At 65.6% G+C, this 55,088-nt stretch carries 56 protein-coding genes, 1 pseudogene and 1 other annotated feature (1 of these 58 only partly in view); of the genes and pseudogenes, 29 read left to right on the top strand and 28 right to left on the bottom strand.

Going from position 1 to position 55,088, the window contains the following annotated elements; translation table 11 throughout:
- The 7 genes from AC1DW9_RS09710 to AC1DW9_RS09740 all read left to right on the top strand — a co-directional run.
- Positions 1-919: the 3' portion of a LacI family DNA-binding transcriptional regulator gene (locus tag AC1DW9_RS09710; RefSeq protein ID WP_476775820.1), read on the top strand. The gene continues 152 nt to the left of window position 1, outside the view; the window shows 919 of its 1,071 coding nt (coding positions 153-1,071); its start codon lies off the left edge, out of view; its stop codon occupies positions 917-919.
- A 69-nt stretch (positions 920-988) separates the two neighbouring features.
- Positions 989-2,284 (top strand): ABC transporter substrate-binding protein, encoded by a 1,296-nt coding sequence (locus tag AC1DW9_RS09715; RefSeq protein WP_476775821.1) that lies wholly within the window; start codon positions 989-991, stop codon positions 2,282-2,284.
- 38 nt (positions 2,285-2,322) lie between these two features.
- Complete coding sequence (locus AC1DW9_RS09720) at positions 2,323-3,255, top strand: carbohydrate ABC transporter permease (protein ID WP_441488500.1); 933 nt, start codon at positions 2,323-2,325, stop codon at positions 3,253-3,255.
- A complete protein-coding gene (locus AC1DW9_RS09725; protein WP_441488499.1) occupies positions 3,252-4,109 on the top strand; it encodes a carbohydrate ABC transporter permease in 858 nt (285 codons plus the stop codon). The genes AC1DW9_RS09720 and AC1DW9_RS09725 overlap by 4 nt, the downstream gene beginning before the upstream one ends.
- Before the next feature lie 36 nt (positions 4,110-4,145).
- Positions 4,146-5,456, top strand: a complete 1,311-nt coding sequence (gene melA / locus AC1DW9_RS09730) for an alpha-galactosidase (protein WP_476775822.1) — start codon at positions 4,146-4,148, stop codon at positions 5,454-5,456.
- Between the two features lie 71 nt (positions 5,457-5,527).
- Positions 5,528-6,622 (top strand): ABC transporter ATP-binding protein, encoded by a 1,095-nt coding sequence (locus tag AC1DW9_RS09735; protein WP_476775823.1) that lies wholly within the window; start codon positions 5,528-5,530, stop codon positions 6,620-6,622.
- A 10-nt stretch (positions 6,623-6,632) separates the two neighbouring features.
- A complete protein-coding gene (locus tag AC1DW9_RS09740) occupies positions 6,633-7,559 on the top strand; it encodes a Gfo/Idh/MocA family protein (protein WP_476775824.1) in 927 nt (308 codons plus the stop codon).
- Between the two features lie 76 nt (positions 7,560-7,635).
- Here the strand turns inward: AC1DW9_RS09740 and AC1DW9_RS09745 are convergent, their stop codons facing one another.
- Both AC1DW9_RS09745 and AC1DW9_RS09750 read right to left on the bottom strand, forming a co-directional pair.
- Positions 7,636-8,487: a sugar phosphate isomerase/epimerase family protein gene (locus AC1DW9_RS09745; RefSeq protein WP_476775825.1), complete on the bottom strand. Its 852-nt coding sequence runs from the start codon at positions 8,485-8,487 to the stop codon at positions 7,636-7,638.
- Between the two features lie 16 nt (positions 8,488-8,503).
- Entirely contained in the window at positions 8,504-9,229 is a 726-nt protein-coding gene (locus AC1DW9_RS09750) for a GntR family transcriptional regulator (RefSeq protein ID WP_476775826.1), read from the bottom strand.
- A gap of 280 nt (positions 9,230-9,509) precedes the next feature.
- On the opposite strand from AC1DW9_RS09750, the gene AC1DW9_RS09755 reads away from it, so the two are divergent.
- The 4 genes from AC1DW9_RS09755 to AC1DW9_RS09770 are packed head-to-tail and all read left to right on the top strand — an operon-like array spanning position 9,510 to position 12,801.
- Complete coding sequence (locus AC1DW9_RS09755) at positions 9,510-10,403, top strand: dioxygenase family protein (RefSeq protein ID WP_476768300.1); 894 nt, start codon at positions 9,510-9,512, stop codon at positions 10,401-10,403.
- Positions 10,404-10,440: 37 nt separating this feature from the next.
- On the top strand, positions 10,441-11,223 hold the full coding sequence (hpaH, locus tag AC1DW9_RS09760; protein ID WP_476775827.1) for a 2-oxo-hept-4-ene-1,7-dioate hydratase: 783 nt from the start codon (positions 10,441-10,443) through the stop codon (positions 11,221-11,223).
- Positions 11,224-11,242: 19 nt separating this feature from the next.
- Positions 11,243-12,007, top strand: a complete 765-nt coding sequence (gene hpaI / locus AC1DW9_RS09765) for a 4-hydroxy-2-oxoheptanedioate aldolase (RefSeq protein ID WP_476775828.1) — start codon at positions 11,243-11,245, stop codon at positions 12,005-12,007.
- Between the two features lie 38 nt (positions 12,008-12,045).
- The gene (locus tag AC1DW9_RS09770) at positions 12,046-12,801 is read left to right on the top strand and encodes a transporter substrate-binding domain-containing protein (protein ID WP_476775829.1); all 756 of its coding nucleotides are present in this window, start codon (positions 12,046-12,048) and stop codon (positions 12,799-12,801) included.
- A gap of 174 nt (positions 12,802-12,975) precedes the next feature.
- Here the strand turns inward: AC1DW9_RS09770 and AC1DW9_RS09775 are convergent, their stop codons facing one another.
- On the bottom strand, positions 12,976-13,506 hold the full coding sequence (locus AC1DW9_RS09775; RefSeq protein ID WP_476775830.1) for a hypothetical protein: 531 nt from the start codon (positions 13,504-13,506) through the stop codon (positions 12,976-12,978).
- A 350-nt stretch (positions 13,507-13,856) separates the two neighbouring features.
- Here AC1DW9_RS09775 and metG point away from each other — a divergent pair, with 350 nt between their 5' ends.
- On the top strand, positions 13,857-15,539 hold the full coding sequence (metG, locus tag AC1DW9_RS09780) for a methionine--tRNA ligase (protein ID WP_476775831.1): 1,683 nt from the start codon (positions 13,857-13,859) through the stop codon (positions 15,537-15,539).
- 206 nt (positions 15,540-15,745) lie between these two features.
- Here metG and AC1DW9_RS09785 read toward each other — a convergent pair whose 3' ends face one another.
- Positions 15,746-17,086 carry a hemolysin family protein gene (locus AC1DW9_RS09785; RefSeq protein WP_441504576.1) on the bottom strand — a complete coding sequence of 447 codons (1,341 nt, stop codon included), beginning with the start codon at positions 17,084-17,086 and terminating at the stop codon, positions 15,746-15,748.
- 211 nt (positions 17,087-17,297) lie between these two features.
- Between AC1DW9_RS09785 and AC1DW9_RS09790 the strand changes: the two genes are divergently transcribed.
- From AC1DW9_RS09790 to AC1DW9_RS09800, 3 genes are all read left to right on the top strand, one after another.
- On the top strand, positions 17,298-18,419 hold the full coding sequence (locus AC1DW9_RS09790; RefSeq protein WP_441504575.1) for a 2OG-Fe(II) oxygenase: 1,122 nt from the start codon (positions 17,298-17,300) through the stop codon (positions 18,417-18,419).
- 278 nt (positions 18,420-18,697) lie between these two features.
- Complete coding sequence (locus tag AC1DW9_RS09795; RefSeq protein ID WP_441504574.1) at positions 18,698-20,023, top strand: O-antigen ligase family protein; 1,326 nt, start codon at positions 18,698-18,700, stop codon at positions 20,021-20,023.
- Between the two features lie 100 nt (positions 20,024-20,123).
- Positions 20,124-20,179: a sequence feature (sul1 is cis-regulatory element that is thought to sense ions involved in sulfur or methionine metabolism; They are found in Alphaproteobacteria), on the top strand.
- 105 nt (positions 20,180-20,284) lie between these two features.
- Positions 20,285-21,760, top strand: a complete 1,476-nt coding sequence (locus AC1DW9_RS09800) for a SulP family inorganic anion transporter (RefSeq protein WP_476775832.1) — start codon at positions 20,285-20,287, stop codon at positions 21,758-21,760.
- A gap of 101 nt (positions 21,761-21,861) precedes the next feature.
- Here AC1DW9_RS09800 and arsH read toward each other — a convergent pair whose 3' ends face one another.
- The 6 genes from arsH to AC1DW9_RS09830 form a co-directional block, all read right to left on the bottom strand.
- The gene (arsH, locus tag AC1DW9_RS09805) at positions 21,862-22,560 is read right to left on the bottom strand and encodes an arsenical resistance protein ArsH (RefSeq protein ID WP_476775833.1); all 699 of its coding nucleotides are present in this window, start codon (positions 22,558-22,560) and stop codon (positions 21,862-21,864) included.
- Positions 22,557-23,609, bottom strand: a complete 1,053-nt coding sequence (arsB, locus tag AC1DW9_RS09810; protein ID WP_476775834.1) for an ACR3 family arsenite efflux transporter — start codon at positions 23,607-23,609, stop codon at positions 22,557-22,559. The genes arsH and arsB overlap by 4 nt, the downstream gene beginning before the upstream one ends.
- Positions 23,610-23,721: 112 nt before the next feature.
- Positions 23,722-24,147, bottom strand: a complete 426-nt coding sequence (gene arsC, locus AC1DW9_RS09815) for an arsenate reductase (glutaredoxin) (RefSeq protein WP_476775835.1) — start codon at positions 24,145-24,147, stop codon at positions 23,722-23,724.
- Positions 24,125-24,496, bottom strand: a complete 372-nt coding sequence (locus tag AC1DW9_RS09820; protein ID WP_476775836.1) for an ArsR/SmtB family transcription factor — start codon at positions 24,494-24,496, stop codon at positions 24,125-24,127. Before AC1DW9_RS09820 ends, arsC begins: the two co-directional genes overlap by 23 nt.
- Before the next feature lie 185 nt (positions 24,497-24,681).
- Positions 24,682-25,131: a helix-turn-helix domain-containing protein gene (locus AC1DW9_RS09825; protein ID WP_476775837.1), complete on the bottom strand. Its 450-nt coding sequence runs from the start codon at positions 25,129-25,131 to the stop codon at positions 24,682-24,684.
- Positions 25,132-25,417: 286 nt separating this feature from the next.
- Positions 25,418-26,359: an N-carbamoyl-D-amino-acid hydrolase gene (locus tag AC1DW9_RS09830; RefSeq protein ID WP_441488478.1), complete on the bottom strand. Its 942-nt coding sequence runs from the start codon at positions 26,357-26,359 to the stop codon at positions 25,418-25,420.
- A 116-nt stretch (positions 26,360-26,475) separates the two neighbouring features.
- On the opposite strand from AC1DW9_RS09830, the gene AC1DW9_RS09835 reads away from it, so the two are divergent.
- The gene (locus AC1DW9_RS09835; protein WP_476775838.1) at positions 26,476-27,387 is read left to right on the top strand and encodes a LysR family transcriptional regulator; all 912 of its coding nucleotides are present in this window, start codon (positions 26,476-26,478) and stop codon (positions 27,385-27,387) included.
- A 312-nt stretch (positions 27,388-27,699) separates the two neighbouring features.
- On the opposite strand, the gene AC1DW9_RS09840 is transcribed toward AC1DW9_RS09835, so the two are convergent.
- Entirely contained in the window at positions 27,700-28,107 is a 408-nt protein-coding gene (locus AC1DW9_RS09840) for a hypothetical protein (RefSeq protein ID WP_441488472.1), read from the bottom strand.
- A gap of 370 nt (positions 28,108-28,477) precedes the next feature.
- On the opposite strand from AC1DW9_RS09840, the gene AC1DW9_RS09845 reads away from it, so the two are divergent.
- Positions 28,478-29,101: a class I SAM-dependent methyltransferase gene (locus AC1DW9_RS09845; protein ID WP_476775839.1), complete on the top strand. Its 624-nt coding sequence runs from the start codon at positions 28,478-28,480 to the stop codon at positions 29,099-29,101.
- 160 nt (positions 29,102-29,261) lie between these two features.
- On the opposite strand, the gene AC1DW9_RS09850 is transcribed toward AC1DW9_RS09845, so the two are convergent.
- From AC1DW9_RS09850 to AC1DW9_RS09895, 10 genes are all read right to left on the bottom strand, one after another.
- Positions 29,262-30,077, bottom strand: coding sequence for an aspartate dehydrogenase (locus AC1DW9_RS09850; protein WP_476775840.1), 816 nt, complete (start codon positions 30,075-30,077; stop codon positions 29,262-29,264).
- Between the two features lie 2 nt (positions 30,078-30,079).
- Positions 30,080-31,201: an alpha/beta hydrolase gene (locus tag AC1DW9_RS09855; RefSeq protein ID WP_476775841.1), complete on the bottom strand. Its 1,122-nt coding sequence runs from the start codon at positions 31,199-31,201 to the stop codon at positions 30,080-30,082.
- Positions 31,188-31,889 (bottom strand): ABC transporter ATP-binding protein, encoded by a 702-nt coding sequence (locus tag AC1DW9_RS09860; RefSeq protein WP_476775842.1) that lies wholly within the window; start codon positions 31,887-31,889, stop codon positions 31,188-31,190. The genes AC1DW9_RS09855 and AC1DW9_RS09860 overlap by 14 nt, the downstream gene beginning before the upstream one ends.
- The gene (locus AC1DW9_RS09865; protein ID WP_441488467.1) at positions 31,889-32,641 is read right to left on the bottom strand and encodes an ABC transporter ATP-binding protein; all 753 of its coding nucleotides are present in this window, start codon (positions 32,639-32,641) and stop codon (positions 31,889-31,891) included. The genes AC1DW9_RS09860 and AC1DW9_RS09865 overlap by 1 nt, the downstream gene beginning before the upstream one ends.
- On the bottom strand, positions 32,638-33,639 hold the full coding sequence (locus AC1DW9_RS09870; protein WP_476775843.1) for a branched-chain amino acid ABC transporter permease: 1,002 nt from the start codon (positions 33,637-33,639) through the stop codon (positions 32,638-32,640). The genes AC1DW9_RS09865 and AC1DW9_RS09870 overlap by 4 nt, the downstream gene beginning before the upstream one ends.
- A 4-nt stretch (positions 33,640-33,643) precedes the next feature.
- Entirely contained in the window at positions 33,644-34,558 is a 915-nt protein-coding gene (locus AC1DW9_RS09875; protein WP_476775844.1) for a branched-chain amino acid ABC transporter permease, read from the bottom strand.
- 15 nt (positions 34,559-34,573) lie between these two features.
- Positions 34,574-35,740, bottom strand: coding sequence for an ABC transporter substrate-binding protein (locus AC1DW9_RS09880; protein ID WP_441504558.1), 1,167 nt, complete (start codon positions 35,738-35,740; stop codon positions 34,574-34,576).
- Positions 35,741-35,858: 118 nt separating this feature from the next.
- Positions 35,859-36,410 (bottom strand): 3-hydroxyanthranilate 3,4-dioxygenase, encoded by a 552-nt coding sequence (locus AC1DW9_RS09885; RefSeq protein WP_441488463.1) that lies wholly within the window; start codon positions 36,408-36,410, stop codon positions 35,859-35,861.
- A 33-nt stretch (positions 36,411-36,443) separates the two neighbouring features.
- Positions 36,444-37,430, bottom strand: a complete 987-nt coding sequence (locus tag AC1DW9_RS09890; protein WP_441488462.1) for a dihydrodipicolinate synthase family protein — start codon at positions 37,428-37,430, stop codon at positions 36,444-36,446.
- 40 nt (positions 37,431-37,470) lie between these two features.
- On the bottom strand, positions 37,471-38,904 hold the full coding sequence (locus AC1DW9_RS09895; RefSeq protein WP_441488837.1) for an NAD-dependent succinate-semialdehyde dehydrogenase: 1,434 nt from the start codon (positions 38,902-38,904) through the stop codon (positions 37,471-37,473).
- Positions 38,905-39,195: 291 nt separating this feature from the next.
- Between AC1DW9_RS09895 and AC1DW9_RS09900 the strand changes: the two genes are divergently transcribed.
- Positions 39,196-40,128 carry a LysR family transcriptional regulator gene (locus tag AC1DW9_RS09900; protein ID WP_441488461.1) on the top strand — a complete coding sequence of 311 codons (933 nt, stop codon included), beginning with the start codon at positions 39,196-39,198 and terminating at the stop codon, positions 40,126-40,128.
- 256 nt (positions 40,129-40,384) lie between these two features.
- Here AC1DW9_RS09900 and AC1DW9_RS09905 read toward each other — a convergent pair whose 3' ends face one another.
- Positions 40,385-41,278, bottom strand: coding sequence for a LysR family transcriptional regulator (locus AC1DW9_RS09905; protein WP_441504555.1), 894 nt, complete (start codon positions 41,276-41,278; stop codon positions 40,385-40,387).
- Positions 41,279-41,404: 126 nt separating this feature from the next.
- On the opposite strand from AC1DW9_RS09905, the gene AC1DW9_RS09910 reads away from it, so the two are divergent.
- The 5 genes from AC1DW9_RS09910 (at position 41,405) to AC1DW9_RS09930 (ending at position 45,685) form a co-directional block, all read left to right on the top strand.
- Entirely contained in the window at positions 41,405-41,821 is a 417-nt protein-coding gene (locus AC1DW9_RS09910; RefSeq protein WP_476775845.1) for a (R)-mandelonitrile lyase, read from the top strand.
- Positions 41,818-42,174 (top strand): carboxymuconolactone decarboxylase family protein, encoded by a 357-nt coding sequence (locus AC1DW9_RS09915; RefSeq protein WP_476855078.1) that lies wholly within the window; start codon positions 41,818-41,820, stop codon positions 42,172-42,174. Before AC1DW9_RS09910 ends, AC1DW9_RS09915 begins: the two co-directional genes overlap by 4 nt.
- Positions 42,171-43,238 (top strand): NAD(P)-dependent alcohol dehydrogenase, encoded by a 1,068-nt coding sequence (locus AC1DW9_RS09920; RefSeq protein ID WP_441504552.1) that lies wholly within the window; start codon positions 42,171-42,173, stop codon positions 43,236-43,238. Before AC1DW9_RS09915 ends, AC1DW9_RS09920 begins: the two co-directional genes overlap by 4 nt.
- 101 nt (positions 43,239-43,339) lie before the next feature.
- Complete coding sequence (locus tag AC1DW9_RS09925) at positions 43,340-44,038, top strand: RibD family protein (RefSeq protein WP_441504551.1); 699 nt, start codon at positions 43,340-43,342, stop codon at positions 44,036-44,038.
- Positions 44,039-44,902: 864 nt separating this feature from the next.
- Entirely contained in the window at positions 44,903-45,685 is a 783-nt protein-coding gene (locus AC1DW9_RS09930) for a DUF4344 domain-containing metallopeptidase (RefSeq protein ID WP_441504550.1), read from the top strand.
- A 197-nt stretch (positions 45,686-45,882) separates the two neighbouring features.
- On the opposite strand, the gene AC1DW9_RS09935 is transcribed toward AC1DW9_RS09930, so the two are convergent.
- Positions 45,883-46,008, bottom strand: a complete 126-nt coding sequence (locus AC1DW9_RS09935; RefSeq protein WP_441504549.1) for a hypothetical protein — start codon at positions 46,006-46,008, stop codon at positions 45,883-45,885.
- A 322-nt stretch (positions 46,009-46,330) separates the two neighbouring features.
- On the opposite strand from AC1DW9_RS09935, the gene AC1DW9_RS09940 reads away from it, so the two are divergent.
- Complete coding sequence (locus tag AC1DW9_RS09940) at positions 46,331-47,005, top strand: LuxR C-terminal-related transcriptional regulator (RefSeq protein ID WP_441504548.1); 675 nt, start codon at positions 46,331-46,333, stop codon at positions 47,003-47,005.
- On the opposite strand, the gene AC1DW9_RS09945 is transcribed toward AC1DW9_RS09940, so the two are convergent.
- The 3 genes and pseudogenes from AC1DW9_RS09945 to AC1DW9_RS09955 form a co-directional block, all read right to left on the bottom strand.
- On the bottom strand, positions 47,002-47,241 hold the full coding sequence (locus tag AC1DW9_RS09945) for an MFS transporter (protein ID WP_476775867.1): 240 nt from the start codon (positions 47,239-47,241) through the stop codon (positions 47,002-47,004). The genes AC1DW9_RS09940 and AC1DW9_RS09945 overlap by 4 nt on opposite strands.
- The gene (locus tag AC1DW9_RS09950) at positions 47,238-47,429 is read right to left on the bottom strand and encodes a hypothetical protein (protein WP_441504547.1); all 192 of its coding nucleotides are present in this window, start codon (positions 47,427-47,429) and stop codon (positions 47,238-47,240) included. The genes AC1DW9_RS09945 and AC1DW9_RS09950 overlap by 4 nt, the downstream gene beginning before the upstream one ends.
- A 32-nt stretch (positions 47,430-47,461) precedes the next feature.
- Positions 47,462-48,452: pseudogene (locus AC1DW9_RS09955) on the bottom strand (aldo/keto reductase).
- A gap of 319 nt (positions 48,453-48,771) precedes the next feature.
- Between AC1DW9_RS09955 and AC1DW9_RS09960 the strand changes: the two are divergent.
- Positions 48,772-49,104, top strand: coding sequence for a hypothetical protein (locus AC1DW9_RS09960; RefSeq protein WP_476775847.1), 333 nt, complete (start codon positions 48,772-48,774; stop codon positions 49,102-49,104).
- Positions 49,105-49,251: 147 nt separating this feature from the next.
- Here the strand turns inward: AC1DW9_RS09960 and AC1DW9_RS09965 are convergent, their stop codons facing one another.
- Positions 49,252-49,728, bottom strand: a complete 477-nt coding sequence (locus AC1DW9_RS09965) for a CYTH domain-containing protein (RefSeq protein ID WP_441504849.1) — start codon at positions 49,726-49,728, stop codon at positions 49,252-49,254.
- A 405-nt stretch (positions 49,729-50,133) separates the two neighbouring features.
- Between AC1DW9_RS09965 and AC1DW9_RS09970 the strand changes: the two genes are divergently transcribed.
- From AC1DW9_RS09970 to AC1DW9_RS09985, 4 genes are read left to right on the top strand one after another with little or no spacing between them, the layout of a single operon-like run.
- The gene (locus tag AC1DW9_RS09970; protein ID WP_441504545.1) at positions 50,134-51,177 is read left to right on the top strand and encodes a PhnD/SsuA/transferrin family substrate-binding protein; all 1,044 of its coding nucleotides are present in this window, start codon (positions 50,134-50,136) and stop codon (positions 51,175-51,177) included.
- Between the two features lie 8 nt (positions 51,178-51,185).
- Positions 51,186-52,070 (top strand): ABC transporter permease, encoded by an 885-nt coding sequence (locus AC1DW9_RS09975; protein ID WP_476775848.1) that lies wholly within the window; start codon positions 51,186-51,188, stop codon positions 52,068-52,070.
- Entirely contained in the window at positions 52,067-52,810 is a 744-nt protein-coding gene (locus AC1DW9_RS09980) for an ABC transporter ATP-binding protein (RefSeq protein ID WP_441504543.1), read from the top strand. The genes AC1DW9_RS09975 and AC1DW9_RS09980 overlap by 4 nt, the downstream gene beginning before the upstream one ends.
- A gap of 23 nt (positions 52,811-52,833) precedes the next feature.
- On the top strand, positions 52,834-54,183 hold the full coding sequence (locus AC1DW9_RS09985) for an LLM class flavin-dependent oxidoreductase (protein ID WP_441504542.1): 1,350 nt from the start codon (positions 52,834-52,836) through the stop codon (positions 54,181-54,183).
- A gap of 137 nt (positions 54,184-54,320) precedes the next feature.
- On the opposite strand, the gene AC1DW9_RS09990 is transcribed toward AC1DW9_RS09985, so the two are convergent.
- Complete coding sequence (locus AC1DW9_RS09990; RefSeq protein ID WP_441504541.1) at positions 54,321-55,037, bottom strand: carbonic anhydrase; 717 nt, start codon at positions 55,035-55,037, stop codon at positions 54,321-54,323.
- Between the last annotated feature and the right edge of the window lie 51 nt (positions 55,038-55,088).

Raw genomic sequence — 55,088 nt, forward strand, 5'->3', positions numbered from 1 at the left:
GCGCAAAGCCGCCGCCGATCTCGGCTACACCCCGAATTCCGTTGCACGGAACCTGAGGCAGCGGCGCACCAACACGCTCACCTTCATCACCCCCGATATCGGCAATCCCTACTCGGCCGAGGTGATCGGCGCCGTGCAGCAGGTGGCGCAGGAGCGCGGCTATCTGCTCGACGTGCTCGTTGCGGAAGACGAGGCGGCCAAGCTCAAGGCGATCGCGCGGCTGCGCGGGGGCGTCTCGGACGGCGTCATCACCTCGGCTCCAACGCGGGCGATCTGGGACGCGTTGAAGGAACTGGCACGCCACGGCGTCCCCTGTGTCGCGCTGCAGGATCAAGGCGACGGTACCGAAATCACCTCCGTCGGCGTCGATCTCGAGGGCGGGGGCTACATGGCGACGCAGCACCTGCTCGCCTGCGGCTATCGGCGGATCGGCCATATCTCGGGCCAGCAGCGGCATCCCCTGCGCGAGCGGGAGCGTGTGCACGGCTATCGTCGGGCGCTCCTCGAAGCCGGTCTGCCGCCGCGTCCGGATTGGGAAATCGAGGTCGCGAACAGTCCGGAAGGAGGCGTGAAGGCGGTGGAGCTCTTGCTCGCCTTGCCGGAGCCGCGGCCCGAAGCGCTTTTCGTGTTCAACGACCAGATGGCGATCGGCGTGCTGCACGGCTTGCGTCGTCACGGCCTGCGCGTGCCCGAGGACATGGCCGTGGTCGGCTTCGACGGCATCGCGCTCGCGGCTTTCACGGTTCCGGCGCTAACGACGGTGGAACACCGCCGGCTCGAGCTCGGCCAGCAGGCGGCGACGAGCCTCATCGACCAGCTCGAGGGCGGGGAAAGCCCCGTTCGGTACACGCAGCTTCCGGTCCAGCTCGTGATCCGGGAATCCTGCGGCGGCCTGAAGGGTGGTGGCCTGCCAGCCTAGAGCCCGTGACCAACAACAACAAAAAACCAAGCCGCGAAAAGCGGTGATGATCCAGGGAAGGAAACAGGGATGACGAACCTCAACGGAACAGGCACGGTTTTCTCTCGGCGGCATATTCTGGGCGCCGGGCTCGCTCTCTCGGTCGGGTCGGGGAGGGCGGCGCGGGCCCAGGCGCCGGTGAGCCTCAATTTCGCGGTCTGGGGCAATCGGGCGGAGGAGGACGCTTTCCGCCGGCTGATCGCCGGCTACACCGCGCAGAACCCGCATGTCTCGATCCGGCTGGAGCTCAGCGGATCCTCCGGCCAGCTCTATCAGCAGGTCGATACGCGCCTCGCCGGCCGGCAGGCCCCCGATCTGGTCCGCATCCAGTACCAGCAGGTCGGCCGCTATGCGAAAGCAGGCGCAATCGTCGATCTGAGCGGGCATCTCGACGGCGGCCTGGCAGCGCAATTCGCCCCCGCATTGTGGAAGGCAGTCACCTATCGCGACAAGGCCTTCGCCATTCCCCACCACACCGACACGCTCGCGGTCTATTGCAACATGGAGATGTTCCGGCGGGCCGGAATCGAGCTGCCGCGGCGGCTCGAGGACAGCTGGCGCTGGGAGGAGTTCATCCGGATCGCCCGGATGCTGAAGGACAAGGCCGGAGCGCCATTCGGCTTCGCCTGCGCCTGGCAGAACACCGCCGCCTATCGCTTTCTGCCCTTCCTCTACCAGAATGGCGGCAAATTGCTCGACGAGCAGCTGCTCCAGCCGCAGCTCTCGTCGAAAGAGGGCCTCGAGGCGATCGCATGGGCCCAGTCCTGGTTCACCGACAAGCTCGTGCCGCCCACGACCTCGATCAAGACCAACGAGCAGACGCAGAACCTCTTCGCCAACGGGACGATCGGCATGCTGGTGCATGGCGACTGGCAGATCCCGTTCCTGCAGGACGCGATGAAACAGGCGGAGTGGCAGGTGACCTATATGCCGCGCAGCGTCAGCATGGCCTCCGATCTCGGCGGCAACTGCCTCGCCGTGACGCGCGACAGCAAGAATCGCGACGTCGCCATCGACTTCCTGCGCTATGCCACCAACGAGGCCAATATGCGCGACTTCTGCATCGCCGCCGGCTTCCTGCCGGTTCGGCGCAGCCTCATGGAGACGAAGCTGGAATACCCGCTTCGCCCCGACGCGATGCAGGTCTTCGTCGAGCAGTCGCGGACGATCCCGGACCATCTGGCCGCGACGGTGACGCTGCCTGATTTCAGCCGCATCAATACGAAGCTCGGCGAGCAGCTCGACCTCGCCTTCACCTCCGGCCAGTCGCCGAAGGACACGGCCGAGAACGTGGAAGGCACCATCCGCAGCGTCCTCAAGAGCTGACGGCGGTGCGGCCTGCCGTCCCGTCTGCGAGGTGATCCATGTCCGACAGCGTCGTCATGACCAGCACCGCGCCCCCCGTTACCGGGGCGCGGGCACGCCGCTCCTTCCGGCGGCCCTGGATGCTGCCCTATCTCCTGATCACGCCCAACCTGCTTCTGTTCAGCGCCTTCAGTTTCTTTCCGCTGCTCTATGCCTTCTATATCAGCTTCCATGACTGGAGCCTGATCGGCGACGTCACCTATGCCGGCCTGGCCAATTATCGCAGGCTGGTGGCCGACACGCAGTTCTGGCACGCGCTGTTGAATACGGCGGTCTATGCTGTGGCTTCGGTGCCCACCACCATGGCAGGCGGGCTGCTCCTGGCCGTGGCGCTGAACCGACGGATGCCGGGGCGGGTCTTCCTGCGCAGCGTCTATTTCCTTCCGGTCGTGGTTTCGGCCGTCGCCACCGGCATCATCGCCGCCTGGATGTTCAACGAGCATTACGGCGTCATCAACTCCCTGATCGTGCGCCTGGGCGGCGACCGCATCCCATGGCTCTCCTCGCCGGCCTGGGCGCTGCCGTCGCTGGTGATTGCGACATTCTGGGTCAGGGTCGGCTTCTGCATGGTGGTGTATCTCGCCGCGCTGCAGTCGATCCCGACGCTCTATTACGAAGCCGCGACCATGGATGGCGCGTCGCCCTCTCGCCAGTTCTGGAAGATCACACTGCCCTTGTTGCGGCCCGCCACCTTCCTGTTGCTGATCCTCAACGTGATCCACTCCTTCCAGGTCTTCGACCTGATCTACGTGATGACCGGCGGTGGCCCGGGATTTTCGACGACGATGCTGGTGCAATACATCTACCAGTCCGCCTTCATGACCTCGGAGATGGGCTATGCCAGCGCGATCGGCGTCGTGCTCTACGCCATCGTGCTCGGCTTCACGATCATTCAGTGGCGGGTCAGCCGCCAATCGGAGAACGTGCTATGAGCGGCGTCACCTTCGAGGCTGGCGCCAGGCGCCCCGGCACCCGCCGAACCGGCAACGTGCTGATCTGGATCGCTGTCGTGCTCGGCGCGCTGGCGATGATCTTTCCGCTCTACTGGATGCTCGCGACCGCGATCCGGCCTCGTTCCGAGGTCTTCCAGCCGGTGGTGAGCCTGATCCCGCAGGTGCTGACGCTGGAGAATTTCAGGAATATCGCGCAGCGCCATCCGTTCCTGACCTGGGTGATGAATTCGACCTTCATCGCCGTGATCGCCGTGCTGATCACCGTGTCCGCGAACCTGCTCTGCGGCTACGTCTTCGCCAAGTTCCGCTTCCCCGGGCGCGACATCCTGTTCTTCGCGATCCTGGGCGCGCTGATGATCCCGATCCAGGTAATCCTGGTGCCGGAATTCCTCGTGACCTCCTGGCTGGGGCTGCTGAATTCGCCCTGGGGCGTCATCCTGCCACGCGCGGCCGAAGCCTTCGGTGTCTTCATGGTGCGCCAGTTCATGGTCAGCATTCCCGATGAGCTGATCGAGGCCGCCCGGCTCGACGGCGCCAGCGAGATGCGGATCTTCCTGCGCATCGTGCTGCCGCTCTCGAAGCCGATCATCGCCGTGCTGGTGATCTTCACCTTCATGTGGCGCTGGAACGACTTCGCCTGGCCGCTGGTCGTCCTGACCGACCAGGAACTCTTCACCCTGCCGCTGGGCCTGAACCTGCTGCGCGGCGAGGCCAATCCGGACTGGGGCGGCGTCATGGCGCTGGCCCTGATCTCCCTCCTGCCGATGCTGCTCATCTTCCTGATCTTCCAGCGCTATCTGGTTCAGGGGATTGCCAGCACAGGCCTCAAGTGAGCCCTTTCCCGACCTCTACCCAAGAGAGACCATGACATGACCAAGATCGCCATGATCGGCGCCGGCAGCGTCGTCTTCGTCAAGAACCTGCTCACCGACATCCTCAGTCTTCCCGCGCTGAAGCAATGCGAGATCGCATTGTACGACATCGATGCCGAGCGCCTCGAAACGGCGGGAATGATGGCGCGCTGGACGTCCGGCCAGTTCGATGCCGGGGCGACCGTGACCGAGCATGCCGACCGCCGGCGCTGCCTGGAGGGCGCGGATTTCGTGATCAACATGGTGCAGATCGGCATGCACGAGGCGACGCTGCTCGATTTCGAGATCCCGAGCCGCTACGGCCTGAAGCAGACCATCGCGGATACCGTCGGTATCGGCGGCATCTTCCGCGGGTTGCGGACCATTCCCTTCATGGTCGACCTGGTCGGGGACATGCGGGCGGTCTGCCCCAATGCCCTGCTGATGAACTACACCAACCCGATGAGCATCCTGACCTGGGCGGTCTACAGGGCCTTCCCAGAGCAGCAGGTGGTCGGGTTGTGCCACAACGTCCAGCACACGGCGCGCGACCTTGCTTCCTATCTCGGGGTCGATCGCTCCCGCTTGAGCTATGACTGCGCCGGCATCAACCACATGACCTGGTTCCTGCGGCTCGAGATCGACGGCAAGGATGCCTATCCGCAGCTGCGGCGTGCCGCCCGCAATCCGGAGATCTTTGCGAAGGACAAGATCCGTTTCGCCCTGCTGGAGCATCTCGGCCGCTTTGTCAGCGAATCCAGCGAGCATACGGCCGAATACACGCCCTATTTCCTGCGCCGCGAGGACCAGATCGCGGAATTCGACGTGCCGGTCGACGAGTATATTCGCCGCAGCGAGCGCAACCTGCGACGCTATGCCGACACGCGGCAAAAGCTGCTGGCCGGCGAGAGCTTCCCGCTCGAGCGCAGCGACGAATACGGCGCATCGATCATCAACGGCATGGTCACGAACGAGCCCCAGCTCATCTACGGAAATGTCCGCAACACCGGGCTGATCGAGAACCTGCCGCAGGATTGCTGTGTCGAGGTGCCCGTGATCGTCGACCGCAATGGCCTGCGCGCCTGCCATGCAGGCACGCTGCCGCCGGAGCTCGCCGCCCATTGCGCGCCGCATGTCTTCGTCCAGGACCTCACCGTGCGCGCTGCCCTGGAAGGCGACCGGGACGCGGTCTACCGCGCCGCGGTGCTGGACCGCCATGCCGCGAGTGTCCTCTCGCTGCGCGAGATCTGCGCCATGGTGGACGACCTGATCGCGGCCCATGGTTCGGCCATGCCGGTCGGCATCCGTTCGACGGCACTCGCTGCCTGAGCGCGCCCAAGCAGGGCAGGCGGCCTGCCTGCCCGCAACGACAAGAACGATAAGGCCGCAAGGAGGGAACGATGAGTTGGCTGACCTTGGAGCATGTCCATAAGCGCTTCGGCGATCACCCGGTGATCCAGGATGTGAACCTGTCCGTGACCAACGGCGAGTTCGTGGTCTTCGTCGGTCCGTCCGGCTGCGGGAAATCCACCTTGCTGCGGATGATCGCCGGGCTCGAGGATATCAGCGACGGCACCTTGCGCATCGACGACGCGGTGATGAACCAGGTGCCGGCGGCGCAACGGGGCATCGCGATGGTGTTCCAGTCCTATGCGCTCTACCCGCATATGAATGTCTACAAGAACATGGCCTTCGCGCTCGAGACGGCGCGGATGACCAAGGCCGAGATCGATATGCGCGTCGCCCGTGCTGCGGCGATCCTGCAACTCGATCATCTGCTCGACCGCAAGCCCAAGGAGCTCTCGGGCGGGCAGCGCCAGCGCGTCGCCATCGGCCGCGCCATCGTGCGCGAACCCAAGATCTTCCTGTTCGACGAGCCGCTCTCCAATCTCGACGCTGAGCTGCGCGTGCAGATGCGCGTGGAAATCGCCAAGCTGCACCAGCAGCTCGGCAACACGATGATCTATGTCACGCATGATCAGGTCGAAGCCATGACGATGGCCGACAAGATCGTGGTTCTGCGGGCAGGGAAGGTCGAGCAGATCGGCTCGCCGCTGGAGCTCTACAACAACCCCGTCAACCGCTTCGTCGCCGGCTTCATCGGCAGCCCGAAGATGAACCTCCTGCAGGCCAGGATGCTGCCGGCGACAGGAGGAGAAGCGCGCGTGGCCCTGGCCGAGACCGTGTTGCCCCTGCCGCATCTGGCTGGCCAGGACGGCGCCGATTGCAGCCTGGGCCTGCGGCCCGAGCACCTGCGGCTCGGCGGCGCCGGCACGCGGATCGGCGAGGCGCAGGTCCAGCTCGTGGAGCAGCTCGGGGGCTCCTCGCTGATCTACGGCGTCCTCGCCGACGGCCAGCCGATCACCGTTCAGGTCGAGGGACAGCAGACGCCGAAGCCCGGCGAGCGGGTGCCGCTGCATGTCGATATCGCCCTGGCTCATCTGTTCCGGCCCGACGGTGCGCGCGTGATTGCGCAAACCGTCGCGCACAGTTGAGGCGGGCGGGATGTCGAGGATCCGCCTCGGACTCGTCGGGCTCGGCAAGATCGCGCACAGCCAGCATCTCGGCGCGATTGCGGCCACGCCCGGTTTCGAGCTGGTCGCGGCGGCGAGCCGGGAAGGCACGCTGCCTGGCTTGCCCGTCTTCACCTCGCTCAGCGCGATGCTGGCCTCGGATATCGATCTCGATGCCGTTGCCCTTTGCACCCCGCCTCAAGGCCGGCATGCGCTGGCGGCAGAGGCGCTCGAAGCCGGCTTGCATGTTCTGCTTGAAAAGCCACCGGGCGCGAGTGTCAGCGAGCTCGGCCCTCTCGTCGCAAAGGCGGAACGGAGCGGCCGAACGCTGTTCACCACCTGGCATTCGCGTTTCGCGCCCGCTGTCGCGCCGGCGCGCGCCTTCCTTGCGCGGAACAGGCCACGCTCGGTCAAGGTCGTCTGGAAGGAGGATGTGCGCGTCTGGCATCCCGGACAGGACTGGATCTTCGAGCCCGGCGGGCTCGGCGTCTTCGACCCCGGCATCAATGCCCTCTCGATTCTGACCGCCATTCTGTCCGAGCCGGTCTTCGTGACCGGCGCCGTGGTATCCGTCCCGGCAAACCGCCAGGCGCCGATCGCCGCCGCGCTCGATCTCGCGGATGGTTCGGGGCTGCCGATCCACGCAGAATTCGACTTCCGCCAGGAGGGCGAACAGAGCTGGGACATCCATGTCGAGACCGAGGCCGGCCTTATCACGCTCTCCTCGGGCGGCAGGACGCTGAGCCATGACGGCCGCATATTGGTCGACGAGCCGGAGCGGGAATATGCGGAGATCTATCGCCACTTCGAAGCGCTGATCGCGGAAGGCCGCAGCGAGGTCGATCTCGCGCCGCTGACGCTGGTCGCCGACGCATTCATGCTGGGGCAGCGTTTGACCGTCGAGCCCTTCGAGGGGTGACGTACCCCCTGGGCGCTATCTGATCGCGCTCAGGTCGCTCGCCGTCCGGCTTGGGATGTTGAAGAACGTCCCGTGCCTACCCCGAAAGCGGCGTCGTCGAAGTCGGCTTGGCGAGCGCATGCGCAGCGATCACCTGCCGTGCCGCCTCGAACACCGCCTTCGCGTGCTCTGCCGCCGGCAGCCCTTGGTTGGGCACCTCGACAGAGAGCGTCACGTCGGCGGGCAGTTCCGCCAGGAGGTCCTGCAGGGGCAGGGAGGCCTCGCCTGGAAGCCTGCGTCCCGCGCGCGCCTCCCTGATGATCTCGTCGAATGTCGTCGGGCGTTCGGCCCCCGCGTCGCAGAGCTGCGCGCTCCTGATGAAATGCGACGGGATCGTTCTCAGGTCGATCGGAAGAGCGCCGCCTCGCGAAAGATGAAGGGCATCGACCAGGACCCCGCCATTTGCCTTGTCGGCCTCCCCTACGATCGCTGCGGCGTCGTAAATGCTGGCGACACGGCGCCATGGCATGTTCTCGATGTCGACGCCCATGCTGAAGCTTGCCGCCACGTCGCACAGAGAGGCGAAGCTGGCGACGAGCCGCCTATGGTCGGGATCGTCGCCGCAGACGCTCAGGCGCCTGGCGCCGAGTTCCGCGGCGCTTTCCAGCATCGGGATCAGCGCGTCCACTGCGAAATTCGCGTCGATGACGACGAATTCGATATCGTAGACGCGCAGGCCGGTCTGGGTCAGCAGAGACCGTATCGACCGCATCTGGGCACTTCCGGGGCGGATCTCGTAGAAGGGCGCGCCAGGAAAGGCCGGATGCAGCCGAAGCCCGACCGCGGAGAAACCGACTTTCGCCGCGAGTGCGACGAAGTCGAGCGGCGGCACATCGATCGTCGTGAAATGCGCGATTCCAAGGGGTGGCTGACCTGATGGCGATGTCACGGGACGCTCCATCGCTTCAGGGCTGCAACTGGCCGGCAAGGCGGGCGTGGAGGTTGGACCCGGTGCGTTGGATATGCTCGCGCAGCTTGGCGCAGGCATAGTCGGCGTCGCGGGCGACAGCGCCCTGGGCGATCTCGCTATGCTCGGCGGCGACGTTGCGGTCCCCGCCTTGGGCCATCAGGAAGATCCGTCGATAACGGTCGTTCAGGTTGTGCAGCATGACGCAGGCGTTCAGCAGCAGCGGCATCCCGCAACCGGCGAGGAGCATCATGTGGAACTCGCGATGCGCGTGCTCCCAGGCTTCCAGTGTTGCCGGCTCGCTGGCGATCCGCTCTGTCCGGTTGAGACGGTGAAGGGCGCGCATCACGTCGCTTTCCCAGGCCAGGTCGCCTTTCGCGATGGCTGAGGAGAGCGCCAGGCTCTCGAACTCGACGCGCAGTTTCGTGATCTCGGCAAGGTTGGACAGCGAGACCGGCGCGACAGTGTATCCGCGGTTGTCGTGCAGCTCGACAAGCCCCACCGCAATCAGGCGGGCAAGCGCTTCGCGAAGGGGACTGAGCGAGACGTCGAGCTGCCGACGGACGGTATCGAGATTGATCTTGGTGCCGGGCGCCAGTTCCCCGGACAGGATCGCCTCGCGGAGGCGATTCACCAGAAGCGACGCCTTGGTGTTCTTTGCCGTCGCTGGAGTGCCTTTCGACGAAAACTCGGCGGGGGGCAGGTCGTCGACAGCGATGTTCATCGTCCCTCCCTTGAACCCGTCGGCGCGAGAGTCGAGGTGGTATGATAATCGATTATCTACGTCAACCGGGCGGCGATCGATACGCCGCGAGTAGATGGGCTGCTTCTCCAGATGTGGTGCGAACTATCTCACAGATGGGCTTATTTCAGAAGGTTCTCGGGAATTACTGCGCTGGAAGGCCTCGCTCAGCGTGTGCGGAGCTGGTGCACGGTGTTCTTCATGCGGCTCTTGATTGACAGATAATCGATTTTGAAGGAGTGGAGATCGCAGGGAGGACGCCATGATCATCGAGAGCCACCAGGATGTGACCCGCGATGCGCTGGCCGTGATGCAGCGCACGAAAGACCCGCGCCAGCGCGAGATCCTGACCTCGCTGGTCAGCCATCTCCACGCCTTTGTCCGTGATGTGCGGCTGAGCGAAGCGGAGTTCCGCGAGGCAACCGCGATCCTCAACGAGATCGGCAAGCTGGCCAGCGATAGCCATAACGAGATGGTGCTCATGGCGGGCTCGCTGGGTGTCTCGTCGCTCGTCTGCCTGCTCAACAACGGCGATGGCGGCAATACCGAAACGTCGCAGTCGCTGTTGGGACCATTCTGGCGCTTGAATGCTCCTCATGTCGAAAATGGCCGCACGATCATCCGCTCCGACACGCCGGGCGATCCGCTGCTCGTCACCGCACGTGTCCTGGACCAGCGCGGTGCACCGATCGTCGAAGCCGAGGTCGATGTCTGGCATGCGTCCCCCGTCGGGCTCTACGAGAACCAGGATCCCGAGCAGGCCGAGATGAACCTGCGCGGCAAATTCACCACCGACAGCGAAGGGCGCTTCTGGTTCTCGACGGTGAAGATGGTGGGCTACCCCATCCCCACCGACGGCGTGGTCGGCCGGCTGCTCGCCGTGCAGGACCGCCATCCCTATCGTCCGGCGCATCTGCATGCGCTGATCGTCAAACCCGGCTTCAAGGTGCTGATCTCGCAGGTCTACGACCCACGCGACCCGCATATCGATTCAGATGTGCAATTCGGCGTCACCAGGGCTCTTGTCGGCGACTTCATCCGCCATGACGAACCCCACCCATCCGACGCCATGGTGCCGGTCCCCTGGTATTCGCTCGACTACACCTACGTCATGGAGCCCGGCGAGACCGTGCTGCCGCGCCCGCCGATCAAGTGACCCGTTCGCGCGACCCGCGCCGCCAAGGAGTGTTCCGATGCTGACCGATACCGAACGCCAGCAGGCGGCCGATGCGTTGCTCCAGGCAGAGCGCACGCTGAAGCCGGTCCCGCAGCTCAGCAGGACCTATCCCGCGATCGAACTCGAGGACGCCTATCGCATCCAGGGCCTGTGGGCAGATGCGCGGATCGCGGGCGGAGCGAGAATGGTGGGCCACAAGATCGGCCTGACCTCGCGCGCCATGCAGATGGCCTCGAAGATCAGCGAGCCGGACTATGGCTGCATCCTTGACGATGCGCTCTTCAACGACGGTGCCCAGATCAAGGCGAGCCTCTTCATCAAGCCGAGGCTTGAAGTCGAACTCGCCTTCATCATGGGCGAGGATCTCGAAGGACCGGGAAAGCGCATCTATGACGTGATGCGCGCGACCGAAATGGTCGTGCCGGCGCTCGAAATCATCGATTACCGTACGGAGGTCCCGCGCGCGATCACCGACACGATTGCCGATAATGCCGCTTTCGGCGCGATCGTGGTCGGCGGCCGACCGGTCCGTCCGATGGATGTCGACATCCGCTGGGTCGGCGCGACGCTGTCGAAGAACGGCATTATCGAGGAATCCGGGGTTTCGGCTGCCATCATGGGCCACCCGGCTGCCGGCATCGCCTGGCTGGTCAACAAGCTCCATGTCGTCGGCGCGGGGCTGAAGAAGGGGCAGATCGTCCTCGCCGGCTCCTTCACGCGGCCAGTCGACATCGCAGCCGGAGACGTCATACAGGTCGATTACGGCCCGCTCGGCGCCATCGGCGTCTCTTTCAACTAAGGTTGCACCTGAGGTTGCCATGGAACTGCCGACGAACACGTTCAAACGCGCCCTGAGCGAGGGCCGGCATCAGCTCGGCCTCTGGTGCAGCCTGCCCGGCGCCTATGCGGCCGAGGCGGTCGCCGGCTCAGGCTTCGACTGGCTGCTGTTCGACACCGAGCATTCGCCGGGCGATCCGCTGACGGTCCTGGCCCAGTTGCAGGCCGTGGCTCCCTATCCGGTCTCGGCAGTGGTCCGCCCCGCGAGCAACGATGCGGTGCTGATCAAGCGGTTCCTCGATTTCGGCGCCCAGACCTTGCTGATCCCCTATGTCCAGAATGCGGAGGAGGCGAAGGCGGCGGTCGCGGCGATGCGTTATCCGCCAGCCGGCATTCGCGGCGTCTCCGGCGTGACGAGGGCAACGCGGTTCGGACGGGTCGCCGACTACGGCAAGCGGGCAGGGGAGGAGCTCTGCCTCCTGGTCCAGATCGAAACCCAGGACGCGCTCGACAATCTCGAGGCGATCGCGGCCGTCGATGGCGTCGATGGCGTGTTCATCGGCCCGGCCGATCTCGCAGCCAGCCTTGGCCATGTCGGCGAGCCCGGACATCCCAGGGTGACCGCACTCATCGAGAAGGCGGTCGGTCGCATTCGCGCTTGCGGCAAGCCCGCAGGCATCCTGACACCCGACACCGCATTCGCGGCGCGCTGCATCGAGCTCGGCACGCTCTTCACGGCGGTCGGCGTCGATGCGGCCATGCTGGTCAAGGCGACGGAAGCCCTGGCAAGGCAGTTCAGGTCGTGATGGCTGGTCAGCATTCGGTGCTGGGATCGGAGGCGAAGATGCGATTGCTGGACCATGTCGGCCCGCCCCCGGAGGACCTGACAGAGCTTCTCGCACCTGGCGGGGTTCTGCGGGCTGCGATCAATCTGTCTAACTTCCTGCTGGTCTCCGACAGGACTCCCGATGGCGGGCCGGTTGGAGTGGCGCCTGACATGGCGCGTGCATTTGCCGATCTCCTGGGAGTGGAGCTGCGCTACGTCACCTATGAATCGCCAGGCCTGATTGCCGATGCCGCCGAGCGGGACGAATGGGACATCGCCCTGATCGGGGCTGAGCCGCAGCGCGCCGCGTTCATCAGCTTCACCCCCGCCTATACCGAGATCGAGGCGAGCTACCTTGTTCCGGACGGTTCGTCGCTGGAACGGATCGATGACGTGGACGCGCCGGGCCGGCGCATCGCCGTCACCGATCGGACGGCCTACGGGCTCTGGCTCGACCGCAACATCGCGCATGCGACGCTGGTCCGGACCAAGACCATCGCTGATGCGGCGTCAGTCTTCCTCGAGCGGAAACTCGATGCCCTTGCGGGCCTGCGGCCCAGATTGGTGACGGACCAGAAGGCGATCCCCGGAACCCGGATCCTGCCAGGCCGCTACATGGCCGTGCAGCAAGCCGTGGGAACACCGACCAGGAACGCCGCAGCGATCGACTATATCAAGCGCTTCGTGGCGACCGCGATTTCGTCCGGCTTGGTTTCGGGGTTGATCGACAAGCATGGGGTCGAGGGTCTCACGGTCGCCCGGGACCAGGGCTGATCCGCGACGGGAGCGCTCCGGGACGGCTGAGCCGTTGTATCGGTGCGCATGACGCCCGATACGCTGCCGCCCCCTAGATCATCGGACCGGATATTGTATCCGGTTCGATGACCTGACCATCTGTGATTGCATCGGCCATTCCGAAAACCGCAATCCACTTTTCGGGCCGATGCTTTAGCGCAAGGCGAAGTGCTGCATGATCAGTTCGGCCGCGCGATCCGGCGCAGTGATCTCCGTATCGATCGCGAGGCAGTTCTCCCGTGGAACCGGGGCTATGGTGTAGCGCGACAGGAATTCGGAGCGGCCCTTGACGGAACTCGTCTTGCGTCGCTGGACCCTGTCGGCATTGCCGACACGCTGTGCGGCCTCTCGTTCCGAGCAATGCAGGAACACGGGAAAGACAGAGCCGCCATTCCGGACCACATCGTCTTCCAACTGATCGAAGAACGGACGGTCCTCCAGCTCGGAATAGCAGAGGGTGACGACCAGACAGGAAATGTCGTTCTCGATCGCGGCCCGCAAGATGGATCCGCGAACCGTGTCTACCAGCTCCCAGAACCCCGGAGCGCCAAAGTCGAAAATGGTTCGCGCGGCGTCGATGGCGGCATGATTGTCCAGCAGTCGCGCCGGCATCGCCGCAAGCAAGGCCTTGGCGACCGTCAGCTTGCCGCTTGCCGGTGCCCCGTGAAGAAAGATCAGGTTCATGGCGGCCATGCTATGGCGGTTCGGGGAAACCGCACATTGGCCATTCGGCTCCCTACCCAATCCCCTCATCGGCATGGCGCTATGCGGCCTCAGGCCTGACCGCGGCCTTGATTTCCCCGCCGATTGCTGGCACCCGTCAGGCAGATCAGACGCGGATTTACAGATGTTCCTTCCCGCCCACGCCACGCGAATGCGCAGGCCCGACCAGCAGGAGATTGGCCGGAGGGGGTGAGCGCGTGCGTATCGCCGCGCGAGTGAGCGTCGGACCCAAGCCCTCCGGTTCTGCGGAGGGCTTTTTTGTTTCATCAGGTCTCGGCGCGTCACCCGTGGAATGACCCCAGGAGGGCATCATGGCGAACGCACTCATCACCAGCGCACTTCCCTATATCAACGGCATCAAGCATCTCGGCAATCTGGCAGGCTCGCTGCTCCCGGCCGACATCCACGCCCGTTACCGACGACAGATCGGCGACCAGGTTCTCTTCATCTGCGCGACCGACGAACATGGAACCCCGGCGGAACTGGCGGCGGCCGAAGCCAGGACCGACGTCGCAGCCTATTGCCATGCGCAGCATGAGATCCAGGCCGGGATCTATCGTCAGCTCGGCCTGTCCTTCGATCATTTCGGCCGCTCGTCCTCGCCGCGCAACCACGCGCTGACCCAGCATTTCTTCCAGTGCCTGGAGCAGAACGGCTTCATCGAGGAGCGGGTGCTCGAACAGGTCTATTCGCCCGCGGACAGGCGCTTCCTCCCGGACCGCTACATCATCGGCACCTGCCCGCATTGCCGTTTCGAAGCCGCGCGGGGCGACCAATGCGAAAGCTGCACCCGTCCGCTCGATCCCGTCGACCTGGTCGCTCCGCGCTCGGCCCTCTCGGGCAGCACTGATCTCGAGGTCAGGCCGAGCCGGCACCTGTTCCTGCGCCAGTCGGCCCTGGTCGGCGAGCTGGAGGCGTGGATCGCAAGCCGGTCCGGATGGCCGCCGCTCGTCACCTCGATCGCGCGCAAATGGCTCAGCGAAGGCATTCAGGACAGGTGCATCACACGGGATCTGTCCTGGGGCGTCCCGGTGCCGAAACCCGGCTTCGAGGGCAAGGTCTTCTATGTCTGGTTCGATGCGCCCATCGCCTATATCGCCGCCACGCAGGAATGGGCCGATCTCGACCCGGAACGGCGCGACTGGCGGCGCTGGTGGTGGAAGGTCGGAGATGTCGACGCCATCCAGTTCCTCGGCAAGGACAATGTGCCCTTCCACGCCGTCAGCTTCCCCTGCACGCTGCTGGGTTCCGGCGAGCCCTGGAAGACCGTCGATGTGATCAAGGGCGTCAACTGGCTCACCTATGAAGGCGGTAAGTTCTCGACCAGCCAGCGCAGGGGCGTGTTCCTCGACCAGGCGCTGGCGTTGCTGCCGGCCGATTACTGGCGCTGGTGGCTGGCCGCGAACGCGCCTGAGAACCATGACACCGACTTCAGTTTCGCGCGCTTCGCGGCCGACGTGAATTCCGACCTGGCCGACACGTTCGGCAATCTCGTCAATCGCGTGCTGAAACTCGTCACGGCCCACCATCAGGGGATCGTCCCGGCGAACGGCGCTCCCGGCTCCGCCGAGCTGGCTCTGTCGGATGAACTTGCGGGACATCTGCATGCGCTTCGCACGCATCATGACCGGCGTGCGCTGCGCAAGGCGGCCGAACAGGTCCGCGCGATCTGGCGGCTCGCCAACGGCTATCTCGCGCGGGAGGCGCCCTGGTCGGCCCGCGCCGCCGATCCGGAGCGGAGCGCCGTGGTGATCAGAACGAGCGTGAACCTCCTTGCGACCGCCGCCGACATCGCCTGGCCGTTCATTCCCGAAAGCGCCAGCCGCGTCCTCGCTGCGCTGGGGCGTGCCGACCAACCCACGACTTGGCCCGATGCCGGCGATATCCTGGCCGACCACCATGGCGGACGGCCGCTCGCGTCGCTGCCGCCTCTCTTCGTCAAGCTCTCGCAGGACTGGGTCGCGCAGAACCGGGCACGGTTCGCTGGCCGCTGACCTCGTCGAGGAGGGCGCCCGATCGGCGGGGGCTGCGAGTACGGCATGGCCGCGAACTGGCTGCGAGCCTCTCCGCCGGTCCGTTGATGAGCCTGCGCCGCGTGTTGATCTTGCCCGCCCCATCGCGACGAGGCGGGCGAGATCATGCCAGAGGCTGACGGCCCCAGAGCCGACGGGCGAAGGGCGCTCTCTGCCGGCGCGGCGCTTCACCCGTGGGCGGAAACCTCCCCTGTGATGCGCTGCGCCAGGAGCTTGTCGATCCGCCTGCCGTCCATGTCGACGATTTCGAACCGCCAGCCTGCATAGTCGAAATGCTCGCCGATCTCGGGGAGGTGCTCGAGCCGGGCCAGGGCGAAACCGGCGATCGTGTGGAAATCCCCTTCCGCCGAGCGCAGTCGGAAGCCAAGCCGATTGAAGGCATCATGCGCCGGCATCATGCCGTCGATCAGCAGCGAACCATCGTCGCGTTCCACGATATCGGGTTCCTCGCCCTCGACATCGGGCAGGTCGCCGGCAATGGCTTCGAGGAGATCGGTCTGGGTGACGATGCCGTCGAGGCCGCCATATTCGTCGATGACGATTGCCAGGCGGACCGGAGCCTTCTTGAAGCGCTCGAGCACGCGGAAGATCGGCGTCGTCTCGTGCACGATGACGGGGTCGCAGATCACGGCCATGGGATCGAGCGCCTTGCCGTCCAGGACCTGGTCGAGAAGGTCCCGCTTCAGGATCATGCCCAGGGGCTCGTCGATGCCACCGCGCCCGACCAGCAACTGCTCATGGCGACATTCGCGTATGGTCCGCAGCATCTCGTCATGAGTGTCGTCGGCGTCGATCCAGGCGACGTCCCGGCGCGGTGTCATGATGTCGGCGATGCGCCGGTCGCCGATGCTGAGCACGCGCTCGACCAACTCCTGCTGCGCCGGCTGGAGGATTCCGGCCTCCTGGCTTGCCTGGACGAGGAGTTTCAATTCTTCCGGCGAATGCAGGGATTCCTCTCCCGTTCCCGGCCGCAGGCCGCACAGGCGCAGCACGAGATTGCCGAGGCCATTCAGCGAGATGATCGCCGGCCGCAGCAGGAACAGGAAGAGACCGAGTGGCCGCACGATCCAGAGCGCCGTTTCTTCGCTGCGCTGAAGGGCAAGGCTCTTGGGAGCGAGTTCGCCGAGAACGATGTGCAGGGCCGTGATGATGACGAAGGAGATCGCGACCGCGATCGCATGGGAGCTGGCCGTCGCCAGTGAGCCGGGCAGGCCGTTCAGGAGCGGCTCGATCAGGTGAGCCAGAGCGGGCTCTCCGATCCAGCCGAGCGCCAGCGAGGAGATGGTGATGCCAAGCTGCGTCGCGGCGAGGTTGGCGTCGAGATTGTCGACGGCGCGCTTGAGGGCGGCGGCATTCATGCGCCCCGCGGTGACAAGCTCGGAAACGCGGCTTCGGCGCACCGCGACCAGCGAAAACTCGGCCGCAACGAAGAAGCCGTTTGCGGCAACGAGAAGCAATACGGCAAGCACTCCGACCAGGTCGAACATGCTGCCATCGGTACTGGACATGGACTCCGTTCCGGCTGCAGAAGCAGCCATGCGTTGTTGATGGTGGAACCAGCCATAGCATAGCGGGGCGCGCGCTGTATGCGGGGTCTAGTCGCTTGCGCGGAGATCAAAGCTCGTCGATCGCTCATCGAAGCGAAGGTGAAGCGCCTGTCATCCTTGCCAATAGTGGGCGATATGCCATTCTCATCCGATAACATCTGGGGAATTGGCCGTGAAATACAGGTCGATGGGCGTCGGCGATCCTGCGCCGTGGTTCGAGCAGCGTTCCACAAGCAACCCGGCCTATAAATTCTCCAGCGCAGCCGGGCGCTATATTGTCCTGTGCTTCTTCGGTTCCGCCGCGCGCGCAAGCACGGTATCCGCGCTCAAGATCCTGTCCGAGCAGCGCGACCTCTTCGACGACGACAAGATCGCCTTCTTCGGCGTCAGCAACGACCCCGATGACGAGCTCAAGCAGCGCGTCAGGCAGCGCATGCCCGGCATCCGCTATTTCTGGGATTTCGATCTGCTGATCAGCAAGGAGTTTGGCGTCGCGCCCATCGAGGCCGAGCCAGGCACGGATACGCCCCTGCGTCGCGCCTGGTATGTGCTCGATCCGACGCTGCGCGTCATGGCGGTCTTTCCCCTCACCCGCGAGGGCGGCGAGCGCCATGAGGTTGCGGCGTTCCTCGCCGCGCTTCCACCGGTCGACGCGTTCCCGGGCTTCCAGGTGCATGCGCCCGTCCTGGTATTGCCCAATGTCTTCGAGCCGGATTTCTGCCGGCAGCTGATCGCCCTGCACGAGGCCGAAGGCGGCAATGAATCCGGCTTCATGCGCGAGAAGGACGGGAAGACCGTCCTGATCTCCGACCATGCCCACAAGCGCCGCTCCGACGTCCTCATCGGCGACACGGAGCTGATCGGGGTCATTCAGGGCAAGATCGGCAAGCGCATCGTTCCCGAGATCAGGAAGGTCCACCAGTTCACGGTGACCCGCATGGAGCGCTATCTCGTGGGCTGTTACGATGCGCAGACCGGCGGGCATTTCGGCGCGCATCGGGACAACACGACCAAGGGCACGGCGCATCGCCGCTTTGCCGTCTCCATCAACCTGAACGCCGATTTCGAGGGCGGCGAGGTCAGCTTTCCCGAATATGGCGCGCGCAGCTTCAAGCCGCCGCCCGGCGGCGCCGTCGTCTTCTCCTGCTCGCTGCTTCATGCCGTCTCGCAGGTGACGCGGGGCAAGCGCTTCGCCTTCCTGCCATTCCTCTATGACGATGCTGCAGCCAGGCTGCGGGAGGACAATCAGGTGTTCATGGAGGCCGGAGGCAGTTATCTCGCCGGGACGAGCTAAGGCATCGGCCCGAAAGCGTAGATTGCGGTTGGGAAAGCCGATGCAATCACGGAAGTCGCAGACCATAGACCCGATACGATATCGGGTCCTATGATCCCAGGCGCAGCGCCCCGCCACGACCGGTGAATTCGGCCGGCCATCAGGCCAGGCCGCAGCCCTGGCCGGCGGCCTATCTGTCTGCGGCTACAGGCTCTTAAGGTTGCATGGCATATGATGCGTGATCGCGCGGCTGCATTAACGCGCGGCCTGCAGAACGGGGCGAGTGTGTCAGGGACAGCATGACGGTCGGCATCGCAGAGACAGGAACCAGCGCGGCCGCCTCCGCGTCAGGCGTCCCGGCCGACGATGCACGGCTCGTTGCCGCGCTGCTCAGCGGCTTTGGCCTGTTCATCATGATCCTGACCTTGCAGCCCTTTGCCGGTGTGCCCGACAGCACGGAGACCGGGGCCTCGACCGGCAATGTCGTCAACCAGATCGGCTATGTCAGCCTCGCCATCGTCTATCTCGGGGCGATGCTGCGGCTGAGCGAGCGGGCAGCTCTCGCACAGCTGCGCAACAGCACGTGGATCATCGTCCTGCTGGTTGCCGCCTTGTCCACCACGCGCGCACCGGACCCGGAAGCCGCGTTGCGCGGATTGCTGCTGACCGCGTTCGCCATGGTCGTCGTGGTCGGTGTCCTGCTCCTGCCCAGGACGGAGCGGGACTTCGCCAGCGCTGCGGCCAATGCCACGCTCGCCGTGCTCCTGCTGGTCTATGCCGTCATCCTGCTTGCCCCGCATCTGGCGATCCATGGCTCTGAGGGCGTCGAGGGCGGCCATGCCGGCGACTGGCGCGGCCATCTCTCGCACAAGAACTTCGCTGCGCCGGTGTTCTCGATCCTCATCATGTTCGGCATCTATTGCTGGCGCATGGGGTTCAAACTGCGCGGCCTGCTGATCATCGGTCTCGGTGCGATCTTCGTGCTGAACAGCGGTTCGAAGACGACGATGGGCTTCCTGCCGGTGGCGGTCGGCCTCGTTCTGCTCGGCCGCGCCATGGCCGGGCCTCGCCTGATGCTGTTGACCCATGCCGTGCTGGTGCTGCTGGTCGCCGCGCTCACGGTCGGCACCGTGTTGTCGCCGACATTGCTCAGGATCTCGTCTGCCCTGATCTCAGACCCCACCTTCACCGGCCGCGACGAGATCTGGCGCTTTGCCAGCGTCCATATCGGCGAGAAGCCCTGGTTCGGCTATGGCTATTTCGGCTTCTGGCAGACGCCCGTGGTCTCGACGCTGGAGGAGAATTTCGAGGCGAGCTGGGACGTTCGCGGCATCGGGTCCGCCCATAACAGCTATCTCGATGCGATGGTGATGTTCGGAATTCCGGGCGCGATCGTGATGGCCTGGTGCCTGATGATCCTGCCTCTCAGGAACTATCTCCGCGCCGACCGGGTCGCGGCGAGTCGGAACCTGGCCGACCTCTTCCTGATGATCGTCATCTTCATGACCTATGTCGGCATGCTGGAATCGTTCTTCCTCAATCGCGCCGACCCGCTCTGGATGCTGTTTGCCCTGGCCGTGTCCGGCCTCGAATTTGCCGCCCGCATGGCGACCAGGCGGGTCTGAGGGCGGCCTTCCGCATTTCAGTGCCCGCGCCGTCACGCGCATGGTCGGCGCCAACTGGGTTGCGCCGCAGCGAAAACTGCGACAGAGCTGGGTTCACTAGTCAGGACCCGGTGAAATCCCGGGTGGCTCTTCCGGCCGCCGATCCGCCGGACAACGCAACGACGGAACGATGAACGCCCCGGCCCGGTCCGGAGCTGTCCGTATGTGCGCGCCTCGCCTGCCTGTTGCTCGCGGCGGGGCCATGAAGGCTTCACTCTCCCCATGGCAATCTCTCATCTGCGCAGCGAATGGGCGCCCAACGTCACGCGCGAAATCCTGGCCGGCACGGTCGTCGCGCTGGCCCTGATCCCTGAGGCGATCGCATTCTCGATCATCGCCGGGGTCGATCCCAAGGTCGGGCTCTACGCCTCCTTCTGCATCGCCGTCGTCACCGCCATCGCGGGCGGGCGGCCGGCGATGATTTCGGCCGCCACCGGCGCCATGGCGCTCGTCATGATCACGCTCGTCAGGGAACACGGGCTTGGCTACCTGTTCGCCGCGACGGTCCTGACGGGCATCTTTCAGATCGTGGCCGGCATCCTCAGGCTCGGCAACCTGATGCGGTTCGTCTCGCGCTCCGTCGTCACCGGTTTCGTCAACGCGCTCGCGATCCTGATCTTCATGGCGCAGATGCCGGAACTGCTCGGACGCGGACCCGTCGTCTACGCCATGACCGCCGCCGGGCTCGCCATCATCTATCTGCTGCCACGGCTTACCAAGGCGGTGCCGTCGCCGCTGGTCGCCATCGTCCTGCTCACCGCGGTGTCGCTGTCTTTCGGCCTCGATATCCGCACGGTCGGCGACATGGGCGCGCTGCCCGGCGAATTGCCCGCCTTCGCTATCCCGCAGGTGCCGTTCTCCCTCGAGACGCTCAGGATCATCACGCCCTATGCGTTGACGCTGGCCATGGTTGGACTCCTGGAAAGCCTGATGACCGCGGCGATTCTCGACGAGATGACCGACACCACGTCGGACAAGAACCGGGAATGCGCCGGCCAGGGCGCAGCCAACATCGTCGCCGGGTTCTTCGGTGGCATGGCCGGCTGCGCGATGATCGGCCAATCCGTGATCAATGTCTCGTCGGGCGGCCGCGGCCGCCTCTCGAGCCTGTGGGCGGGCAGCTTCCTGCTGTTCCTGATCGTCGTGCTCGGCCCCTCTGTCGCCCGGATCCCGATGGCGGCGCTGGTCGCCGTCATGATCATGGTCTCGATCAACACCTTCCAGTGGCGCTCGTTGCAGACCTTGCTGATCCACCCGAAGAGCTCCAGCGTCGTGATGCTGGGCACGGTCGCGGTGGTGGTCGCAACGCATGATCTGGCGAAGGGCGTGCTGTTCGGCGTCATCCTCAGCGGGCTGTTCTTCGCCCACAAGGTCACGCGCTTCTTCGCGGTTAGATCCGAGCGCGAGGGTGACACGCGCGTCTACCGCGTCACCGGGCAGATCTTCTTCGCGACCGCCGAAGCCTTCCATGCGGCCTTCGATTTCCGCGAGGAGGAGGTGAAGCAGGTCGTGATCGATCTTGGCGCAGCCCATTTCTGGGACATCACCGCGATCAACGCGTTGGACCGCGTGGTGCTCAAGTTCCGGAACCGGGGCATCGCCGTCGAGACCGTCGGCGTCAACCAGGCGACCGCGGCGATGATCGAGCGCCTCGCCGTCCACGACAAAGCAGACGGAAGGCTCGCTTCGGGGCATTGAAACGGGGGTGCCGGCCGCGGCGATGTCAGTCGCAGCCTGGTTCTGCGCCCGTCGCGTGGGCCTGACAGGTTTCGCTTTGCTCCCGCGCGCGCCGTGTTGACTTAGATCGCGCCGACCGGAATCGCCTCGGCGGCGATCTTCCTCTCGCTATAGCGCGTGGTGAGATAGGCGGAGCGGTCGCGCGTCAGCAGCGTGAAGCGGACGAGTTCCTCCATCACGTCGACGACGCGATCGTAATAGGCGGAGGGCTTCATGCGGCCCGCCTCGTCGAACTCCTGAAAGGCCTTTGCGACGGAGGACTGGTTCGGGATGGTCACCATTCGCATCCAGCGCCCCAGCACGCGCAATGTGTTGACGGCGTTGAACGACTGCGAGCCACCCGAGACCTGCATCACCGCCAGCGTTCGGCCTTGGGTCGGGCGCATCGAGCCAAGCTCCAGCGGTATCCAGTCGATCTGGTTCTTGAAGACGCCGGTGATCGTGCCGTGACGCTCCGGGCTGCGCCAGACTTGCCCCTCCGACCATAGCGCCAGATCCCGCAACTCCTGAACCTTCGGGTGGTCCGGTGGGACGCTGTCCGGCATCGGCAGGCCGGCAGGGTCGAAGACCTGCGTTTCGGCCCCGAGATGCTTGAGGATACGCTCTGCTTCGAGCGTCAGCAGCCGGCTGTAGGAGCGCGTCCGAAGCGAGCCGTAGAGCAGAAGGATGCGCGGTGGATGCGTGGCGCGCCGGGCGGGCTCGAGCTGGGTGAGATCGGGAGCGACCAGACGGTCGAGGTCGATATTCGGAAGATCGGTCATGACGTTGCCTTTGCAGGATTGCGCGGGCTTCCCCGCTCGTACCAGCCCCTGGAACGGTTCACGATCCAGACGACCGACAGCATGACCGGGACTTCGATCAGCACGCCAACCACCGTGGCGAGGGCGGCGCCGGAGTTGAAACCGAACAGGCTGATGGCGGCTGCAACCGCGAGCTCGAAGAAGTTCGAGGCTCCGATCAGGGCGGAGGGACCAGCGACGCAGTGTTCTTCGCCGGCCGCACGGTTGAGGAGATAGGCCAGTCCCGCATTGAAATAGACCTGGATCAGGATCGGGATGGCCAGGATCGCGATGATCGACGGCTGGGCCAGGATCTGCGCGCCCTGGAACCCGAACAGCATCACGAGCGTCGCAAGCAGGGCCACCAGCGACACAGGCGACAGGGCGGCGAGAAGGCGATGCAGCGCTTCGTCACCGCCGGAGGCGAGCAGGCTCCTGCGGATGACCTGGGCGACGATGACGGGAACCAGGATGTAGAGCGCGACCGACAATGTCAGCGTGCCCCAGGGAACGGTGATGGCCGACAGGCCAAGCAACAGGCCGACGATCGGGGCGAAGGCGACGATCATGATCGCGTCGTTCAACGCGACCTGGCTCAGGGTGAAATGCGGTTCTCCCTTGATCAGGTTGGACCAGACGAAGACCATTGCCGTGCAAGGCGCCCCCGCCAGGATGATCAGACCGGCGATATAGGAATCGACCTGGTCGGCGGGCAGGTGAGGGCGAAACAGCCAGCCGATGAAGAACCAGCCCAACAGGGCCATCGAGAACGGCTTCACGGCCCAGTTCACGAAGAGCGTGACGCCGATCCCGCGCCAGTGCTGGCCGACCTGGCGCAAGGCGGCGAAGTCGATCTTCAGCAGCATCGGGATGACCATCAGCCAGATCAGGACTGCCATCGGCAGGTTGACCCTCGCGATCTCGGCGCTTCCGATCGTTTGAAAGGCGCTCGGGAACAGCTGGCCGAGTGCAACGCCGGCAAGAATGCACAGAGCCACCCACAGCGTCAGGTAGCGTTCGAACGTGGACATGCGATTTTCCCAAGGCATCGGCCCGAAAAGTGGATTGCGGTTTTCGGGGCAAAGCCGATGCGAACCCAGAGAGTTAGATCATCGGGCCGGACACGATTTCGGGTCCGATGATCTAGCCGCTCGCGACGCGGCGGCCGGCTTCATCGACGATGCGCTCGCCGTCCTCCTTGACGAACGGACCGCGCTGCGGCGGCAGCAGGTCAATCACCTCTTCCGAGGGGCGGCACAGCCTCACGCCGTTCGGTGTCACCACGATCGGCCGGTTGAGCAGGATCGGGTGCTTCTCGATTGCGTCGAGCAAGGCGTCGTCGCCCAGGGACTGGTCTGCAAGGCCGAGTTCGGCGAATGGCGTCCCCTTCTCGCGCAGGACCTGCCGGATCGTGAGACCCATCCGCGCAACCAGGTCCACGATCATCGCCCGGGACGGTGGCATCTTCAGGTAGTCGATGACGTGAGGTTCGACGCCGGCGTTCCTGATCAGGGCAAGTGTATTCCGCGAGGTTCCGCAATCGGGATTATGGTAGATGATGACGTCCATCGGCGGGGACCTTCGGTGGGCAGCAGGGAACGAGTTCGTCGATGAGCGGCTGGCACAGGTCTGCCCGCCCGCCGCAGCAATCCTTCAGCAGGAAGGCGATCACCGCGCGAAAGCCGTCGAGATCGGCGCGATAGATGATCGAGCGGCTCTGCCGCTCGCCCGCGATCAGTCCTGAGCGCGACAGGATGGCGAGATGAGCCGACATCGTGTTCTGCGGAACATCCAGCAGCCGCGCGAGCTCGCCGGCGGGAACGCCTTCGGGCTCGCGGTTCACCAGAAGCTTGAAGGTGTCGAGGCGCGTGGGCTGTGCCAGTGCAGCCATGGCAAGAATGGCTTGTGAATTATCCATATATCCGAGTTAATGGATATTATGGATCTTGGCAAGAGCCTCTGCTTTCTTGAATGCCACCCTCTGTGTTTCCGGCCGTGCCGAACGCGTCACTTGGGCAAGAGGTGGGGGGCGACGTCGTAACCGTCGCCGAACGCCAGGGGCTCGCCTCTTCCGCCGCCGCAGCTGCGCCGCGACAAAACGATTCAGTCGCAGCCCGGCCCAGCGCCCATGGCGCGACCCGGCTCGGCTTCACACGCTTCCTCGGCGTCGCCCATCGCTTCGGTGAGGGCGACGATCCGGCGGCGTGTCTTGAAGTTCCTGATCGAAGCGAAGGCTTTGGCCAGACGGATGCCGTCGCGGGTGGCGAGCAGGTCAGCGACCTCAGGGGGCGGGGCTTCCGGCGCTGAATCTGCGGCTGGAGTCGAGATCGCCGGCGCCCCATCGAAAAAATGGGAAACGGGGACCTGAAAGATATTGGCGATATGCTGGAGCCGGCTCGCACTGATCCGGTTCACGCCCTTTTCGTATTTCTGGATCTGCTGAAACGTGATCCCCAGCAACTCGGCAAGCTTCGTCTGGCTGTAGCCGGTCAGGCGGCGCATTCTTCGCAGGCGAATGCCGACATACTCATCGACCCGGTTTGGTTCCTTCACCTGTGCCGCCCCTGACTTTCGGACTGTCGAAAAGGGACTATAGGCCCCTCAATCCGTTCTTGTCCGCCTCGGTCGAAAAGTCAGCCGACCAACGTCGCACCAATTGACGCGGGGAAGGCGAGGCGCTCTTGCGCGGCCGGCGCGCGCCGGTTTCCCCGATGCGGATCGCCCGGGCGGAGCACACCTGGATGATCGGACCGGATATCGTACCGGGTCCGATCATCTGAGCGTTCCGTGTTCGCATCGGCTTTCCCGAAAGCCGCGATCCACTTGTCCTGCCGATGCCTTAGTCGGTGGTGCCGAGTGGCGCGCCGACGCCGATCCGCGAGGTGATCAGGTCATAATGTTCGACGCGGCGATGAGCGGCGAAGTTGAACATCGTCTCCTTGCCGAAGCGCGTGGCATCGAGATCGCAGGCATGGATCAAGAGCCCGTCCTCGTCATGGTCGAGTTCACCGACGATCTTGCCGCTGGGATCGGCGATCAGCGTGCCGCCGAAGAGCGGGAAGCCGTCCTCGACGCCGGCCTTGGCGACCGCCACGACCCAGGTCGAGTTGTGATAGGCGCCGGCCTGCACCGACAGGCGGTGATGGAACAGGCGGTCGGCCAGCGTCTCGGTCTTGGAATGGCCGTTGGTGGTCGGCGTGTTATAACCGAGCACGACCATCTCGACGCCCTGCAACCCCATGACGCGATAGGTCTCGGGCCAGCGCCGGTCGTTGCAGATCGCCATGCCGACCAGCCCGTTCTCGAAGCGCCAGACCGGGAAGCCGCGGTCGCCAGGCTCGAAATAGCGCTTTTCGAGATGCTGGTGCGCGCGGGTCGGGTCGCGTTCGGCATGGCCGGGCAAATGCACCTTGCGGTACTTGCCGATGATCTGGCCGGTCCTGTCGACCAGGATCGAGCTGTTGAAATGCCGTCCCTCCGGCGTCAGCTCGGCATAACCGAAGCTCATGGCGATGCCGAGCGCGCGCGCCGTGTCGAAGAGCGGCTGCGTGTCGGGGCCGGGCATCGCGGTTTCGAACCACTGGTCGGCCTCGACACGGTCCTCGCAATACCAGCGCGGGAAGAAGGTCGTCAGGGCGAGTTCCGGATAGATGACGAAATCGGCGCCGCGGGCCTTTGCCTGCTGCATCAGCGCGATCATCCGGCGCACGACCGATGCGCGATCATCGGCGCGGTGGATGGGACCGAGCTGAGCCGCTGCAACGGTAAGAAGGCGGGACATCGAAAGAGACTCCTTGGGCTGTGAAGGCCAGTTCAAACTGGCCGCAATCTAGCCGGGCGCCACCAAAACAAGTATATACCATTTCTCTACTGACCTATAAGGGGAGGTTATGTGCCATGGCGATGAATCTTCGGCAGATCGAGATGTTCCGCGCGGTCATGGTGACAGGCTCGATCAGCGGCGCGGCGCGCCTGCTCTCGGTCTCCCAGCCGGCGATCAGCCGGCTCCTGTCCTATACGGAGGATCGACTCGGCCTGACGCTGTTCGAGCGCGTCAAGGGCCGTGTCCAGCCGACGCCCGAGGCGCGGCAGCTCTTCGCCGAGGCTGAGCTCGTCCATCAGGGCGTGACCCGGGTCAACGACATGGCGGAGGAGCTGCGCCGCGGCAGCGCGGGGTCGATCCGGCTGCTGGCAAGCCCTAGCGTCGGCCACATGCTGGTGCCGAAGGCGATCGGCCGCTTCCGCCAGTCGCATCCCGATGTGCGTGTCGATTTCGAGATCCTCACGTTGGCCGAACTGATCGCGCGCATCGCCAGCCATCGCGCCGATCTCGCCGTCACCTCCATGGCCGTCGAGGATCCGAGCGTGAAAGCCACGCAGATCGCCGAGGGACGCCTGCGCGTGATCTTCCCCGAAGGCCATCCGCTCGGCAGCAAGCGCGTGCTGAAGCCGGCCGATCTCGTGCCCTATCCGATGATCGGGTATGGCTCGCAGACGCCCTATGGCATGGTCGTCAATCGCGCTCTTGGCGCCACGCCAAAGCCCATCCGCTTCAACGCGCAGGTACGCTTCACGCCGAATGCCTGCTCGCTGGTTCAGGCCGGCGGCGGCATCGCGATCGTCGACGACTTCGTGCTGGTCGACAATGCCTGGCCGAATATCCGCTCCCGCCCGCTGGTGCCGAAGACGACGACGCGGCCGCATCTGCTCTCCTCGCGGGTCGAGCCGCTGTCGCGTATCGCACGCAGCTTCGTGCAAGGTCTGATGGAGTTGGTACCCCCGGCGACCGAGCCAGCCTTGCCGGATTGAGTGAGGGGCGGGCGCCGCGCGCGGCCTCCATAACCATATATTATGAACTGAAACAAAATTGGTATGTGTTTTGAGCTGGCGCGCGAGGCGGAAGCGGCGAACGCGCCCATGAAACTGCTGGCCGAGAAGCTGCAGGATGCGGTCGCGAGTTTCTGCGTCGGCCTCGCCCGGCAGCCCTACCAGGTCGAGCGCTACGGCGCGCCGCTGCGCTGAGGCACGGCTCCGTTCGGCATTCGGCCGTCGAACGGAGATCCCCTTCGCCGACGCGACCGACCGGCCGGCTTCGCTGATGGCCGGTCGTCGGCGACGGCCTCACCAATAGGCCCGGTAGACCGTACGGGGATAATAGTGCGGGCCGTAATAAGCCCGGTTCCAGCCGTAATAGCGCGGGGCGTAATAGACGGGCCGCGCATAGTAATAGCCCGGGCGATAATAGACCCGCGGGCCATAATAGGAATAGGCGGGATAGCCATATCCGTAGCCATAGGCCGGATAACCGTATCCATAGGCATAGGCGGGCGTCGTTGCTGCGGCGACCAGGCCTCCGAGAAGCGCCCCGCCGACCAGCCCGGCCGCGACAGCGCCGCCGCCCCAGCCATAGTTGCGATAATACCCGCCGTGATAGCCCCAGCCGCCCCCGCGCCAATATTGCGCGTCGGCGGTTCCGACACTGCCGGTCATGATCAAAGCGGCAGTGGCGAGCGTTGCGAGTTTCCTCATGACACCCTCCCACCTCTTGCTGTGACGCAAGCGAGGCCAACCGACGCCATGTCGCTTCCGCTATCCCCGGGCAGAAGTGCCGTCGTGGGCCGGTGCTTTCGCGCCAACCGTCTCCGATAATGCCGAATTTACACGCGTTTCCGGCGGGATGCAGCAGCCTTGATGCCGCGCGTTTGCGACAATGCTCCGGTGCGCGTCGGAGGAGGCGGACCTGATGACCGGCATAGGCTGTTGCCAGAGTTCTGGGCGCCAGCGCCCGGGCCCGCTTGGGCAGGGAAGAGTCTGAGGATTTGCTGAAGCTCTGAGGGGATGCTTGGGGTTGCAGACATCGCGGCTCGACGCATGTGCGGTCGTCTGCAACTGTTCCGGCATGGCTAGCGATCCCAAATACCTTGTCGCTGCAAGTTATGACGACGTTGCAGACGCATATCTCGAACGGTTCGGGGTATCTGCTGTTCGTCAGAAATGGCTCGGCCGTCTTGTCGACAGCCCGCCAGCCGATGGCGGCCGGGTCCTCGATCTCGGCTGCGGTGCGGGCATCCCCGTGGCGCGGGATCTTGCGGCATTGGGACATGCCGTCATCGGTGTCGACGCATCGGCACAACAGATCCTCAGGGCTCGAAAGCAGGTCCCGCTGGCGACGTTCATCCAGGCGGATATGTGCGACGTGGCGCTTGAAGCCGGTTCCTTCGACGCGGTCGGCGCCTTCTATTCCATCACGCATGTCCCCTCTGTCCAGCAAGGACCATTGATCCTGAAGATTGCGAGATTGCTGAAGCCGGGCGGTGTCTTTGTCGGAAGCTTTGGAACAGGTGTTTCCGGCGAGTGGACCGGTGAATGGCTGGGAACCACGATGTTCTTCGGTCACAACGGCGAAGCGGAAACACTGAAATATCTATCCGATGGCGGATTGCTCGTCCGCAAATCGTCGATCGAACAGCAGGACAACGAGGAGGCCTCCTTTCTGTGGATCGAGGCCGCAAAGGAGACCTGACCGCTTTTGCTCAATCGGGTATTTGCGCCCGCGGCCCGGGAGGATCGCGGGAACCAATGAACGTCCGCCAGCATCTATTGCAGAACTCGCGGGAGCATCGCGATTGCTGCCGATCGCCGCATGGACCCGGCTCGGAGCGCTGCTTTGCGTCTCCCGCCGGTCAGATGGCCAACGGGTTCACCGCGGCTCCGATCAATCGGACCAGCGAGAGAGCCGTCATCTCCGATGATTTCGGATTGGCGGCAAGGGCGCGGTTCTCGATTGCGATCTCGAGCCGGCCGAACGCCCCGCTCGCGGCAAGGCGATGGCTGTTTGCCTCCGCTCCGGGATCGGCGACGAGCTGGATGCGGGTCCGGTCGAGCCCGATGCCGGCCAGCGCGCTGATCACCGCGACATTGGCGTTCTGCGGGAACAGCGACGCCGCCTCGCGCGCGGTTCCGCAGAAGAAGGTCAAGGGCGCCGAAAGCGCGTCGAGCGACGCCATCGCCTCGGCCGCCGTGCCGCGCCAGGCCGCGGGCGGCTTGACGATGGTATGGGTGACCTCGTCCAGCGGAAGCGCGGCGGCGGCCGCCAAGGCATCGATCCCCCCGAGCGCGCCCGCCGGAATCAGGAGCCGGCTGCCATTGGTCTCGGCCACCTCCAGGAGCCTGCCGAGCAGTGCGTCGTCGCAAAGGGCGCTGGTCGAGGCCACGGCGAAGGCCGGGGCGTGGCGCAGCGCTGCCGCGCCCCATCCGGCCACAGCCTCGCGCCCGGCGGCTTCGACGACGAGGTCGAGCCCGAGATCGGCGAGCTGCCCCGGATCCGTGATCGGCGCCGCGCCCGTCGGCAGGTCGGGCGCGCTCGACAGATCGCGAAGGCCGATGGCCGCGACAGTGACGCGGGAGCCCAGGCGCTGCGCCAGCAACCCGGCGACGCGGCGGCTGATCGCCCCCCAGCCGATCAGGGCGATCCGAAGAGGCTTGCGCGGGTGCGACATGGTCAAGCGGCCGCCGTGTTGCGAGCGAGTTCGAGCAGCTTGCCACCGTTCAGGCCGTCGAGGAGGCTGAAATGATGTCCCGCGCAAAGGACCGGCGGTCCGGCCCGCCAGGCGGTGGCAAGTGCGGCTGACTGGGCCTTGAAGGCATCGCTTTCCGCTTCGCCAACGGCGAAGGCGAGGCGTGCGGAGGGGCAGGGCCGGCCGTGCAGGCTCAGGCGTTCGGCCCGGGCCGGGTCGTCGAGGCCAAGCAGGCGCCCGAGCGGGAGATGGCCGAGCGGTGTCAGGTCGAAGAGACCCGAGAGCAAGAGCCCGGAGGCGATGGGCGGGGCATCCGACGCAACCAGCGCCATGGCGGCGAGGTGGCCGCCGGCGGAATGCCCCGCGAGATGCAGCCGCGCGGCGTCGATGCCGAGCGCCTCGGCTTCCCCGACCAGGAAGTTCAGGGCAGCGACGATCTGCTCCGCGCTCCGCTCCAGCGGGGTCTCGGGCGCAAGCCCGTAATTCGGCATGGCGACGGCGAAGCCGGCCGCCAGCATGCCCTGTGCGAACTGCGCGTGCTGGACCTTGTCGGAGGCCTGCCAGTAGCCGCCATGGACGAAGACCCAGAGCGGCGGGCGCGGGACGCCCCGTGGCAGGTAGAGGTCGAGCGTCTCGAAACGCCCCGGCCCATAGGCCAGGTCGCGGCCGCGGTGATGAGCGCGGAAGGCTTCGCCGTCGCGGCTCCATTGCCGGAACAGCGCCTTCATGTCGGCCTGCAGGCGCGGACTGTACTGGCGGGCGAGCTGCGGCAGCGTGTGGCCTTGAACGAGCCTCTCCGGTGGTGGTGTCGGCTCGGAGTGCCGCGCGCGGATCGCCAGGCCGGGCTCCGCTCTCGGCTGCAGCCGGATCGGCGGGCGGAAGCCGGCGAAGACCTCGCGATAGGCGAGCTCGACCTCATGGCGCGAGAGATGGAAGGCCGCCGGCTCGCTTGTCTCCCATGTCATCGAGAGCAGATGCTGCGGCCCGCAGCCGGCTGCGACCAGCCCGTCGAGGATCGTCGCGAGCGCATCGCGCAGCGCCTCGACCGGATCGGTCAGGGATGTCGTCGCGACGAGCTCTGCCGCGACTATGTCAGACGCCGACATAGCGATGGACCATTTCTGCCTGCGCTGCGAGATCGACACTGCTGCCGGACCAGACGGTGCGGCCCTTTTCGAGGATGTAGTGGCGATCGGCGATGCGCTTGAGGACGTTGATGTTCTTGTCGATCAGCAGGATGGACTGGCCCTGCGCCTTGAGCACCTCGATGCAGGACCAGATCTCGGCGCGGATCACCGGCGCGAGCCCCTCGGTCGCCTCGTCGAGGATCAGGAGCTTCGGATTGGTCATCAGCGCCCGGCCGACTGCGAGCATCTGCTGTTCGCCGCCTGACAGGGTCCGCGCCGATTGCCCGGCGCGCTCCTCAAGGCGCGGGAACAGGCGATAGACCCGTTCGAGCGTCCAGGGCTGTGCACGCTTCAGCCGGTTCGATGCGGTGGCGACGAGGTTTTCACGCACGCTCAGCGTAGGAAAGACCTGCCGGCCTTCCGGCACCAGGCCGATGCCGCAGCGGGCGATCTTCTCCGGCGGACTGCCCGATACGGCGCGGCCCCCGAACCGGACTTCGCCGGCCTTCGGCGGGAGCAGGCCCATGATCGAGCGCACGGTGGTGGTCTTGCCCATGCCGTTGCGGCCGAGCAATGTCACGACCTCGCCCTCCGCGATGTCGAGCGCCACGTCGAAGAGGACCTGGCTGGCGCCATAGGCCGATTGCAGGTTGCGTACGCTCAGCATCAGGCGTCTCCCTCGCCGAGATAGGCGATGCGGACATCCGGGTTGTCGCGAATTTCGGCGGCCGTCCCGGTCGCGATCACGCGGCCATAGACAAGCACGGAGATCCGGTCCGCCAGCGCGAAGACCGCGTCCATGTCGTGTTCGACGAGCAGCAGGGTGACGCGCCCCTTCAGGGCCCGGAGCATCGCGACCATCTGTTCGCTCTCGGCATGGCCGAGGCCGGCCATTGGTTCGTCGAGCAGGAGAAGGCGCGGTTCGCAGGCGAGCGCCACCGCGAATTCGAGCTGTTTCTGCTCGCCATGGGAGAGATCGGCGACTCTCACCTCGGCGCGCGCCGCCAAGCCGGCCGCCGCCAGATGCTGCCGTGCCCTGGCGCGCAGCGCCTCGTCGCGACGGGCATTGGCGAAGAAGCGAAAGCTGTGCCCTTCATGGGCCTGCACGGCCAGCGCGACATTGTCGAGCATGGTGTAGTCCGGCAGCAGATGGGTGATCTGGAAGGTGCGGGCGAGGCCGCGACGGACGCGCTGCGGCGTCGGCAGCCGGCCGATATCCTCGCCGTCCAGGCGGATCTCGCCCTCGTCATGGGAGAGCTCGCCGAAGAGCTGGGTGATCAGCGTGGTCTTGCCCGCGCCGTTCGGGCCGATCAGGGCGTGGACCTCGCCTTCGACCACGTCGAGATCGACCTTGTCGGTGGCTACGAGTCCGCCAAAACGCTTCTGCAGGTTGCGGACGGAAAGCAGGGGCTGCGTCATCTCCCGACCCTTCCGACGCGGTTGAAGAGCGCGCTGAGCCCGCCCTGCGTGAACAGGACGACGAACAGCAGGACAGGCCCGAGGATGAGCTGCCAGTGCTCGGTCCAGGCGGTGAGCACGGTTTCCAGGATGACGAGCGCAGCCGCGCCGAACAGCGGGCCAAGGACCGTGCCGACACCGCCGAGGATGACCATGATCATCAGCTCGCCCGACTTGGTCCAGTGCAGCATGTCGGGGCTGACGAAGCGCAGGTAATTGGCCATCAGCGCCCCGGCGAGCCCGGCCCCCATGCCGGAGACGACGAAGGCGGTGAGCTTGTAGGAATAGGGCGCGACGCCGATCGCCGCCATGCGGCGCTCGCTCTGCCGGATGCCGATCAGGACCATGCCGAAGCGTGATCCGACGATCCGCGAAAGCGCGCCGAAGACCAGTGCGGCCGCCGCCAGGCAGATGAAGTAGAACACCGTGTCGTTGCGGGTATCGAGGTCGAACAGGACATTGCGGCGGCGGATGATCAGCCCGTCATCGCCGCCATAGGCCTTGATCGAGACGAACAGGAAGAACAGCATCTGCGCGAAGGCGAGCGTGATCATGATGAATTGCACGCCGCTCGTGCGCAGGCAGAGTGCGCCGATGCAGAGGGCGAGGATGCCCGCGACAAGCATCGCGGCGGGAAGGGTGATCAGGAGCTGGTTCGTTCCCGGCAGCAGGCCGAAGAGCAATGTGTCGCCGACGAAGCCCTGGTAGAGGATGCCGACGACATAGCCGCCGATGCCGAAGAAGGCGGCATGGCCGAAGCTCACCATCCCGCCGAAGCCCAGGGCGAGATTGAGGCTGGCGGCGGCAATCGCGTAGATCAGCACGCGGGTCGCCAGGGGCACGAGCGAGGGCTGGCCGATGGCCTGCAGGACGAAGGGCAGGGCGCCGAGCGCCAGGCCAATCGCGGCAGCGGTCAGGAGCCGGCCACGGGCCGGCGCCCGGGCGATAGGACTGGTCATGATGTCATGCATGGGCGGGAAAGAGCCCCTTCGGGCGCACGAGCAGCACGATTGCCATCAGCAGGTAGATCCCCATCGAGGACAGGCCGCCCGCGAGCGCATCGGCCTCGGATGGATTCATGACCGAGCGCAGCACGCCGGGGAGGAAGGCGCGCAGGCTGGTGTCGACGAGGCCGACGATCAGCGCGCCGAAGAAGGCGCCCCGGATCGAGCCCACGCCGCCGATCACCACGACCACGAAGGTCATGATCAGGATCTGCTCGCCCATGCCGACCTGGACGGCGAGGATCGGCCCCGCCATCAGCCCGGCAAGTCCGGCGAGCAATGCGCCGAGCCCGAACACCGCGGTGTACAGCAGGCGAATGTCCACGCCGAGCGCCCTGACCATCTCGCGATGGGTCGCGCCGGCGCGCACCAGCATGCCGACGCGTGTGCGGTTTATCAGGAGATAGAGCCCGAGGGCCACCGCAAGGCCAACCGCGATGACCGCGATCCGGTAGACCGGATAGACCAGCCCCGGGAGCAATTCGACGGAGCCGTTCAGCTCAGGAGGCACCGAGACGAAGAGCGGCTGCCTGCCGAACAGGATCGTCACCGACTGGTTGAAGATGAGGATGAGCGCGAAGGTCGCGAGCACCTGGTCGAGATGGTCGCGCGCATAGAGCCGGCGCAGGACCAGGAGTTCGACCGCCATGCCGGCCGCAGCCGCCGCGGCGAGCCCGGCTGGCACTGCGAGCAGCAGTGAGCGCGTGCTGGTCGCGACAAAGGCTCCGGCATAGGCACCGATCATGTAGAGCGAGCCATGCGCCAGGTTGATCACGCCCATGATGCCGAAGATCAGTGTCAGCCCGGCGGCGAGCAGGAACAGCATCACGCCGAACTGCAGGCCGTTGAGCAGTTGTTCGAGGATCAGCGCCATGGGCGGTCCACCTGATCAGAGCTTGCACTGCGCCGCGTAGGCGTCGCCGTAATTCGTCAGGATTTTGCCGACGGTCTTGAGGACGAGCTTGCCGTCGCTGTCCTTTTCGGCCCGCAGCCCATACCAATCCTGGATCGGATGCTGGTTCGGGCCGAACTTGAAAGCGCCGCGCACGGACTGGAAATCGGCCTTGGCGAGCGCCTTGCGCAGGGCCGGCACATCGGGTTTTCCAGCGGTGGCCTTGAGCGCGGAGGCGATGGCCAGCGCCGTGTCATAGCCCTGGCTCGCGTAATAGGTCGCCGGGCGGTTATAGGCCTTGGTCCAGGCCGCCATGAAGGCCTTGTTGGCTGGGTTGTCGAAGTCGGAATTCCAGTGGCTCGAGGCGTTCACGCCAAGCGCGGCATCGCCGACCGCGGCAAGCGTCACCGCATCGAGCGAGGGGGCCGCGACGACCATCGGAATCTTGCCGGTCAATCCCGCCTGCTGGTACTGGCGCAAGAATGCGATACCGAGGCCGCCGGGGTTGAACTGGTAGACGAAGTCGGGATTGGCGGCGCGGATCTGCGCCATCTCCGCGGCGAAATCGGTCTGGTCGAGACGGGTATAGACCTCGCCCACGACCTCGCCCTTGAACATCCGCTTGAAGCCGGCGATGGCATCCTTGCCCGCCTGGTAGTTGGCGGCCAGGACGAAGGCCTTCTTATAGCCGAGATTGTTGGCGTTCTGGCCGGCGCTCTCGTGCAGGCTGTCGTTCTGCCAGGCGATGGCGAAGTAGTTCTCGTGGCATTCCTTGCCCGCGAGATTGGACGGCGCGGCGTTGGCGCTGACATAGAGCGCGCCGGAATCGACGATGTCGGGCACGGTGGCGCCGGCGACGTTCGAGAAGACGATGCCGGTCAGGATCTTGATGCCATCGGTCTTGAGCATGCGCTCCGCGATCTGCTTGCCCTGACCGGGCTTGAGGGCGTCATCCTCGACGACAAGCTCGACGGGAGCGCCGCCGAGCTTGCCGCCCTGCATCTCGATGGCGAGCTTGAAGCCATCGCGAATATCCTGGCCGAGATATCCGCCCGGTCCGGACAGGGTGGTGATCATGCCGATCTTGACGGGCTGCTGGGCGATGGCAGCTCCCGTCATCGAGGCGGAGGCCAGCAGGCCCAATAGCAATCTGCGAAATGTCATCGTGAGCTCCAGTTGCTTGCGTTCATGCCTCTGAGATTTTTGCCGCGCCTTATTCGTGCTGGCGCTTGCGTGGGAGGAATCGACGGCGCGGCCGGGATTCGGCCGCGCCGCTGAATTCCTACAGGCAGACCCATCCGGCCGGCGGTTCCTTGCCGGGATGGAGCGTGCCGCAATGCGGGCAGGTGCGGGCCTGCTCGTTGTTGTAGAAGGCCTTGTAGAGCGGCGGCAGGTCGTCGACGATGCTGACCAGATCGACCTCGACGCGATGCACGAGCTTCGTGCAGTTGAAGCAGTACCATTCGAAGGCGTCGAGCCAGCCCTCGGGCCGCTTCGGCTCGATGACGAGGCCGATCGAGCCTTCCTGCGGGCGCTGCGGCGAATGGCGCACATGCGGCGGCAGCAGGAAGATCTCGCCCTCCCGGATCGTCACGTCGTAATGCTTCCCGTCATCCACGACCTTGAGCATCATGTCGCCCTTGAGCTGGTAGAAGAACTCCTCCACCGGATCGTCATGATAGTCGGTGCGCTGGTTGGGGCCGCCGACGACGGTGACCATCAGGTCGGAATCCGTCCAGATCTGCTGGTTGCCAACCGGAGGCTTCAGCAGATGCTGGTGCTCCTCGATCCATTTCGCGAAGTTGAAGGCCTTCAGCCGTCCTTCCGTCGCCATCGTTCCACCTCTCCCGTTTCGTCTGCCGGCGGTTCAGCCGGTCTTGGCCAATGATGCATCTGCGGCGTGCAGCTTCAGGCCGCAGGACTCGAAGGCGGCGCGCGTCGCAGCCTTCTCGGTCTCCGTCAGCTCCAGCAGCGGCGGCCTGACCCGGCCCCCGGCCTGACCGAGCAGCTCCTGCCAGTATTTCTGATGGGCGTGCGGCTTCTCGGCGGGCCGTGTGCCACGCAGCGCCTCGCGGACCGGGTTCAGGCTGTCGCGCACGGCGCGCGCCTGCGCGGCGTCGCCACGGAAGGCGAGATCGGTATATTCGCGCATCCGCAGATCATGCGGCGTCTGGATCAGGCAGGGCGGCGAGGAGCAGAGATAGAGCTGCCAGCCGAGCTCGAGAATGTTGTCGAGCCATTCCTCCTCGGAGGCGCTGCTGACCAGGATGCGATCGCCGGCGAGCCTGGTAAGCTCGGCATACATCGGGCGCGGCACACTGTACTTGATCGCGACGACGTTCTCGATGTCGGCCAGCCGGTTGCAGAGCTGTGGCGAGAGCAGGTAGCCGCTGTCGGGATGGCTCCACAGCGCAATCCCGATATCGACCTTCTCGGCAATCGTCCGGTAGTATTCGTAGACCGTCTCCTCCTGCGCCTTGAAGAAATGCAGGACCGGGGCGTGGATGACGATGTAGTCGGCGCCGACCTTCTGCGCATGCCGGGCGAGATCGATCACCACATCCATGTTCTGGTCCGAACAGGACATGATCGTCGCGGCCCGGCCGGCCGCGGCCGCGACGGCGATCTCGAAGCTGAGCTTGCGCTCTTCGAGCGACATCGAGAAGAACTCGCCCTGCTTGCCGGCGATGAACAGGCCGTCGATGCCGAGCTGATCGGTCCAGTGCCGGATATTCGCGCTGAAGCCGTCCCGGTCGATCGCGAGATCGCGGGTGAACGGCGTCAGCGCGGCAGCCCAGATGCCTTTCATATTGGCGCGGGCATAGGCCTTTGCGTCCTTCTTTGAATATTTCATGCCGATGCTCCTGTTGCGGCCCCGCCGTCAGAGACCGCGTTCAGATGCTCATGCGGTGCGAGACGTTCTTGATGACGGTGTAATGCGATAGCCCCTCGGCCCCGCCCTCGCGGCCGTAGCCGCTGTCCTTCACGCCCCCGAACGGCGTCTCCGCGACGGAGGCCTCGAGGGTATTGATCGAGAGGTTGCCGGCCTCGATCCTTTCCGCCAGCCGGTCCGCATTGCTTGCGGCATGCGTGAACGCATAGGCGGCGAGCCCGAAGGGCAGGGCATTGGCCTTCTCGATCGCCTCGTCGAGGGACGAGACCGGATTGATCAGCGCCAGCGGGCCGAACGGCTCCTCTCGCATGGCGCGCGCGTCATCGGGAACATCTGCTATGACGGTGACCGGGAAGAAGTAGCCGCGGTTGCCGAGCCGTTCGCCGCCGGCCAGCACGCGCCCTCCCTTGGCCCGTGCATCGGCGACAAGCGTCTCGAGCGCCTCGATGCGGCGGGAATTGGCGACGGGGCCCATCTCTGTCGACGGGTCCAGGCCATTGCCGATGGTCACGGCGCGGGCCTTCTCGGCGAAGGTCTGGGCGAAGGTGGCGTAGATGCTCTTGTGAACGAAGAAGCGTGTCGGAGAGGTGCAGACCTGTCCGGTATTGCGCGATTTGCGCTGCGCGGAGGCGATGGCGGCGGCCACCGGGTCGACGTCGTCGCAAACGATGACCGGGGCGTGGCCGCCAAGCTCCATGAGCACGGGCTTCATATGGCGCGCCGCCAGAGTCGTCAGGTGCTTGCCGACCGCGGTCGAGCCGGTGAAGGCGATCAGGCGGGTCTGCTCCTGGGGAATGAGATAGTCGGACACCTCCGACGGAATGCCGAAGACGAGGTTGAGCACGCCGGCCGGCAGCCCGGCATCGTGAAAGGCCCGGGCAATATGGATGGCGCCGGCAGGCGTCTCCTCGGCAGCCTTGAGAATGATCGAGCAGCCGGCCGCCAACGCGCCGGCGATCTTTCGGGAGGGCTGGCTCATCGGGAAGTTCCACGGCGAGAAAGCCGCCACCATCCCGATCGGCTGATGCATGACGATATATTTGATGCCGGGCTCGCTGGGGATGACGCGGCCATAGAGGCGCTGGCCTTCGGCGGCATCCCATTCGAAGAACTCGCAGCCCCGGATCACCTCCAGGCGGGCCTGTCCAATCGGCTTTCCGTGTTCCAGCGTGATCGAGAAGGCGATCTCCTCGATGCGCTCACGCATGAGGGCGGCGGCCTTGAGGATGATCTCGCCGCGCCGGCGCGGCGATGTCCGGCTCCAGATCCTGAACCCGTCGGCCGACGCGGACAGCGCGGCGTCCAGATCCGACCGCGTCGCGAGCGGGACCATGCCGATGACGCTCTCGTCGACGGGGTTCAGGACCGGCTGCCCATTCGAGGCGCTCTTCCATGCGCCGCCGATATACATCTGAAGGTCAGGGTAGCAGTTCATCATGAGCCTCGAATGGACGGTGCCGGCGGGAGCACAGCGCTTGCGATCGACGAGCATCCGGCTTCGCTCCGCGAGGGGCACGATGGCCCGTGCGGCGCGCTGCGAGGCCCGTTGTCATCCTGCTGCGCGGGACGCTCCTTGACCTGAAGCCCTGCCATCCCCGGCCATCTCCAGGGCCGGGCCCGCCCGATGCGTGACCCCCGCCTTGACCAGGATCATCGATTGGGATGGGCTATACGGCAATTCTACATATTTGTATGAATTCAGATGATTTGCTTATGAGTGTCTGCCATGACCGTCTCGCTTCGACAGATCCAGGCCTTTCTCGCCGTGGCGGAATGCGGCACCTTCACCAAGGCTGCGGAACGGCTGCACATGGCCCAGCCCGCACTCTCGCAGCTCGTGCGTGAGCTGGAGCGGGAACTCGGCCTGCGCCTGTTCGACCGGACGACGCGGCGCGTCGAACTGACCGAGGGCGGGCGCGAGTTCCAGGGCGCCTCGGCCAAGATCATGCACGACCTGGATCTGGCCGTGCGCAACGCCAATAATCTCGCAGAAAGACGGCGTGGCCGGATTGTCGTCGCTGCTCCCCCCTTGCTGGCGGCCGTCCTGCTGCCGATGGCCATCGTCGAGCTCGGCCAGCGCTATCCCGGCATCGAGGTCGCCATCATCGACGCGCGGACTGATGCGATCGTCGAGGAGGTCAGGCTTGGCCGGGCAGATTGCGGGCTGGGCACGTTCTCGGCGATCGAGGACGGCATCGAACGCATGCCGCTGGCGCGGGACAGTCTCATGCTGTTCTGTGCCCGGACTCATCCCTTCGCCACGCGCTCCTCGCTGCCATGGGCCGATCTGGCCGGGCAGCCTCTGATCACCCTGACCAGGGACAGCGGTATCAGGCTGCTGGTGGAGGTCGGCTATGAGACAGCTGAAGTGCCGTTGCGACCGCTCTACGCGGTCTCGCAGATCGCCACGGCATTGGCGCTGGTCGAGGCCGGCCTCGGCATCGCGGTGCTCCCGACCTATGCGCTGGCCATGACCCCACATCGCCCGATCGCCGCCCGCCCCCTGGTCGAGCCGACGATCGCACGCGACGTCGTCATGATCCGGCCCAGCGGCCGTTCGCCGTCGCCCGCCGTCCTGGCTTTCGAGAGCATTCTGCGCGGCTCGATCCGGCGACTGGGCGAACTGGACTGGAGCATGTCGAGCGAGGCGGGGATGTGACGGGCACGGAGCCTACGGCCGTCAGACGACGCAGACTCGCCCCACGGCCTGCAGCGCGGCTTCCGCTCGATCTCGACTGTGCTTCCTCCGAGCGCGGGCACCAGGCCGGGGGGAGATCCGCTAGCAGCTGGCCATGGCAGTCCGGCTGTCCGCGCCGAATGATCGCTCTGGGGAAAGCGGCCGACGAGGAAGGGCGACTATTCTCGGACGCTGCTCTCATCATCCGGCAGTATTCGCCGGGGCGGTCAGACCTGCCTCACGTGTGATACCTCAAAGCCTCGACGAGCAGCGCAAAGGCCGCCGATGGCTGGCGCCGGCTGGGGTAATACAGGTGGTAGCCGGAAAAGGGCGGGCACCAGTCCTCCAGCACGCGGACCAGGCTGCCCCGGGCAAGCTGCTCCGCCACATGGTCCTCCATCACGAAGCCGAGCCCGAAGCCGGCCTCGGCGGCGCGCGCGATCATACTGACATTGTTGAAGGCGAGCCGACCCTCCACCCGGACGCGGACTTCGCGTCCATCCCGCTCCAGCTCCCAGGCGTAGAGGCCGCCGCCGCTCAACAGGCGCAGGTTGATGCAGCTGTGCTCGGCGAGGTCATGCGGGGTCAGGGGAATGGAGCGGGTGGCGAGATAGCCGGGCGATCCGACCACCACCATGCGCAGATCCGGCCCGATCCGGACCGCTACCATGTCCTTGGCGAGCGCTTCGCCGAGCCGGACGCCGGCGTCGAAGCGCTCGGTGACGATGTCGGTCAGGCTGGAATCGATGCTGAGCTCGACATGGATGTCGGGGTAATGCGGCAGGAACCGCTCCAGAGCCGGCCAGAGCACGGTCGTCGCCGCGTGCTCCGAGGTCGTGATGCGGATCGTCCCGGCCGGCTTCTCGCGCAACTCGTTGAGGGAGGCCAGTTCCGAGCCGATGCTCTCCAGAGCCGGGCGCAGCGTGCCGAGCAGCCGCTCCCCGGCCGCGGTCGGCGCGACGCTGCGGGTGGTGCGGGTCAGCAGGCGCACGCCCAGCCTGGTCTCGAGCCGGCGGATCGTATGGCTCAGCGAGGATTGCGAGGTGCCGAGCTTGGCGGCCGCGCGCGTGAAACTCTGCTCCTCGGCGACCGTCAGGAAGGCATTGAGATCGACCAGTTCCTCGCGCCGCATTCATGAACTCCCGATATGGCTTCATGCGGTTTCTATCGCCTAATCCAATGAATGTCGCGCGGCTACAGTGCTTGGGAGGGGCGGGAGTCTGTCCGGCTCCAGGCACGAGGACGTGAGGAAACGTGGATGGACATCAAGCGAAGCGGGGCGCAGCCTTCTGCAAAGGGGCCGGCCGAGTATTTCACGGGCACGGTCAGGATCGATGCGCCCTTTGCCGGCGGCGCCGCCCTGAGCGGCGCGACCGTCACCTTCGAACCCGGAGCGCGGACGGCCTGGCACACCCATCCGCTCGGCCAGACCCTTCTGGTGCTCTCGGGGCTGGGCCGGGTGCAGCGCGAGGGCGGTCCGGTCGAGGAGATCCGGCCCGGCGACATCGTCTGGTTCGAACCGGGCGAGAAACACTGGCACGGCGCCGCGCCGGACTGCGCCATGGCGCATGTCGCCATTGCCGCGATGAAGGATGGTTCGGTGGTGACCTGGATGGAGAAGGTCGTGGACCAGGATTATCTCGGGCAGGTTCATCGCGGAGAGGTGCAGGGATGACGGATGATCGCAGCCCTGCGCAAAAGGCCTATGGCGATGTCGCTCCGGCCCTTGCCGGTTTGGGCGATCGCGTCCTGTTCGGCGAGGTCTGGGAGCGCCCCGGCCTGTCGAAGTGCGACCGCAGCCGGATCACCGTCGCGAGCCTGGTTGCGCTCAACCGCACGAACGAACCGCCCGGCCATGTCCGGCGCGCGCTCGACAATGGCGTGACGGCGGACGAGCTGACCGAGCTCGTCACCCATCTTGCCCTCTCAGCGGGCTGGCCGACCGCCAATTCCGCCATTCCTGTGCTGCGCCAGGCCCTCGATGAGGCCGGCGCTTCAACGACCATCAGGACGGGAGACCTGGGATGAAGACCATTGGCTATGCCGCCCGGTCGGCCGCTTCGCCGCTCGCCCCCTTCGATGTCACGCGGCGGGAGCTTCGGCCGAACGATGTTGCGATGGAGGTGCTCTATTGCGGCGTCTGCCACACCGATCTGCACCAGGCCCGCAACGACTGGGGCTGGAGCCAGTATCCCATGGTGCCGGGCCATGAGATCGTCGGCCGGGTGACCGCGGTCGGCCGCGATGTCCGCCGCTACAAGGCCGGCGATCATGTCGCCGTCGGCTGCATGGTCGATTCCTGCCAGGCCTGCGACCAGTGCCGCAAGGGGCTGGAACAGCTCTGCCGCAAGGGCAATGTCCAGACCTATAACGACAAGGAGCGCTTCTCCTGCGAGCCGGCCGAGCCGACCTATGGCGGCTATTCCAAGCACCTCGTGGTGCGCGAGGAGTTTGCGCTGCGCGTGCCCGACGGGCTCGATCTCGCCAAGGTCGCGCCGCTGCTCTGCGCTGGCATCACCACCTATTCGCCGCTGCGCACCTGGAATGTCGGACCGGGCAGCCGCGTCGGCGTGGTTGGTCTCGGCGGCCTCGGCCATATGGCGGTGAAGCTCGCGGCTGCGCTCGGCGCCGATGTCACGGTGATGAGCCGTACGGCAGACAAGCAGGCCGATGCGCTGGCGCTCGGCGCCGACCGGCTGCTGGTCTCCAGCGATGCCGAGGCCATGGCCAGGGCCGCAAACGGCTTTGACCTGATCATCGATACCGTTCCGGTCAGGCACGACATCAACCCCTATCTCTCGCTGCTCGATGTCGATGCGACGCTCGTCCTGGTCGGCCAGGTCGGGCCGCTCGCGGAGCCCTCGACCGTGCCGCTGCTGCTCGGCCGCCGGCGTATCGCCGGCTCGCCGATCGGCGGCATCGCCGAGACGCAGGAGATGCTGGATTTCTGCGCCAAGAAGGGGGTTCATCCCGATGTGGAGATGATCCGCATGGACGAGATCAACGACGCCTTCCTGCGGCTCGAGCGCGCCGATGTGCGCTACCGCTTCGTCATCGACATGGCCTCGCTGGTTCCAGCGCAGGCGGGGTAGGGCGCGCGGGTCGGATCAAGATCATGGCCGCGCCATCGCGCATGGTGGTGCCATTCCGAAGGGCGGTGCCATTCCGTGCGAGCGCCTTGGGGGAGCAAGCCATGAGACCCATCGTCATCTGCCACATGCTCTCGTCGCTGGACGGCAGCCTCCATCCGAGCCGCTTCACCTGGAGCCCCGATGGCAGCAAGGCCGAATGGTCCAGGCTCTATGAAGAGGTCCATGAGGGGCTCGAGCCCGACGCCTGGCTCGTCGGCCGGGTAACGATGGCCGAGATCAGCAAGGTCGGTCCGCACGCACCGGCCCAGGTCGGCCCGGTCGAGCGGCCCTGCCATTTCGCGGTCCGTGAAGCCGAGTGCTTTGCGATAGCGCTCGATCCATCCGGCAAACTCCACTTTGCCGGGCCGAAGATCGGCGGCGACCCTGTCGTGGTGCTGCTCGGCCCTGGGGTTGCAGACAGTCATCTCGCCGAACTCGCCGCGGACGGTGTCTCCTATATCGTCGCCGAAACCGCGAAGATCGATCTGGCCGCCATGCTGGATGTCCTCGGCCACGAGCTCGGCATCCACCGGCTGCTGCTCGAGGGCGGCGCCGGTATCAACGGCTCTTTCTTCGCCGCAAGCCTGGTCAACGAGCTGAGCCTGCTCCTCGTGCCCGCCCTCGACGGACGGGGCGGACATCAGGGTTTCGTCGAGGCCGGAGAAGACGGCCTCGACGGCGATGTGCAGCTCTCCTTCAAGAGCTGCGAACCGCTGGCGCATGGCATCCTGCATCTGCGCTACATCGTGGCGCCCCGCTGAGGCCCGGACGCTGCGCCAAGAAGGGTGTTCATCCCGATGTCGAGATGATCGGCATGGACGAGATCAACGACGCCTTCGAGCGGCTCGAGCGTAGCGATGTGCGCTGTCGCAGCGTCATCGACATGGCCTTGCTGGTCCAGCGGCAGGGGCGCAGGGACGCGTGCCCAGGATCATGGCCGCGTCATTCCACATGGCGCGGCCAGTCCTGGCGATGCAACCACTTGTGTCGCTCCGCCTTTGCGGTGCCGGCGTCAGCGCCCGACCGAGGGCAGCCGCGGCCTCGCAACCGATGCCGATCTGGGAGGCGAGGACGCGACGATCCGGTCCGATGCCTCGAGCGCAGCGATCACGCTGGGCTGAATGTAGCTCCGCAAGTCCTGTCGCCAGGTTTCGGTCATCTTGTCCCAATGAAACTGATGATGGTTTCGTACGGATTCATGCAATGCCCGGGCGGCCGCCTCGACGGCCGCCGCGACGCGTCTCTGGTCCATCTCATACCCCCTGCAACCCACCCCATGAGTATGGGCAGATCATCGCGGGGGCGGGAAGGTCCGGTCTATGAGGCGAAGGACACATTACGGTTATTCCGGCTCTCGTATCCTCCATTGCCAACGCGCGGCGATGCCGGGCAAGGCCGAGGTGCCGTCCCGATCGAAACCCGGTCATCCCATCCGAAGTCTCAGCCGACCTGCCACGGCGCAGACGCTCTCCCGCAAGCACTCCTTCTGGGTTAGGCTGGCATCTACCTGATCGGTCGCATCAGGAAGGGGAGCCGCCATGAGGCCAGCCTCCAGACTGTCATTCGGCGTGTGCGCTTTCGGCTTGGCTTTGAGCGTGACCGGAGCGGCATCCGCGCAGCCCGCCGTGCCGGCGCCTGTCGTCACCATCACCTACGAGGCGCCGAAGAACCCGGCGCATCAGCCCGTCCTCGATCTCCTGCGTGAAAAGCAGGCACTCGAGAAGGCGGCCGAATTCTACCGGCTTTTCCGGCTGCCGAGGCCATTGACGCTGAAGGCGAAGGGCTGCGACGGCGAGATCGATGCCTGGTTCGAGAATGACGAGATCACGATCTGCTACGAGTATGTCGCGTATGTCCTCGACATCGCGCGGGGTCCCAAGCGGCCCGATTGGGTGAGTGAGAACGATGCTCTTGTCGGGCCGGTCATCGACCTGTTTCTTCACGAAGGCGGGCACGCGATCTTCGACTATCTCAAGATTCCGGTGCTGGGGAATGAGGAGGACGCCGCCGATTTCGTTGCGTCCTACATGGAGCTCAACCTTTACAAGGCTGATGCCTACGGCCTGATCGCCGGCATCGTCTATTGCTACCTCAACGAGGCGGGCGTCCACAGCTTCAAGAAGCTCAAGCGGATGCCGGGCGGCCCGGTCGACGGGCAGACATTCGCCGATGCTCACAGCACTCCGCTGCAGCGCATGTACAACGTGCTTTGCCTCGCCTATGGCTCCGACCCCGTCCGCTACAAGGCGCTGGTCGACAAGGGCGTGCTGCCGGCCGAACGCGCCAGTGGCTGCAAGGTCGAATATGAACAGGTCGACCACGCCTTCAAGACGCTGCTCGTCCCGCATCTTGACCAGGCGGCGCTGGCCCGGCTGTATCCGCAGGTGAATTCCGCCGCGCCGAAATAGAGTGTCTGTCTGCAGAAGGTGAAGCCCGGCTTGGCTCTCGGGACCCTATCAGCGGGCTCACCAGGCGCGCGGCCTCGCGCACCCGTCGCCGAGACATCGAGGGATAGAATTCAGGCAAGCAGAGCAAAGCAGGCAAGTATTGTGAGAAGAGAACGGCCAGTTGAACCGGCCGTTCTCTGACATATTGGCTTGGGGCGTCAGCCCTTGGTGACGATGGGCGTTGCCGCTGGCGCGGGCGGGGGTGCTTTGCCCTTGCCGTAATAGGCGCATCCGCCGACGCCAGACAACGCCACTGAAATAGCCAGGATCAGGAGTGTTTTCATTGCGCAGCCCTCGTTGAGTAGGTCCCCACCCCGTCATCATAGTACAGATTGGCGACTAAATCCCGATGAATCCTCGCCTCGAAGTTTATCCCGGCGCAAACTGATGGTGTGATCGTTGCCCTGACCATCGCAGCGCCGGGGCAGCAGGGCGGCAAATCGCGGAGCCATGGTCGAACCCCTGCCAGCCCGGCCTTCCTGCTCCGCTTCCGGCCCATGATGGTTCGAGAATGTTTCGATTTTTTTAGCATTTACAAAGAGCGTTGACTAAGCAACCATTCGCTCGGCCTGGGGAGGTGAAGTACGGTACAGAGGTTCTGGGATCATGCCGGACCGCTCGGTTGCGATCGTCGACGACCACCCCTTGTTGATGGAGGGGATCGGAGCACTGCTCAAACGATGGGGCGGTTTCGCGCTCACCGCGACCGGGAACATCGCGGAGGATATCGTCTCGATCGTCAGGACGCACCGCCCCGGTGAGATGATCGTCGATCTCAATATGGTGGGGGATGTCTTCCAGGCGATTGCGGACGCGCTGAAGATCGCTCCCGAGACAAAGATCATCGTGTTCACAGCCTCGACAAGCCCCGATGATGCGATCAGGGCCCTGGATGCCGGAGCAAGGGGCTATGTCCTGAAAGGCAGCCCCGGCGAGGATCTGTTCCAGGCGCTTCAGGCCGCGCAGCACGGCGATGTCTATGTCACACCCGCCTTCGCGACCAAGGTGATCGGTGCCTTGCAGGACAAGGCGGTCGAACGCCAGAAGGCGATCAGCAACAGGCTCAGCGTCCGCGAGGAGCAGATCGTCAAATTGCTGCTGCTTGGGAAACGCAACAGCGAGATTGCCCGCGAGCTGTCGCTCAGCGACAAGACCATCAAGGGCTACATGACCAACCTGATGGCCAAGCTGAACGTGCGCAACCGCCTCGAGGTGGTGCTCGCCGCGCAAAGGCTCTATCCGCCGATGACCATCGCGACGGTCACAAGGCTCCACTCCTAAGGGAAGCCTGATCTCATCTGCTTGCCCGAGATGATGGCGCCGACGGCCTGGACGATGCGCCAGCCGATCATCGCTCCGGCGCTGCCCGCGAATGCGCAACCGGCCGAGCCGATGACGAAGAGCACGAGGCCGATCGCCACCGGCCGGCACCGGCCATAGCGGTCGCTGATCGGGCCCCAGAACAGCTGGCCGAGGCTGAAGCCGGTCAGGAAACCCGAGACCGTGAGCTCGATCAGCCCGGTATCGGCGCGAAGAGCGCGTGCGCCATCTCCGGCAAGGCGGGCAGATAGAGGTCGGTCGAGATCGACGCGAAACCCATCAGCACGCTGAGCACGCCGAGCACCCGCCAGGGCTGGCCGGCCGCATCAGGGCGCGACCGGGCGGCGGCGCAGGCCAGCGCCTTGGCTTCGATGTCGTTGCTCATGGGCCAGTTCCGTACGGTTGACCTGCCGGCGCTCAAAGGCCGGTGGTCGCGAGCAATTGCGCGGGATAGCGCTCGCCCTCGATCGCGATCGCCGCCGCAGCCTGCTCGATCTCGGCAAGATCGGCGGCGGTGAGCTCGACCGCGACGGCGCCAAGGTTCTCCTCGAGGCGATGAAGCTTGGTCGTTCCGGGGATCGGCACGATCCAGGGCTTCTGGGCGAGCAGCCAGGCGAGCGCGATCTGCGCCGGCTTCGCGCCCTTCTCGGTGGCGATGCGCTGGAGGAGATCGACCAAGGCCTGGTTCTTCGCCATGGCTTCGGGAGTGAAACGCGGCAGGATGCTGCGGAAATCGCCCTCGCCGAGCTTGGTGTCCTTGCTCATCGCGCCGGTGAGAAAACCCTTGCCGAGCGGGCTGTAGGGCACGAGGCCGATGCCCAGTTCCTCGCAGGTTTCCAGGATGCCATTGCTCTCGACGCCGCGCGTCCACAGCGAATACTCGTTCTGCAGGGCGGTGATCGGCTGCACGGCATGGGCGCGGCGTGCTGTCTTCGCGCCGGGTTCGGAGAGCCCGAAATGCCTGACCTTGCCGGCCGCGATCAGGTCCTTGACGGCGCCGGCGACATCCTCGATCGGCACGCCGGGGGTCGACACGGTGCTGGTAGAACAGGTCGATGACATCGACGCCGAGCCGCTTGAGGGAGGCATCCGCGACCGCCTTGATCTGCGCGGGCCGGCTGTTCAGGCCGGACTGCTTGCCCTCGACGAAGTTGAAGCCGAACTTGGTGGCGATCACCACCTGGTCACGGACCGGTCGTAGCGCTTCCCCGACCATCTCCTCATTGGTGTAGGGGCCATAGACTTCGGCCGTATCGAAGAAGGTGACGCCGCGCTCCACCGCCTGGCGGATCAGCGTGACGCCCTCCTGCCTGCTGAGCCTGTTGGCATAGCCGAAATCCAGCCCCATGCAGCCATAACCGAGGGCCGACACCGCTAGGCCATTCTGTCCAAGAAGACGTGACTTCATCGCCTGTTCTCCGGGGTTCAAAGGGCGTTCTCTCGCCGTGCTGCCGAAGATAGGGGAGGCGCCATCGATCAATTAGACGGCATAGACCGCATGAAGTCATATCCGTAGTTCATGAGTAAGCCTGAGCCGTGGCGTGCTAAACTGGCGCGTTCGTCACGCGCCGTACCTTTCGGGAGCGGCGAGTGCGCCGCTGGTGGAGGTCTGCTCCGGGGCGAAACTCAAACCCAGATGGCCGCTCCGGCAATCTGCTGGGAGTGGCAGCTGGATTCGACACGGCGTCTCGCTCGGTGCGATCATTGCCCGCAACCGGGAGGGAACCATGCACGGCGGTCCCCATGGCCAAGAGGCCTTCATCAACACGCTGGCAGCGTCGCTGGCCGGTGCCGCGAGCCTCGCCAGGAACGCCCTGGTCGAGATCGCCATTCTGGGCGGGCCGGAGTGTCTCGATGCCCTGGAGCAGCGGTTTCTGAACGACGCCAAGAACGCAACGATTGAAGGCGTCTCCATCGAAGAGGATGCTCGTCTGCTCAACGATATCGTCGCGACGGTCGGGATGATCTTTGCGCAGGCTCGGGAGGCCGTGGCCGAGCGCCTTGGCGATCAGCCGCGGCGAGGCGGCGAGGGGCCGAACCCCAATGGCGGGGAGCCTTAGGGCGCCGGCCCGAAAAGCGGATTGCGGCTTTTGCGGGCAGCCGATGCAGAGGCAGAAGGCTGTCGCCTGCCACTGATCCTCGATATCTCCGGGGGGCGGAAGGCGGCAAACCCAAAAATGCCCGTCACCGCTGGAAGAGGGGCGAACTTATGGCGACGCTGGAGGCAGAACGTCCCCCTCGGCGAGCGCGGCATTTCGGTAGCGAGGATCATTCGTGACTTCGAGTCCGACCCAAGACGGAAGATCGACATGCTGAGCGGCCTCGATCAGTTCGACCTCGGCGATCACAAGCCCTGCATGGCGGCCTGAGAACACATCCACGTCCCACGTCAACCCGCCATGCTCGACCCTGTATCGCGTCTTTTCGAGGGGTGGGCCGATGCACAGCGTCAGCAGCATCTCCTCGGCTTCCGCGACGGGGATTTCGTATTCGAACTCCGGGCGGGCCAGACCATGAGTCTCCCCCTTGATGGTGAGGAACGCCTCAGCGGCGGCACAGCGGATGCGGACGCTGGTTGTCCCCTTCGGCGTAAGATAGCCCTGGCGCAGGGGCTGCCCCGGGCCAGCTTTCTCCCGCCAATCGTCGGCGATGACGAGGAATTTGCGTTCAATCTCTGTGCCCATGTCCGGTTCGCTGTTGGGTCTCGTCTCACCAGCGATAACCTGATTGGCGTTCTCGGCATAACCTATAGGGGGAGCTCACCGCTTCACTCCGGACCCCGGATCGGCATCCCGGATTGGGTTTCGGCCGGCAGGCGTCGAAGGCCCTTTTCCGGTGCCGCCGCAATACTGGCCGTGCCTCCGCAGCAACAGCGAACGCTTTGCTCCGTCATCGTCCTCCCGGAGACAGAATTTTTCGCCGAGCAGCAGCGTTCTCGCATGCGCAGCTCCAGGAGAATGACGTTCGCCGTTTCGTTGTATTTCAGAAAGAACATTCTGTTTGACTAAAAGAACGATTCTTCGCCAGTATTTCGACGGCCGGTCGCGACATTCATCCCTGGCCGGGCACGAGCTGAGTGAGGAACAACCATGTCGAGCGATGCGCTTTCCGCAGGGACACAAGGGCTGAGGCGCCGCACGATCCTGGCCATGTCGCTCCTGCTTTCGGTCGCCGCCCCCGGTCTTGCGGCGGCCCAGGGGCAGCCCGCACCACTTGCGAAGGCTCCGGTCGGCACGAGGCTGGTCGTCGCCGATCAGAATGAGGCGCTGCAGAGCCTGATGCGGGCGTCGGGCGCCCATGACAGGCTGTCGAGCCAGGTGACCTATGCCAATTTTCTCGGCGGCCCGGCCATTCTCGAAGCCTTCCGGGCGGGGGCTCTCGATCTCGCGACCGTCGGCAACACGCCGCCCATCCAGGCCCATGCGGCTGGCGAGCAGATTCCGATCGTGGCGGCGCGCACCTCGTCCGAAACCGACTACGCGCTGGCCGTACGCCCCGGGCTGAAGATCGCCTCGCTGGAGGAACTGCGCGGCAAGAGCATCGCCTATGGCGAGGGGACGGGCCGTCAGCCCTTCGTTCTCAACGCGCTGAAGCTCGCGGGGCTGACGAAGAAGGATGTGCGGCTCGTGCCCTTGCGGGCCGCCGATTTCCCGGATGCGGTGCGAACGGGGCAGGTCGATGTGGCGGCGCTGAACGAGCCGCATTTCTCGCGCTATCTCGCCGATTTCGCCGATCGCGGCGCGAGCGCCCTGCCGAAGGACCAGAACGACCGCCTGCCGAAGAGCCTGACCTATCTCTATGCGAGCAAGCGGGCCCTGGACGATCCGGCCAAGCTCGCAGCCATTCGCGAGTTCGTGGCGGCCTGGATCGATGCCAACCGCTGGTCGCATGCGAATGCCGAGGGCTGGGTCGAGGCCTATTACGTCAAGCGCCAGAACCTCAAGCCGGCGGATGGGCGCAGGATCGTCGAAGCCGAGGGGCGCTTCGAATTTCCCCTGCTCGCCAGCCTGATCCCGAAGCAGCAGGCCTTGATCGACGTCATCCACGAGGCTGGCGACCTGCCGAAACGGCTCGATGCACGCGAGGAATTCGATCTGCGCTTCGACGACATCATCGCCGCCAAATCCAATTGAGGCTGTCCATGTCCGATCAAAGCCACGCGCTGATTGCCACGGCCTATTCGGTGCCCTTCGCCGCGATTGCGGGCGTTCCGGCGCAGGCGAACCCGACGCCCCCCGCGCAGGGCAAGCTCCCGAAACTGGCGCCGGGCCGCCTGCCTGCGGGCGCCATCCTGTTCGGGCCGGTCGCGCTGGTCGTTCTCTGGGAGCTCGCCTCGCTGACGGGGTGGCTCTCGCCGAAATTCCTCGCGGCGCCGTCGACCGCCCTGTTCACCGGCTTCGAGCTGCTGCAATCGGGCACGCTTGCCGACCATTTCCTGGCATCGGCGGGGCGCGCCTATCTGGGGCTCGGCATCGGCGTCGCGGTCGGCCTGCTGCTGGCGCTCGCATCCGGTCTCAGCCGGATCGGCGAGGCCTCGATCGACGGCCTCGTCCAGATCAAGCGGGCGATCCCGACGCTCGCGCTGATCCCGCTCGCGATCCTCTGGCTCGGGATCGGCGAGGCCATGAAGGTGGCCCTGATCGCCTCCAGCGTCTTCGTGCCGATCTATATCAACACCCATGCGGCGCTGCGGGGCATCGATATCCGCCATGTCGAGCTCGCCCGCAGCGTCGGGCTGACGCGCAGCGCCTTCCTGCGCGAGGTGGCGCTGCCCGGCGCGTTGCCGGGCTTCTTCACCGGCCTGCGACTTGCCGTGACCACCTGCTGGACGGCGCTCGTCGTGCTCGAACAGATCAATACCAGCCAGGGCATCGGCTACTTGATGAACCGCGCCCGCGACTATGGCCAGACCGATATCATCGTGGTCGGCCTCGCGATCTATGCGGTGCTCGGCCTCGGCTCCGATTTCGCCGTCCGGCTCTGGGAGCGCAAGGCGTTGTCCTATCGCAAGGCGCTGGCGTCATGAACGCCTCGGCTCATCCGCTCCGCCTGCCGCAGCCGGACGCCCTCGCGGTCAGCCTGCGCGACGTCACGCGCCGCTTCTCCGGCCGCAGTGTGCTCGGGCCCGCCTCGCTGGATTTCGCCGCGGGCGAGTTCGTCGCGCTCATCGGCAAGAGCGGTTCGGGCAAGAGCACGTTGCTGCGCGCCATCGCCGGGCTCGACGATGGTGTCGAGGGCGAGGGCACGCTCACGGTGCCGGCCGACCGCTCCGTCCTCTTCCAGGATTCGCGGCTGCTGCCCTGGAAGAGCGTGCTGCAGAATGTCGTCTTCGGCCTGCATGCGGCCGACAGCGACGCTCGCGGGCGGCAGGCGCTGGCCGATGTCGGCCTCTCCGGGCGGGAGGAGGCGTGGCCGAACGCGCTTTCCGGCGGCGAACAGCAACGGGTGGCGCTCGCCCGCTCCCTGGTGCGCCAGCCGCGCCTGCTTCTGGCGGACGAGCCCTTCGGCGCACTCGACGCGCTGACGCGGATCCGGATGCACGATCTCCTCTTCCGCCTGATCCGGCAGCATCGCCCGACCGTCCTGCTCGTCACCCATGACGTCGACGAAGCGATCAAGCTCGCCGATCGCGTGCTCGTCATCGACGAAGGACGCATCACCCTCGACCAGCCGGTTTCCTTGGCCCACCCGCGCGCCAGGCACCCGGGCTTTGCTGTGCTGCGTGGCGAACTCCTCGCCGCCCTCGGCGTCACCGATCCCATCTGACCGACACCCGAGAGAGCGAACCCATGACCCGTGAACTTCACCTCAATCTCTTCATCAACGGTCGCGGCCATCACGAGGCGGCCTGGCGTCACGACGGTTCGACGCAGCGGGCGCTGACCGACGTCGCCTACTACCGCGACCTGGCGCTGGCGGCTGAGGCGGCAAAGCTCGATTCCGTCTTCTTCGCCGACCATGTCGCGCTGGGCGACGAGCTTGAACATGCGGCGCGCGGGGAACTCGAACCGCTGACCCTGCTCGGCGCACTCTCGGCGCTGACCGAGCGCATCGGGTTGATCGCGACGGCCTCGACGACCTATAGCGAGCCTTACAATCTCGCCCGGCAGCTCGCCTCGCTCGACCATCTCAGCGGCGGCCGCATCGGCTGGAACATCGTGACCTCCTGGGCGCCGGCGGCCGCGGGGAACTTTGGCCAGGAGCGGCAGGCCGGGATCGACCAGCGCTATGAGCGGGCTCACGAGTTCGTCGAGGTTGCCTCGAAACTCTGGGACAGCTGGGCGGCGGACGCGATCCTCGACGACCGCGAGACCGGGCATTTCGCCAGGCCCGACCGGATCCGCCGCGCCGACCATCGCGGCACGCATTTCGGGGTTGCCGGCGCGCTGAACATCCCGCGCTCGCCGCAGGGGAGGCCCGTCTTCGTCCAGGCGGGCGCCTCGACCGATGGCCGTGCTTTCGCGGCCCGCTATGCCGAGGCGATCTTCACCGCGCATCTCACCAAGGAGAGCGCGATTGCCTTCTATTCCGACATCAAGACGCAAGCCCGCGTGCTCGGCCGCCGGGGCGACCAGATCGTCATCCTGCCCGGGATCAGCGCTGCGATCGGCTCGACTGAAGTCGAGGCGAAGCGGGTATGGGAGGAGTTGAACGAGCTGTCCCACCCGACAGTTGGCCTGTCGCGCCTGTCGAACCGCTTCGGCGGCCATGATTTCTCGCATCTGCAGCTCGACCAGGTCCTGTCGGTCGACGATTTTCCCGATCCCTCGCAGGTGCAGGCCTCGCGCAGCCGGGCGCAGGCGATCACCGCCCTGGTCGGGCGCGAGCGGCCGACGCTGCGCGGGTTGCTGCACAGCCTTGCCGGAGCGCGCGGGCATTTCACCGCGACCGGCACGCCCGAGCAGATCGCCGATGTGATCGAGGACTGGTTCGTCTCGGGCGCGGCCGACGGCTTCAACGTCATGCCGCCGATCCTGCCGCGCCAGTTCGCTCTCTTCACCAGCGAGGTCGTGCCATTGCTGCAGAAGCGCGGACTGTTCCGGACCGAGTATGGCGAGGGCACCTTACGCCAGCGCCTGGGGCTCGATCCGGTGCCGAGCCAATTCGACCAGCAGGCGCCGCTGCAAAGATCCGCCTGATCGCCGCAGCGCGCGCCGAGACCGCGCTACGGGAGCTGTCTCGGGCGGGTGGTCCTGGGGCTACGATCAACCCGATACAACGGCGCGGGTGAGGGGGCTTGTCACGTCGCAAGGGACCGCCCGGCCCCGGTCATGCCTCAGAGCAGCGTGATCTTGCCGCTCGCCAGCTCGTAATGTGCCCCGACGACCTTGATCTTCCTGCTAGCAACGAACTCCGCGAGGATCGGTTTGGCGGTCTCGAGACGGCGTTTGCCGCGGCGGATGTTTTCCGCGATCGCCGCGGCAAGGAGGTCGTCCGGCTTGCCGGCCTTGGCGGCCGCGACCGCCGGCCTGAGCTCGCGCACCATTTCCTGGAGATGGCCCGGCAGGGTCGCCTTGTCCCGCACGACCTTGATCGTGGCGTCGATGGCGCCACAGCCCGAATGGCCAAGGACCATGACGAGCGGCGTGTTGAGGTATTTCACGGCATATTCGAGGCTGGCCAGGCCATCGTCATTGACGAAATTGCCGGCGAGACGAACCACGAAGAGGTCGCCGGGGCCCTGGTCGAAGGCGAGTTCCGGCGAGACCCGCGAATCCGCGCAGCTCAGGATCGCAGCCACCGGATACTGGGCGCTGGCGCGGGCAGCCCGGCCGGCCGAGTAATCCTGATTGGTCGGGGTGTTCGCGGCATAGCGGGCATTGCCCTCCATCAGCCGCTTCAGCACTTCGTCGGGCGAGATCGCATTCTGCGGGGGCGCGGCCTGGGCGAAGGCCTGCCGGGGCAGGGCGGCGGCGCCGGCAAGGGCCACCATGCCGGAAAACAGGCCACGGCGGGACAGGCCGGGCGCGGGCGAGCAGCAGAGATCACACATGACGGAAGTCTCCTCCAGAACGGCCTGCATGGCGCGCAGCCCCGGCCGCTG

It is taken from the genome of Allobosea sp. P4_E12, from assembly GCF_056401655.1.

Coding starts and splice junctions, on each gene's coding strand:
- AC1DW9_RS09795 (WP_441504574.1), top strand. CDS start 18,698: ATGACGGTCGGCATCGCAGAGACAGGAACCAGCGCGGCCGCCTCCGCG.
- AC1DW9_RS09940 (WP_441504548.1), top strand. CDS start 46,331: ATGCCGGACCGCTCGGTTGCGATCGTCGACGACCACCCCTTGTTGATG.
- AC1DW9_RS09890 (WP_441488462.1), bottom strand. CDS start 37,430: ATGAAATATTCAAAGAAGGACGCAAAGGCCTATGCCCGCGCCAATATG.
- hpaH (WP_476775827.1), top strand. CDS start 10,441: ATGCTGACCGATACCGAACGCCAGCAGGCGGCCGATGCGTTGCTCCAG.
- metG (WP_476775831.1), top strand. CDS start 13,857: ATGGCGAACGCACTCATCACCAGCGCACTTCCCTATATCAACGGCATC.
- AC1DW9_RS09925 (WP_441504551.1), top strand. CDS start 43,340: ATGAGACCCATCGTCATCTGCCACATGCTCTCGTCGCTGGACGGCAGC.
- AC1DW9_RS09960 (WP_476775847.1), top strand. CDS start 48,772: ATGCACGGCGGTCCCCATGGCCAAGAGGCCTTCATCAACACGCTGGCA.
- AC1DW9_RS09785 (WP_441504576.1), bottom strand. CDS start 17,086: ATGTCCAGTACCGATGGCAGCATGTTCGACCTGGTCGGAGTGCTTGCC.
- hpaI (WP_476775828.1), top strand. CDS start 11,243: ATGGAACTGCCGACGAACACGTTCAAACGCGCCCTGAGCGAGGGCCGG.
- AC1DW9_RS09885 (WP_441488463.1), bottom strand. CDS start 36,410: ATGGCGACGGAAGGACGGCTGAAGGCCTTCAACTTCGCGAAATGGATC.
- AC1DW9_RS09905 (WP_441504555.1), bottom strand. CDS start 41,278: ATGCGGCGCGAGGAACTGGTCGATCTCAATGCCTTCCTGACGGTCGCC.
- AC1DW9_RS09920 (WP_441504552.1), top strand. CDS start 42,171: ATGAAGACCATTGGCTATGCCGCCCGGTCGGCCGCTTCGCCGCTCGCC.
- AC1DW9_RS09895 (WP_441488837.1), bottom strand. CDS start 38,904: ATGAACTGCTACCCTGACCTTCAGATGTATATCGGCGGCGCATGGAAG.
- AC1DW9_RS09875 (WP_476775844.1), bottom strand. CDS start 34,558: ATGGCGCTGATCCTCGAACAACTGCTCAACGGCCTGCAGTTCGGCGTG.
- AC1DW9_RS09850 (WP_476775840.1), bottom strand. CDS start 30,077: ATGTCGCACCCGCGCAAGCCTCTTCGGATCGCCCTGATCGGCTGGGGG.
- AC1DW9_RS09865 (WP_441488467.1), bottom strand. CDS start 32,641: ATGACGCAGCCCCTGCTTTCCGTCCGCAACCTGCAGAAGCGTTTTGGC.
- AC1DW9_RS09715 (WP_476775821.1), top strand. CDS start 989: ATGACGAACCTCAACGGAACAGGCACGGTTTTCTCTCGGCGGCATATT.
- AC1DW9_RS09845 (WP_476775839.1), top strand. CDS start 28,478: ATGGCTAGCGATCCCAAATACCTTGTCGCTGCAAGTTATGACGACGTT.
- arsH (WP_476775833.1), bottom strand. CDS start 22,560: ATGACCGATCTTCCGAATATCGACCTCGACCGTCTGGTCGCTCCCGAT.
- AC1DW9_RS09750 (WP_476775826.1), bottom strand. CDS start 9,229: ATGAACATCGCTGTCGACGACCTGCCCCCCGCCGAGTTTTCGTCGAAA.
- AC1DW9_RS09830 (WP_441488478.1), bottom strand. CDS start 26,359: ATGTCCCGCCTTCTTACCGTTGCAGCGGCTCAGCTCGGTCCCATCCAC.
- AC1DW9_RS09775 (WP_476775830.1), bottom strand. CDS start 13,506: ATGAACCTGATCTTTCTTCACGGGGCACCGGCAAGCGGCAAGCTGACG.
- AC1DW9_RS09735 (WP_476775823.1), top strand. CDS start 5,528: ATGAGTTGGCTGACCTTGGAGCATGTCCATAAGCGCTTCGGCGATCAC.
- AC1DW9_RS09755 (WP_476768300.1), top strand. CDS start 9,510: ATGATCATCGAGAGCCACCAGGATGTGACCCGCGATGCGCTGGCCGTG.
- AC1DW9_RS09970 (WP_441504545.1), top strand. CDS start 50,134: ATGTCGAGCGATGCGCTTTCCGCAGGGACACAAGGGCTGAGGCGCCGC.
- AC1DW9_RS09950 (WP_441504547.1), bottom strand. CDS start 47,429: ATGAGCAACGACATCGAAGCCAAGGCGCTGGCCTGCGCCGCCGCCCGG.
- AC1DW9_RS09880 (WP_441504558.1), bottom strand. CDS start 35,740: ATGACATTTCGCAGATTGCTATTGGGCCTGCTGGCCTCCGCCTCGATG.
- AC1DW9_RS09725 (WP_441488499.1), top strand. CDS start 3,252: ATGAGCGGCGTCACCTTCGAGGCTGGCGCCAGGCGCCCCGGCACCCGC.
- AC1DW9_RS09835 (WP_476775838.1), top strand. CDS start 26,476: ATGGCGATGAATCTTCGGCAGATCGAGATGTTCCGCGCGGTCATGGTG.
- melA (WP_476775822.1), top strand. CDS start 4,146: ATGACCAAGATCGCCATGATCGGCGCCGGCAGCGTCGTCTTCGTCAAG.
- AC1DW9_RS09985 (WP_441504542.1), top strand. CDS start 52,834: ATGACCCGTGAACTTCACCTCAATCTCTTCATCAACGGTCGCGGCCAT.
- arsB (WP_476775834.1), bottom strand. CDS start 23,609: ATGTCCACGTTCGAACGCTACCTGACGCTGTGGGTGGCTCTGTGCATT.
- AC1DW9_RS09990 (WP_441504541.1), bottom strand. CDS start 55,037: ATGTGTGATCTCTGCTGCTCGCCCGCGCCCGGCCTGTCCCGCCGTGGC.
- AC1DW9_RS09855 (WP_476775841.1), bottom strand. CDS start 31,201: ATGTCGGCGTCTGACATAGTCGCGGCAGAGCTCGTCGCGACGACATCC.
- AC1DW9_RS09800 (WP_476775832.1), top strand. CDS start 20,285: ATGGCAATCTCTCATCTGCGCAGCGAATGGGCGCCCAACGTCACGCGC.
- AC1DW9_RS09840 (WP_441488472.1), bottom strand. CDS start 28,107: ATGAGGAAACTCGCAACGCTCGCCACTGCCGCTTTGATCATGACCGGC.
- AC1DW9_RS09910 (WP_476775845.1), top strand. CDS start 41,405: ATGGACATCAAGCGAAGCGGGGCGCAGCCTTCTGCAAAGGGGCCGGCC.
- AC1DW9_RS09770 (WP_476775829.1), top strand. CDS start 12,046: ATGCGATTGCTGGACCATGTCGGCCCGCCCCCGGAGGACCTGACAGAG.
- AC1DW9_RS09900 (WP_441488461.1), top strand. CDS start 39,196: ATGACCGTCTCGCTTCGACAGATCCAGGCCTTTCTCGCCGTGGCGGAA.
- AC1DW9_RS09980 (WP_441504543.1), top strand. CDS start 52,067: ATGAACGCCTCGGCTCATCCGCTCCGCCTGCCGCAGCCGGACGCCCTC.
- AC1DW9_RS09820 (WP_476775836.1), bottom strand. CDS start 24,496: ATGGATAATTCACAAGCCATTCTTGCCATGGCTGCACTGGCACAGCCC.
- arsC (WP_476775835.1), bottom strand. CDS start 24,147: ATGGACGTCATCATCTACCATAATCCCGATTGCGGAACCTCGCGGAAT.
- AC1DW9_RS09720 (WP_441488500.1), top strand. CDS start 2,323: ATGTCCGACAGCGTCGTCATGACCAGCACCGCGCCCCCCGTTACCGGG.
- AC1DW9_RS09965 (WP_441504849.1), bottom strand. CDS start 49,728: ATGGGCACAGAGATTGAACGCAAATTCCTCGTCATCGCCGACGATTGG.
- AC1DW9_RS09870 (WP_476775843.1), bottom strand. CDS start 33,639: ATGACCAGTCCTATCGCCCGGGCGCCGGCCCGTGGCCGGCTCCTGACC.
- AC1DW9_RS09915 (WP_476855078.1), top strand. CDS start 41,818: ATGACGGATGATCGCAGCCCTGCGCAAAAGGCCTATGGCGATGTCGCT.
- AC1DW9_RS09860 (WP_476775842.1), bottom strand. CDS start 31,889: ATGCTGAGCGTACGCAACCTGCAATCGGCCTATGGCGCCAGCCAGGTC.
- AC1DW9_RS09975 (WP_476775848.1), top strand. CDS start 51,186: ATGTCCGATCAAAGCCACGCGCTGATTGCCACGGCCTATTCGGTGCCC.
- AC1DW9_RS09935 (WP_441504549.1), bottom strand. CDS start 46,008: ATGAAAACACTCCTGATCCTGGCTATTTCAGTGGCGTTGTCTGGCGTC.
- AC1DW9_RS09740 (WP_476775824.1), top strand. CDS start 6,633: ATGTCGAGGATCCGCCTCGGACTCGTCGGGCTCGGCAAGATCGCGCAC.